A 57671-nucleotide genomic window follows, 5' to 3' on the forward strand; every position below is an offset into this window, starting at 1 on the left:
GCCACACCCATGTCTGCAAGCCCGAGGATTTTCCGATCATGCCGGTCGAATATGCCGGCTTCATGCTGAAGCCGACCGGATTCTTTGCGGCCAATGCCGCCGGCGACATTCCGCCGGAGCGCAACAGCCGCAGCGTGCTGGCGGGCGACCCGAAGGATGCCGCCGGCGGCCCGTGCTGTCACGCCGGCAAAGCGTAGGCTCGTCGCGCGACAACAATTTTCGCAGCAGGCCGACCAGCGCTGGTTCGCTGGTCGCATGCGCTCGCGGTCGAATTGTCAGGGGAGTATTGCTGCCCCTTTCGAAGGGCCCGCGACGCGACAGCCGGCCGCACGTCGAAAAGATCGCTTCCAATTCCTTTCGAGAGTGATACCATCTTAAGGTTGTATTCTTTAAGGAGATTTCCCATGACCCATGCACTGAATCTCACGCTGCCGATCAAGCAGGATGCCGAGACCCTGGCAAAGCTGCGGAATCTCGAGGCGAGCTTCACTGAGAAAGTTCAGCCCGCCATCGCGGCGGCGCTGAAGCAATCCAGGATCGTTCATTTCGCCCGGGTCGTCGTCATCGAGGACAAGTACATCCAGGTCATCACCGAATATGAGGGAACGCACCAGGAATACACGGAGTTTTTCCGGCGAGCGCTCACGCCAATATTTGCCGCGATATTTTCCCTGGCAGATACGACTGGCCTGGACATCAACGATCCCAATGCGTTCTTCGAATTCTCGAAGAACCACAACGCGCGCTCGCTGGGCACTGCGACCGACGGCTCAACCGACATCAGCGGCAACCCGTCCGGCTGGCTGTTCTCGGCTTACGACGGCATGACTGTCGCAGACATTCTGGCAAAGCTCGGGAAATAGCTTTCAGAGCGTATTTGCGCTTTCGGGATAGGCCGGCTTTGAGCTGCCTATCGGCTGACCGTTCTTGCAGGACAGGCGCCATGGTGGATCTCGGCAATTTGCAGGCGATCGTCGCTCGAAGCTCCGCCAAGCCGCTACTCGCGGTTCTGTTGTTTAGGTTTGGCGACGCCGGCGGTGCCAGGTCCTTCCTGCGGCAATGGATACCGCGAGCAGCGGTGGGGGCAGGCCCGGACCCCGATGGTCCCGCGTTCCACTTCATGTTCAGTTGGAACGGCATCGCGACGTTGATGTCGGGTCGCCCCGACCTTGATGTCGCACAGGGGCGGCAGCAGTTCGAGGTATCGTTCGTGGACCCCGCGCAGGCGCCGGATGGCGGCATTGCGACACAGCTTGGTTTCTTCGACGCCAGCGCTCCACCGGGATGGTGGGACGGCAAGTTCAAGTCGAGCGATATCGATCTCGCCATCCATATCGGGTTCGATACGCCCGAGCAGAAAGCCGATTGCCTCGCGCAGGTGCGGCAGTCGGCGACGGGCTTCGCTGTCCGGGAATTGGCGCTCGACAGTTGGGACGACGGCGCACTGTCCGGCTGTCGACCAGCCGACGGCCGCCTGCATTTTGGCTATCGCGATGGAATCACCGCACCCAATGTTGACTGGCAGGATGCGCCGGGTGCCAGGGCTTCCGACGCCGTCGATTGTCGCGAGATCGTCGTCGGCTATCCGAACAGCGATTTTCCCACTGCACCGTTCAAGCCCGGTCCATGGCAGGACTTCGCGCGCGATGGATCGTTCGTCGGCCTGTCGTGGCTTTATCAGGACGTCGCGGCCTTCAACAAATTCCTGAAGGCGAATGCACCGCAGGCGGCGCCGCATGTCGGCCCGGAACTGGCCGAAGAATGGATCGCGGCCAAGATGATGGGGCGCTGGCGACACGGGTCGCCGCTGTCACGCTTTCCGGATGCACCACCATCGACCCCGCAATTGAACGATGCGTTCGGCTATGGCGACGATCCAAACGGCGTCAAATGCCCGCTCGGGGCTCACATTCGCATTGTCAATTGCCGCGATCAGCCGCTGAAATTTGCCAATCAGATTCGTTTCCCCGAGGGGCCGCCACGCGTCATACGCCGCGGATTTTCCTACGGTCCTCATCTGGAGGGCACGGAGGACGACGGGAAGGACCGCGGCATCGTAGGGCTTTTCTACTTCGCCAGGATCAACGAGCAATTCTATACCATCCTGCGGTGGATGCATCAGACGGACTTTGCCGACGCCTACATGCGCCTTCCGAACGGAGCCAACGCGCAGGATGCCTTGACTGGAAACCGGGCAGACCCAAAGGCTGAGACCCGGTTCCAGGTTCCGCTCGCGGGGGACGCCTCCGTGACGTTCCAGATGAAGCAATTTATCCGCTACAAGGGCGTCGCAGTGCTGTTTGCGCCGAGCGTTAAATCGCTCAACACGATGATTGCCGCGCAAGGTTGAACTGCCGGGCAACCGTCGCATTGTCGCCGCAGCCATTCGTTCGCGACAGCGAGCCCGCCGTTTCCAGGCGGTCGCAGACAAGCGGCGAATGTTCTCACTCTAGAAGCATTCCATATCGAAGCACTCGCAGAAGCCGGCGATGCACCTCGACGCGCATATGGGCGCATTGGTCGCACGATTTATTCCCCGGTCTCGATAGATTCTAACTCTGCGTCTCTCGCACTGAGAATGCCCCCGCGTTAGGGCGAGAGTCCAAAAATCATTCCGGCAAAGCCGGCAGTGCGTGGGACCTCGATAGACGTGTCAGACTTCCAACTTCGTTCGTGCTCCAATGCGCGTGTTCGACAGCTTCAGGTGCTTTTCTTCGGCGCCGTCAGCACATTCGCTCTCTGCATTCCCTTCGCGCCCGTGCAGGCGCAGACTCAAATTCCCACGGTCTCGGTGGAAGCGCCGGCGCCGCGCGCCCGACCCGCGACGGCGGCCTCGTCGCGGCGGTCCGCGACGACACGGACCGCACGCGCCAACCGGCGTTCTCCTGCGCAGCAAGCCATGCCGACGCAATCGGCATCAGCGAATCGCGACACGGGAGAACGCGCCAATGGCCCGGTGCGCGGCTTCGTCGCGACGCGGAGCGGCACCGCCACCAAGACCGACACGCCGCTGATCGAAACGCCGCAGTCGGTGTCCGTCGTCACCACCGACCAGGTCAGGAACCAGGGCGCGGTTTCGATCGGCGAGGCCTTGCGCTACACCGCAGGCGTCAGCGGCGACGTCAATGGCGGCTCGGACACTCGCTTCGGCGCCCTCCAGATCCGCGGCTTCGACACGACCATGTCGGGCCTCTACGTCGACGGCCTCCGGATTCCATCCAGCAATTACGTGCATTTCAACGGCCTCGATCCCTACGGTGCCGAACGCCTGGAAGTTCTCAAGGGACCATCCTCGGCGATGTATGGCGGCAGCGGCACCGGCGGCATCCTCAACTACGTCACCAAGCTGCCGACCGCGCAGCAATTCGGCGAAGTCTCGATCTCCGGCGGCAGCTTCAACCGCTATCAGGGCCAGTTCGACATGGGCGGCCCCGCCAACAAGGAAGGCACCGTGCTGTGGCGCCTGACCGGCGTCGTCCGCGACGGCGAGACCCAGGTCGACTTCACCAAGGACAACCGCGTCTTCATCGCGCCCGCCGTCACGTTCCAGCCGAACGAGGACACCACCATCACGATCCTCGCCAACTACCAGAAGGACCGGGCAGGGTGGGGCCTCCAGTTCCTGCCGGCCTCGGGCACGGTATGGCCGAACAACGGCCGCACGATCCCGGTCTCGTTCTTCGCGGGCGTGCCGCGCTTCAACGCGTTCAACACCGAGATCGCAACCGCCGGCTACCAGCTCTCGCACAATTTCACCGACAACATAACGTTCCGGCAGAACCTGCGCTACGCCTATCAGCACAACGAGGAGAAGGTGTTTTACGGCGGAGGCTATACCAACGAGGCCGCGGGGCAGCTCGCCCGTTTCGGCAGCTACAGCAACTCCTACATCAACTCCTTCGCCGTGGATAATCAGCTCCAGAGCAAGTTCACCACCGGCACCCTCAGCCACACCACGCTGGTCGGGATCGACTATCGCAACTCGTCGTTCCGCGACACCGCGTTTGGCGTCACGACGTCGGCCCCCGAGATCAACGTCTTCAACCCGGTCTACAGCTACGACTGGACCATCGGCGCCATGAGCGACAACACCGGCGTCAGGCAGTCGCAGGTCGGCCTTTACGCGCAGGATCAGATCAAGCTCGGCCGGCTGTCGTTCCAGCTCGGCGGCCGCCAGGATTTCGTGACGACGCAGGTCGACAGCAATCTCCCAACCTCCAATACGTCGGTCTCGAAAGATGCCTCGGCCTTCACCGGCCGCGCGGCCGTGATGTACAATTTCGACAACGGCATCGCGCCCTATTTCAGCTATTCCGAGTCGTTCCTGCCGGTGCTCGCGACCGGTCCTTCGGGGCAGATGCTCAATCCCGAAACCGGCGTCCAGTACGAGGTCGGCGTCAAGTATCAACCGATCGGCTGGAACGCGCTGTTCACCTTCGCAGCCTTCGACCTGACGCGCGACAACGTCGTCACGTTCGCGCCGCCGAGCTACCTCGCCGAGCAGATCGGCCAGGTGAAATCGCGCGGCATCGAGCTCGAAGGCACGATGTCGCTCGCCGACGGCTGGAACCTGCGCGCCGCTTACGCCTATGTCGATGCGATTCTGTCGCAGGATCCCGTCAATCTCGGCAAGGCGCCGCCGACCGTGCCGCTCAACCGCGCCTCGCTGTGGAGCGACTACACGCTCCAGACCGGGCCGCTCGCAGGTCTCCAGTTCGGCGGCGGCATCCGCTATGTCGGCGCGACCTGGGGCGACGACGCCAACACGTTCAAGGTGGGATCGTCCACCGTGCTGGACGCGCTGCTCGCCTACACCCGTGACAATTGGCGCCTGTCGCTGAACGTCACCAACCTCGCCGACACGCGCTATGTCGCCGCCTGCTACAGCCTGTCCGGCTGCTTCTACGCGGAGGGGCGGAAAGCCATCGGCAAGCTGACCTACCGCTGGTGAGTTCGATGTGAGGACGGTCCGGCGATGGCAGCCGGACCCGCTTGATGAGAGTCGAGACGATGAGAGCGATATTTGGCAGGCTGCATCGCTGGGCGGGACTGCTCACGGCCGGATTCCTGTTCTTCTCCGGCATCACCGGCGCGATCATCTCCTGGGATCATGAGATCGACGAGGTGCTGAACCACCACCTGTTCGATGTCACCAGCGAAGGCCCCGCGATTCCCTCGATCGAGCTCGCGAAGATGATCGAGCAGCGCGATCCCCGCGCACGCGTCGTCTACCTCTTCATGACGCCGGAGGAGGGGCACTCGCTGTGGTTCTTCGTGATGCCGCGGATCGATCCGGCGACGGGAAAACGCTTCGCGATCGACTACAACCAGATTTTCCTCGATCCCAACACCGGCGCGGAGCTCGGCCGGCGCTATTGGGGCGCGGTGTGGCCGGTGACGCGCGAAAACCTCGTCTCGTTCCTCTACAAGCTCCACTACACCATGCACATTCCGGAATTCTGGGGCAGCGATCGCTGGGGCATGCGCGTGCTCGGCGTGATCGCCATCATCTGGACCATCGATTGCTTCGTCGGCTTCTATCTGACGCTGCCCTCGCGACGGCGCGCCAAGGCCGCGCGGGCACCCCAGCTCACGCGCCAGCTCGAACGCGGCTTCTGGGCGCGCTGGGCGCCAGCCTGGACCATCAAGGCATCGGGCAGCGCCTACCGGATCAATTTCGACATCCATCGCGCCTTCAGCCTGTGGACCTGGGGCGTGCTGTTCGTCATCGCCTTCACGGCGTTCTCGCTGAACCTCTATTTCGAGGTGTTCTCGCCGATGATGAAGATGGTGTCGAACTACACGCCGACGCCCTATGAGCAGCGGCCCTACCGCAATCTCGACGATCCCATCGAGCCCAGGGTGACGTTCGCCGACATTGCTGCGCGCGCGGCGGCTGACGGCAAGGGGCGAGGGTGGACCGTCCCGGTCGGCGCGCTCAGCTACGGCCCGGCCCATGGCGTCTACGCGGCCGCCTACTTCCATCCCGGCGACGATCACGGCGCCGGCGGCGTCGGGCCGGCGCAGCTCTATTACGACAGCGAGGACGGCCGCCCGATCGGCGAACGGCTGCCCTGGGTCGGCACTGCCGCCGACATCTTCGTGCAGGCGCAATTCCCGCTGCATTCGGGCCGCATCGTCGGGCTGTTCGGCCGCATCCTGATCTCGATCATGGGCCTCGTGGTGGCGGCACTGTCGGTCACCGGCGTCGTGATCTGGTGGCGCAAGCGACGCGCCCGCGTCCGGGTGCGCGAGACGGCGGCGATGCGCCTGAGCCGGCAGCAGCTCACGCCGGCGGAGTAGGGCCGGCGTGCCGCTCGATCGTCTGCGCGTTTACCGAGTGCGCTCGTTGACGATGGGCATCGCGGTCTGCAGCGCCTGCTCGTAACGTTTCAACTGACTGAGCGAAAACTTCTTCATCGCCAGCAGTTCGTCGGACGTCTTGCCTCTCAATCGGGCGACGTTGGATGTCTTGAACACGTCATCATTTGCCGCCGAGGCGCTCTGTCGAAGCGCAAAAGCCCTTTCGATGTTCTGCGCCAACAGCCGATTGCGCTCCACCCCTTTGTTCGCGTGCTCCACATAGTGAATCAGTCTATCGGTGGGCATGGCGCGAGCACTGTCTGCATCGCCTTCGATGAGGCGAAGCAGCTGCTCATCAACGATATCGGTGCATAGGTCGATACATTCATCGCAGATAAAGACAGCCGGCCCAGCCACCAGCTTGCTCACTTCATGCTGGTTCATGCCGCAGAACGAACAGTAGATGGGACGATCCTGCTGGGCAGGATTCTGCACGCCAGCACTCGGCTGCGCCGCATCGATCTTGGCCGACAGAATATTCCAGTTCTCGTACCCGAACGCTTTCGCGATCAGTTCCAAAGCTTCGCTGTGAGTGGTTTGCACGGCTTTGGCATTCAAGGCATCGCGCAAGGAACGAGCCATAGCCTTCGCATCGCGGAAATCGCGCATGAGAGAACCCGTATCGGCGAACGGAGAAGATCGGTGCCTGCCTTGCCGACCCGCTCGCCAATAGCGAGGGTGAGGGCGACTTTGATACGTTCACCATCCCCAAAGGGCGCAGGCAGCGGGTGTATCGACCCGATCGAATTTTGGCGCCGGACGGCCGCTCTTGTCAACCTGAAACGGGTACATCGACACCTCCGGCCGCCGCGCACGTTCGCAGTTCAGGAGCCGATGAACCTTCCCGTCCGGCACCGGCACAAAGACTGGAGATCGCTCCCAGTCTTCCGGAAATTGCAATGAGATTGCTCGTCTTGCTCTGCCTGCTCGTTTTCGCGACACCCACCGACGCCGCCACGCCCGAGCAGCACTATCTCGATTTGCGCGATCGCTACATCGCAAAATTCTCCAAAGCCAAGGAGAACGACGAGACTTTCAAGCAGCACGATGCGGCGCTCAACGAGCTGACCGGTGTGCTGCGCGGCCTGGTCGGACCGATCACGATCAAGGGGCTGCCGGCGGAAGGCAAGTCGAACGCCGACACGCTGTTCAAGGGCGACTCGGGCTTCGGCCATCTCGACGGGCTGGGCTTCGCCTCAGAGGGCGACAAGATGCAGGCCGTGGTGACGACGACCGCGCTGCTCAAGCACTGGCTTGCCGAGCACCGCGAGGACGGCCTGCCGCAGGAGATCGCCGCAGCCTTCAAGTCGGATCGCTTCTACTATCAAGCCATCCAGGACTCGGCCTTCGCCAAATATGCCGAGTTGCCGATCACGAAGCCCGCATCCGCGAGTGCCGCGGTCGCCGTGCTCGGTGTGCGCGGCAACGGCGACCTGAAGGGCGCGCCGCATGAAATCGACGTCGTCGCGATCCAGGGCGACAAGGTCTACTTCCTCGCCGCAACCGACGCCGTGAAGACGGCCGAGATCCCGGCCTGCGAAAAAGTCTGGAAGCAGATGATGGCCAGGAAGACCCCAGAGGACACCATGGCCAAGGAAGACCAGGCCATGGACGCCTACACAAAGTGTTTCGCTAAGGAAGCGCCGAGCCAGGGCTGGTTCGCGGCGGCGGTCAAGAAGGCACAGAGCCAGCTGGAGCTGCTGCTGGCGCGGTAATTGCGCAGCTTCACCACACTCCGCACCTCATCCTGAGGAGCCCGCAAAGCGGGCGTCTCGAAGGATGGCCACACGCGAGAGGCGGGCCTTCATGGTTCGAGACGCGCGTGCCGCGCTCCTCACCATGAGGGTCCTGCAACGCCATCAGGCTAGAGCGCGCTGCCGCCCAAATTCCACCCGCGGCCGCCCTCGCCAAAGATCTCATACCCGGTCGGCGTCACCACAACCGTATCCTCGAGCTTGATAAAGCCGCGCTTCGGATGCTTCATCGTCGTCTCGATCGAGACCACCATGCCGGGTTCGAGCGGCAGGCGGGCGTCGGCGTCGTCGTAGGGGACCGGACCTTTGGCGGTCAGGCGAGGGGCCTCGTGGCTGACGAGACCCATGCCGTGGGCCAGGAAATCTGTGCAGTCGCGCTGAGTGATCTGGGCAAGCTGCCGCTCGGCCGCGACGTAGATGTCGCCGCCGAGGGCGCCAGGTCGGACCGCGGCAAAGGCGGCGCGCTGAACCGCCTCGATCTCGGCCAGGCAATCCTTCAGTTCGCTGTCGGGTTCGCCCAGCACGGCCATTCGGGTGAGGTCGCCGATATAGCCGTGATAATTGCCGCCGGAGTCGAGCGACAGCACGTCGCCTTGCTCCCAGCGCTGCGATGACGGCGCCCTGTTGTGGCTGCTGCCGCAGGCGAGCAGGCAGTATTCGAAGGTCAGGCCGCGATTGGCCTCGGCGATGCGCAAGCCGTCCGACAATTGCTGCTTGGTGGTGCCCGGGCCGTGCGCGGCGATCACCTCCAGCATTGATGCAATGACGAGCTCGGACGCCGTCTTGAGCTTGGCCAGCTCGTCCGGCGACTTGACCGCCCGCAGCCGCTCCAGCACCAGCAGCGCGTCCTTGAGCTCGGCGCCGGGCAGGGCGTCGGCGAGCGCCCTTCCTGCATCCATCGGCAGGAACGCCATCTCGACCCCGACCCGCTTCAAGGGCACGCCGGCATCCCGGATCAGGCCCACGGCCCGCGTCACGGCATCCACCGAGCCGTTGGACTCGGTCCGGACCTGCGGCACCCACGGCGGTGCCACGGCGCGTTGATGGGTCTCCAGACGGTGACCGATATAGACCGCCTTGTCCGGTGCGCCCTTGGGATAGACCAGCACTGGCAGATAGCGGCTGACGCCCATCGCGTCCATGTAGTCGAAGAAGATCGCGCGCTCGGCGCCCAGCAGGTACTGCACATTGTGCTTGGAGGTCACGACCAGCACGTCGAGGCCGGCGGCCTCCATGAGACGGTCGAGCTTGGCGGCGTCGAACGGAATGGCGCGCGAGCTGTTCGCGCGGGTGACGTTCTCCTGCATGACGGGCTCCTTGAGCGGCGGTTGAGACCGCCTTGTATCGTTGACCTCTTCAGAACTGCGGCGCCTAGTCTAGCACAACCTCCACTCGCGCGCCCCGACCGAACGACCCGATGGAAAATGGAACCACGACTGAGAGGGTCTCCAGCTAGCGTCCACGCCTGAGGTCCGCGGTCGCACGCCTGAGGATATCGTGAAGCCAGTCATGCGATGGCTCGCCCTCGATACGTTCGTGCCACAACAGCCGGACCTCGACCGGAGTTGTCGCGTAAGGAAGCTCGCACGCGGTGATGGCATGCTCACGTTCGAATGCCCGCGCCAATGGACGCGGAACGATGGCCGCGAGTTCGGAGTCCGCGAGCAGGGCGGGCAGCGCCAGGAAATGTGGAAGCGAAACAGCTATGCGCGGCGGCCGGTCGCTTTCGGACAATGCCCGTTCGAGCGCTGCGCGGTCATACATTTCCGATCGCCTGGCGAGGCCGCGCTCGGAGATGAAGCCCCCGATTGCTCCCTCCTGCTCGCCGCCGAAGGAGACAACGACCAGCGGCATGCGCGCCAGGGCCGCGTTGTCGATCCGCCCGAGCTTGCGCTTTCCGCCCACGATCAGCACGTCGTCATATTCGAACAACAGCGAGGTCCGGAAGCGGCTTGGCGGATCCGAGAAGACACCGATCGCAACGTCGATACGACCAAGGTCGATCTGCTCGGCAAGATCGATCCGTGTCACCGGCTTGATGATCAGGTCGATCGCCGGCGCCTCAAGCCCAAGTATCTTCAGGAGCGGTGACGCCAGCACCATCGTGGTGAAGTCGTTGGCGGCCAGGGTGAACTGTCTGGTCGAGGCCGCCGGAACGAAGCGCGGCTGCTCGACCGCCGCCTCGAGCGATCGCAGCGCTTCGCGAACCTGTGGTGCCATCGTCAACGCGCGCGCTGTCGGCTGCATGCCGGTCGCCGTGCGCACGAACAAATCGTCTTCCAGCATCTCGCGGAGCCGGGCGAGCGAATGGCTGACGGCGGATTGACTGAGGGCAACCCTCTGGCTTGCCCGCAGCACGCTGCGCTCCTCCATGACGGCGTCGAAGACCTTGAGCAGGTTCAGGTCGAGGGTCTTGAAGGAAACAGCCACGTGCAGGACACCGTCGCAGGCGGATCGCGCGCCCGTTGCATAACTGCGATCTATTCCAGTTAAGGCCATGCGCGCAGCCGACGCAACCGAGCAGGGCGCCCGGACCGCGACGCCTGGCCGTTCGCGCCACCAATCTGAAGGCGGTTCAGGATCACTCTGCAAGAGTTTCACTTCCGCATTCGCGCGATCCCGTCATGATCCCGGCGCCGAATTTGGAGGAGACGGGCAATGAAATCCTGCGGGATGTCGATCGGAGCTTTCGGACTGGCACTGGCGCTGTTCACGGCGCCGGTCCTTGCGCAGGCTGGTCCGGTCAAGCTCGGCGTTCTCACCGACATGTCCTCGCTCTACGCCGACAATGGCGGCCAGGGCTCGGTGGTTGCGGCGCAAATGGCGGTCGACGATTTCGGTGGTCAGGTGCTGGGGCGCAGCATCCAGATCGTCGCGGGAGACCACCAGAACAAGGCCGATGTGGGAGCGACCATCGCCCGGCGCTGGATTGAAAACGAAAACGTCGAGGTCGTCCTCGACGTGCCGAATTCCGCGGTCGCGCTGGCGGTGCAGGGCATCACACGGGACAAGAAGAAACTGTTCCTCGCCACCGGCGCCGCCACGTCGCGCCTGACTGGCGACGAATGCTCGCCGACCGGAATTCACTGGACCTACGACACCTATGCACTGTCGCAGGGAACAACGCGGGCGATGTCGCGTCTCGGCGCAAACTCCTGGTACTTCATTTCGGTCGACTATTCCCTCGGCGCGCAACTCGAGGCCGACAGCCGCAAGGTCATCGATGCCATGGGCGGCAAGGTGATCGGCGCGGTGAAACATCCGCTCAATACGCCGGATTTTTCGTCCTTCCTGCTCCAGGCACAGTCCTCGAAGGCGGACGTGATCGCGCTCGCCGACACCGGCGGCGACTTCATCAACGTCGTCAAGCAGGCCGGCGAATTCGGCATCACGCAGCGGCAGAAGCTGGTCGGGCTGCTCGTCTTCATTGCCGACATTCACAGTCTCGGGCTCCAGAGCGCCCAGGGCCTGATGCTGAGCTCGGCGTTCTACTGGGACCTGAACGAGGACACGCGGGCGTGGTCGAAGCGCTTCATCGCCAAGACCCAGAAGGTCCCCACCATGATCCACGCCGGCACCTATGGCGCGGTGATGCACTACCTTAGGGCGGTTCAGGCGGCCGGCACGCTGGATGGGCCGACCATAGCCGCCAGGATGCGCGACATGCCCGTGAACGATTTCATGACGAAAAATGGCCGGATCCGCGAGGACGGCCGGCTGGTCCGCGACATGTATCTGTTTCGCGTCAAGTCGCCCGAGCAGTCCAAATACAAGTTCGACTATTACGAGCTGCTGGCGACGATTCCGGGCGAGGAAGCCTTCCGGCCGATGGAGCAAGGCGGATGTCCGCTCCTGAAGCAGCCATGATCGGCGAGGGCGCAGCCGTGCACAGCGGCATCGACGAGATCATCGCAGGCCGTTTTGCATGCCGCGACTTCTCAGGCGCGCCGGTCGGGCGAGGGACCATCGAGCAGATTCTGCGCGTGGCACGGTTTGCGCCAAGCGGCGCCAATATCCAGCCCTGGCACGTCTACGTGCTGGCCGGCGATGCCAAAGACAGGGTCTCGGTGGCGCTGCGCGAGGCGCACGAAACCGCCCGCGACGCACATATGTCGGAATACAGATACTACGCCAGTGACCTGCCCGAACCCTACCTGCAACGACGACAGGAGTTCGGCCGGTTGTTCTACGGTTCGCTCGGCATCGCCCAGACCGATATCAAAGCCAGGAGCGGCCAGACCGCCAAGAACTATGCGTTCTTCGGCGCGCCCGTCGGGCTGATCATCACGATCGACCGGCGCCTGGAGGTCGGCAGCTGGCTCGACCTCGGCATGTTCATCCAGAACGTGCTGCTGGCTGCGGCAGGCCATGGGCTCCAGTCATGTCCGCAGGAGACGTTCTCGAAATACCACCGGATCCTGCGTCCGCTGCTGTCGATCCCGGCGGAGCAAATGGTCGTGTGCGGCATTTCGATCGGCCGTGCCAGGGACCAAATCGCGGGCAGGCTGATGCCGCTCGCGGACATCGCGGACTTCGCCTCGTTCGCGGGCTTTGAAGAACAAAGTGCAACCCAAATGGAAAGGACAACGCCATGGCAAGCCGAGACGACCTGATTGCGCGCAGCATTCCGTTTCTCCGCGAGGTCAAGGACATGACGCCCGGCGCGGAGATGGAGCGGTGGCTCAACCAAACATACGGCGAGGGCAGCCAGCTCTACCAGGACCTGGCGCGGCTGATTAAGCGCGGCGTCGAGGAAGGCTGGGCGGCCAACCAGGAGGTCGACGGTCCGAACTACCGGCGCAGCCGCATCCTGGAGCCGATGCCCGAGACGTTCCAGTTCAGCATCACGGCCGTCTACATGAACAGCACCGATCCGCGCCGCTTCAAGGACGAGGACGACCACGACGTGCTGCGCGGGCAATATCACGGCCATCCATATGGGGAACTGAACCTGGTCGTGCCGCTGGACAAGGGCGCCGAGCTCAAGGGGCTGCAGGGCTGGCAAGGGCCCGGCTGGACCGCGCCCGATCCCGGCAGCCGACACTATCCCGAGGTCCGCGGCGGCGCCGTCATCGCGCTGTTCTATCTGCCCGCCGGACGCATCTCCTACGACTTCGCGGCGCCGTCCTAATCGCCGGCCGGACGGTCTCGGGTGACGCCGTGCGCGAGCGTCACCCGTTCAGAAGAATGCACAGCTGAGCCCGCGCGCGGCGATGCGCCGCGACGCCAGAGCCAGCAAGGGCGGCTCACCATGAACGGTGGGGAGGGATTTCGGCGACCATGCGCCAAGCGGGCCCCAGCCCGGACCGCCATATCCGTAATTCGCATAAGGTATATTATGGAATATATTTATATACAATTAGATCAGATATTTAGATCGAATTCCTGACCCTGCGCCTTCGCTTGCCGTCCATTTTCGGTCTACGCCGCGACCGGCCTCTCGGCTCTTGACGGCTACTGTGCATGGGGTTGTTTTTCAGATTTTGAATCCCGGCCCATCTGCCGAAAGCCGATATTGCCGCGACGGTGTCCGGCTGCAATAAGCGAGACCTCGCGAGATCGCAGATGACCTTCAGGCCTTCCGTCCGTATAGATTTGCGTCTCAGAACAACAACAAACTTCCGAGGAAGCAGACCCATGAGCTTTTCCCGACGCACGCTTCTCAAGGCCTCCGCCGCGACCGCGGTCCTGGGCGGCCTCGGTGCGCCCCATGTGGCCCGCGCCCAGAGCGCCGAGTTCACCTACAAATACGCCAACAACCTGCCTGACACCCATCCGCTGAACGTGCGCGCCAGGGAGATGGCGGCGGCGATCAAGGCCGAGACCAACGGCAAGTTCGACCTCCAGATCTTTCCGAACAACCAGCTCGGCTCCGACACCGACATGCTGAGCCAGATCCGGTCCGGCGGCGTCGAGTTCTTCACGCTGTCAGGCCTGATCCTGTCGACCCTGGTGCCGGCCGCATCCATCAACGGCATCGGCTTCGCGTTCCCGGACTACAACACGGTCTGGAAGGCCATGGACGGCGACCTCGGCGCCCATGTCCGCGGCGAGATCAAGAAGGCCGGCCTCGAGGTCATGGACAAGATCTGGGACAACGGCTTCCGCCAGACCACGTCGTCGAGCAAGCCGATCACCGGTCCTGACGACCTCAAGGGCTTCAAGATCCGCGTGCCGGTGTCGCCGCTGTGGACCTCGATGTTCAAGGCGTTCGACGCCGCGCCCGCCTCGATCAATTTCGCCGAGGTCTATTCCGCGCTCCAGACCAAGATCGTCGAGGGCCAGGAGAACCCGCTGGCGATCATCTCGACCGCCAAGCTGTACGAGGTGCAGAAGTACTGCTCGCTGACCAACCACATGTGGGACGGCTTCTGGTTCCTGGCCAACCGTCGCGCCTGGAGCGCGCTGCCGGAGGATGTGCGCACCATCGTCGCCAAGAACATCAACGCCGCCGCCGTCAAGGAGCGCGAGGATACCGCCAAGCTCAATGCGAGCCTCCAGCAGGAGCTCGCGGGCAAGGGCCTGACCTTCAACCAGCCCGCGGTGGCGCCGTTCCGTGACAAGCTGCGCTCCGCCGGCTTCTATGCCGAGTGGAAGGGCAAGTATGGCGACCAGGCCTGGGATCTCCTGGAAAAGGCCGTCGGCAAGCTGTCGTAACGCGCGTTGGGGCCGCCGAGGTTCTTATCGAGATGGCTCATGTCGAGGTTGAGGCGACCGGAGTGGTGGGCGAGGTGGCTGTTCAGCCCCCTCGCCGATCCCCTGTGCTGGCCTCGCTGGAGCGCATCCTCGGCCTTGCCGTCGAGATCCCCGCGGCAATCCTGGTCGTCGCCGAGATCGTGATCCTGTTTGCCGGCGTGGTCGCACGCTACGGCGTGCACCGGCCGCTGATCTGGTCGGATGAGCTCGCCTCGATCCTGTTCCTGTGGCTGGCAATGCTCGGCGCCGCGGTCGCATTCCGCCGCTCCGAGCACATGCGCATGACGGCGCTCGTCGCGAGCGCGCGGCCGGCCGTGCGCGCCTATCTGGACGTGGTCGCGACCTGCGCGGCGCTGGCGTTCCTGGCGCTGATCGTCTGGCCATCTGCCGAGTACGCCTACGAGGAAAGTTTCATCACCACGCCGGCGCTCCAGATCTCGAACATGTGGCGCGCCGCGGCGTTGCCGGCCGGCATCTGCCTGATGGCGGTGTTCGCGCTGCTGCGGCTGCTGCGCGCCGCCGATTACCGCATGGTGCTGACGGCGGTGATATCGGTTGCCGTCATCGTCGGTCTGTTCTGGCTGGCGCAGCCTTATCTGCGGCCGCTCGGCAACCTCAACCTCGTCATCTTCTTCGTCGGCGTCGCCGGCTTCTGCGTCTTTGCCGGCGTTCCCATTGCGTTCGGGTTTGGCCTCGCGATCTACGGCTATCTGGCGCTGACCACGCGGACGCCGGTGATGGTGCTGGTCGGGCGGATGGACGAGGGCATGAGCCACCTCATCCTGCTCTCGGTGCCGCTGTTCGTGTTCCTGGGGCTTCTGATCGAGATGACCGGCATGGCGCGGGCCATGGTCGCGTTCCTGGCGAGCCTGCTCGGCCATGTCCGCGGCGGCCTGCATTACGTGCTGGTCGGCGCGATGTACCTCGTCTCCGGCATCTCCGGCGCCAAGGCCGCCGACATGGCGGCGGTGGCGCCCGTGCTGTTCCCGGAAATGAAGCAGCGCGGCGCCAAGCCCGGCGACCTCGTGGCCTTGCTCGCGGCCACCGGCGCGCAGACCGAAACCATTCCGCCGAGCCTCGTGCTGATCACGATCGGCTCGGTCACGGGCGTGTCGATCGCCGCCCTCTTCACCGGCGGCCTGCTGCCCGGCGTCGTGCTCGCCATCACGCTCTGCATGCTGGTGTGGTGGCGCTACCGCCACGAGGACATGAGCCATGTCCGCCGCGCCACGGGTGGCGAGATCGGCAAGACCTTCATCATTGCCCTGCCCGCGCTCGCGCTGCCCTTCGTGATCCGCTACGCCGTGGTCGAGGGCATCGCGACCGCGACCGAAGTCTCCACCATCGGCATCGTCTACGGCGCCCTGGTCGGCCTCCTCGTCTACCGCCGCTTCGACTGGCGGCGGCTGTTTCCGATGCTGGTCGAGACCGCGGCGCTGTCGGGCGCGATCCTCCTGATCATCGGCACGGCGACCGGCATGGCCTGGGGGCTCACCCAATCCGGCTTCTCGCGCTCGCTGGCTTCAGCCATGACCGGATTGCCCGGGGGGCCTGCGACCTTCATCGCCGTGTCCATCCTGGCCTTCACCATCCTCGGCAGCGTGCTCGAGGGCATTCCGGCAATCGTGCTGTTCGGGCCGCTGCTGTTTCCGATCGCCCGTGCTGTCGGCGTGCACGAGGTGCACTATGCCATGGTGATCATTCTCGCCATGGGTATCGGACTATTCGCCCCGCCCTTCGGGGTCGGCTATTATGCCGCCTGCGCCATCGGACGCGTCGACCCGGCCGAAGGCATCAGGCCGATCTGGGGCTATCTGCTGGCGCTGCTGGTGGGATTGATTATCGTCGCGATCTTCCCCTGGATCTCGATCGGATTCCTGTAGAGCGCGGCGTCAAGGAGGGTTCGATGAGCGAGCGGCAGAACCAGTACAATATCGGCCTCGACAAGACCCCCGCCAACTACGTTCCGCTGAGCCCGCTGAGCTTCCTCGCACGCAGCGCCGCCGTCTATCCCAACCATGTCAGCACGGTCTATGAGGGCCGCAGCTTCACGTGGCGCGAGACGCATGAGCGCTGCAAACGATTTGCGTCCTGGCTCGGCGGCAAGGGCATCGGCGTCGGCGATACCGTCGCGGCGATGCTGCCGAACATTCCGGCGATGAACGAGGCGCACTTCGCCGTCCCCATGACCGGCGCCGTCCTCAATGCGCTCAACATCCGTCTCGATGCGCCTTCCATCGCGTTTCAGCTCGATCACGGCGGCGCCAAGATCATCCTGGTCGATCCGGAGTTTTCGACTGTCATCACCGACGCGCTCGCGCAGATGAAGGGCCCGAAGCCGTTCGTCGTCGACGTCGACGACGCCGCTTTCAAGGGCGGCAAGCGCATCGGCGAGATCGAGTATGAGGCGGCGGTCGCGCAAGGCGACCCGGACTTCGCGGCGATCCCGCCGGGCGACGAATGGGACGCCATCGCGCTGAGCTATACCTCGGGCACCACGGGCAATCCCAAGGGCGTCGTCACCCATCATCGCGGCGCCTACCTCAACGCCGTCAGCAACATCCTCGCCGGCCAGCTCGGCCAGCATCCGGTCTATCTCTGGACGCTGCCGATGTTCCACTGCAACGGCTGGTGCTTCCCCTGGACCATCGCGGCGGCCGCCGGCATCAATGTCTGCCTGCGCAAGGTCGAGCCGACAAAAATCTTCGAGCTGATCAAGCAGCACGGCGTCACCCACATGTGCGGCGCGCCGATCGTCTACAACACGCTGATCAACGCACCCGACGCGCCGAAGGGCGGTGCCGCGCGCCGCGTCGTCGGCCTGATCGCCGGCGCTGCGCCGCCGGTCGCGGTGCTCGAAGGCGCAGAAAACATCGGCATCAGGCTCACGCACGTCTACGGCCTGACCGAGGTCTACGGCCCCGCCTCCGTCTGCGCCGAGCAACCCGGCTGGGACGATCTGCCCGCCGCCGAGCGCGCCAGCATGAAGCGGCGGCAGGGCGTGCCCTACCCGCTCGAGGAAGGCGTCACCGTCATCAATCCGCAGACGATGCAGGAGGTGCCCCGCGACGGCGAGACCATTGGCGAGGTCATGTTCCGCGGCAACATCGTGATGAAGGGCTACCTCAAGAACGAGAAGGCGACGAAGGAAGCCTTCGAGGGCGGCTGGTTTCACACCGGCGACCTCGGCGTGCTCGACGAGCACGGTTACGTCATCATCAAGGATCGCTCCAAGGACATCATCATTTCCGGCGGCGAGAACATTTCCTCCGTCGAGGTCGAGGACATCCTCTACAAGCATCCGGCCGTGCTGTTCGCAGCCGTCGTCGCAAAGCCCGATCCGAAATGGGGCGAGGTGCCCTGTGCCTTCGTCGAGCTGAAGGACGGCGCCAGCGCGACCGAAGCCGAGATCATCGCCTTCTGCCGCACGCATATGAGCGGCTTCAAGACGCCGAAGGCGGTCGTGTTCGGACCGATCCCGAAGACCTCCACGGGCAAGATCCAGAAATTCCTGCTGCGTAACGAGGTCGGCTCGTCGAAGGCGATCTCGGCCTGAACCGAGCCGGCGCGATCAGTGCGTGTCGAGCCGCATGCCGTCATAGGCCGGCACCACGCCCGCCGGCAGCGATTGCCGGATCACCTCGTAATCGACGTCGGCCGTCATGTTGGTGATGACGGCGCGCTTGGGCTTGAAGCGCTCGATCCAGGACAGCGCATCGTTGATGCTGAAATGGCTGGAATGCTGGGTGTAGCGTAAGCCGTCGACGATCCAGAGATCGAGATTCTCCAGCGCGCCCCAGCTCTCGCGCGGGATGTCGTTGAGGTCGGGCGTGTAGGCGGCATTGCCGATGCGATAGCCGAGCGCGGGGATCTGGCCGTGCTGGACCAGGAAGGCGGTCATGGTCACGTCGCCGCCCTTGCCGCTGATGGTCCGGCTTTCGCCGGCCTCGATCGAATGCCGGTGCAGGATCGGCGGGTAGTCGCTGCCCTCGGGCGAGATGAAGCAATAGGAGAACCGCGCCATGATGTCTTTCGCGGTCGACTGGTTGAAATAAACCGGAATGCGCTTGCGCATGTGGAGCACGACGGAGCGCAGATCGTCCATGCCGTGGGTCTGGTCGGCATGCTCATGAGTCAGGAACACCGCGTCGATGTGGTCGACATTGGTATCGATGAGCTGCTCGCGCAGGTCGGGCGAGGTGTCGATCACGATGCGCGTGGTGCCGTGGTGTGATGTCTGCTCGACGAGCAGCGAGCAGCGGCGGCGGCGGTTCTTTGGATTGTTGGGATCGCAGGCGCCCCAGCCGAGTGCCGGGCGCGGCACGCCGGCGGAGGAGCCGCAGCCCAGGATCGTCAGCGTCAGCGTCATGCGGCTCCCAGTCCTAAGATTTCACCTTGGAGAACAGGCGGAAGAAGTTTTCGGTGGTCTGGCGTGAGACCTCATCGAGCGACACGCCGCGCGTTTCGGCGAGCACCTTGGCGACCTCGACCACATAGGCCGGCTCGTTGCGTTTGCCCCGGAACTTGCCGGGCGCAAGATAGGGCGAGTCTGTTTCAACCAGAATACGGTCCGACGGCAGTTCAGCCGCAAGCGCGCGCAGGGTCTCCGATTTCTTGAAGGTCAGGATGCCCGTGAAGCCGATATAGAGCCCCAGCGACACCGCCTTCAGCGCCAGTTCGCGCCCGCCCGTGTAGCAATGCAGCACGGCGCGAAACGATCCCTTGGCAGCTTCCTCCTCCAGGATGCGGCCGCAATCCTCGTCCGCCTCGCGGGTGTGGATCACCAGCGGCAGGCCGGTCGCACGAGCCGCGGCGATGTGGGCGCGAAAGCCCCTCGCCTGCGCCTCCGGCGCGCCGTTGTCGTAGAAATAGTCGAGCCCGGCCTCGCCGAGGGCCACGACCTTGGGATGCCCGGTCAACCCGATCAGCTCGTCCGGCGAGATGCCGTCTTCCTCGTCCGCGTTGTGCGGATGGGTGCCGACCGAGCAGTAGACGTCGTCGTAGCGCTCAGCGATGGCCAGAAGCTGATTGAGCTTTCGCACCCGCGTGGAGATCGTGACCATACGGCCGATGCCGGCCGCACGTGCACGCGAGACGATCCCGTCGAGATCTTCCGCAAAGTCCGGAAAATCCAGATGGCAGTGGCTGTCGACCAGCATCGCCCGAACGCCCTAGGCCGCCGGCTCGATGTAGCGCGGGAATGCCGGTGTCGGCGCCGGTAGCGTCGAGCCTGGCGCGATCCGTTTGGCGCCCCCGAGCATCGCGAAGTTCCGCTCGCCCGCGGGAATGCCGAGGCTGTCGAGCAGCAAGCCCGAGGCAGTCGGCATCGCCGGCTGGGCCAGGATCGCGATCTGGCGCACGACTTCGGCGGTGACATAGAGCACCGTCTTCTGCCTGACAGGATCGGTCTTGGCGAGCGCCCACGGCGCCTCGCCCGCGAAATAGCGGTTGGCCTCCGCGACCACGGCCCACACGGCGTTGAGCCAGTGATGGATCTGCTGCGTCGCCATCGCTTCGCGCGATGCGGCGATCATGCTGTCAGCCATCGCCAGAATCGCCTTGTCGTTGTCGCTGAACACGCCCGGCTCCGGCAGCACGCCGCCGAGCTGCTTGGCGATCATCGACAGCGAACGCTGCGCTAGGTTGCCGAGGTCGTTGGCGAGATCGGCATTGATGCGCGCGACGATGGCTTCGTGGTTGTAGTTGCCGTCCTGGCCATACGAGACCTCGCGCAGGAAGAAATAGCGCATCTGGTCGACGCCATACTGGTCGGCAAGATTGAAGGGGTCGACGACATTGCCGACCGACTTCGACATCTTCTCGCCCCTGTTGAACAGGAAGCCATGGGCATAGACCCTCTTCGGCAGCGAAATGCCGGCCGACATCAGGAATGCGGGCCAGTAGACCGCGTGGAAGCGGATGATGTCCTTGCCGATGATGTGCACGTCGGCCGGCCAGTAGCGCCAGTTCTTGTCGCTCTCGTCGGGGAATCCGACGCCGGTGATGTAATTGGTCAGCGCGTCGACCCAGACATACATCACGTGCTCTTCGTCGCTGGGCACTTTCACGCCCCAATCGAAGGTCGTGCGCGAGATCGAGAGATCGCGCAGGCCGCCGCGTACGAAGCTCACCACCTCGTTCTTGCGCGAGTCCGGGCCAATGAATTCAGGATGATCTTCGTAGAGCTTCAGAAGCTTGTCCTGATAGGCCGACAGGCGGAAGAAATAGCTCTTCTCCTCGACCCATTCGACTGGCGTGCCTTGCGGGCCGAGGCGCACGCCGTCGTCGTTCAGGCGCGTCTCGTCCTCGGCGTAATACGCCTCGTCGCGCACCGAGTACCAGCCGGCATAGCTGTCGGCGTAGATGTCGCCGTTCGCTTCCATGCGCCGCCAGATCTCCTGGCTGGAGCGATGGTGCTGCTCTTCGGTGGTGCGGATGAAGCGGTCGAACGACACGTTCAGACGCTCGTCCATGTCCTTGAAGCGGCCAGCATTGCGGGTCGCGAGCGCGGACGGGGTCAGACCCTCGTTCTGCGCGGTCTGGACCATCTTCTGACCGTGCTCGTCGGTGCCGGTCAGGAAGAACACGTCCTTGCCGTCGAGCCGCGCGAAGCGCGCCAGCACGTCGGCCGAGATCGCCTCATAGGCGTGGCCGATATGCGGGCTGCCGTTGGGATAGGCGATGGCGGTCGAGATGTAGAAGACGTTGTCGCGCGCGGGCGCAGCAACGGGAGTTGCGGCTTGCGGAGCGGCGACGGGCCTCAGTGCGGGCGGCGCCTCAGGCTTCGACACCTTCGGCTTCGACACCTTGGGCTTCACAACCTTCGGCGGCGTGGCGACGGGAGCCGGTGCGACGGTCACGGCAGGCGCAGTCACTTTCGTTTTCTTGGCGGCCTTCTTCGCGGGAGCCTTGCTCTTCGCCGGAGACTTGGCTGCCTTTTTGGCCGCTTTCTTCACCGCCTTCTTGGCGACGACCTGCTTCTTCGCAGCCTTCTTGCCGGCCTTCTTTGTCGTCTTCGCAGCGCTCTTCTTCACGCCCTTCTTGGCGGCAGCCTTCTTGGTCTTCTTGACCTTCTTGGCAGCTTTGCGCGCGAGCGCCTTCACGGCCTTCTTCACGGCCTTGTTGGCAGCCTTCTTCTTGCTGCTCTTGCCCCTGGCGGTTTTCTTAGCTCGCGTGGCCACGACGAATTCCTTTACCGGCTTCTCGAAATTTGGAAACGAACCTGCGTTAGGTCATTATTTGGAGCATGATCCTGTCGGAAAATCGCTGCACACTTTTCCGGATCATGCTCTAGCGCGTTGCGTCCGCCAGCCAGCCGAACACCGAGAAAACCAAGGGCTTTCGCTCCAGATTGTAGGTTTCGGTGTCGCGCGCGGCGCGGACGATCTTTTCCCATACCTCAGCTAGGCGCGCAAGGCGCGGCAGATTCTGGTTGGCATTGGCCTCGTCGGAGTGCAGGCGTTCCGCAATCCAGCGATCGATGCCGTCGATGAAGGCCGCCAGCGCGACTCGATCGCTGGTGCCGAGCGAATCGCCAAGCGTGTGCAATTCGCGCGGATCGACCTGTGGCAGGCGCGCGAGCAGCGCCGCCGTGCGCTGCTGCAGCTTCAGGGCATCGCCGCCGAGCAGCGTCAGCGCCCGCGCGACACTGCCCTCGGAGGCCTCCGCGGCCTCGCGCAGCGCCGGATCGTTCGGATCGAGGTCAGCCGTCGAAGCTGCGGCGCCGATCACATCATCCGTGTCGAGCGGGCGCAGGCGCAGCTTGCGGCAGCGCGACTGGATCGTGGCGAGCACACGCGCCGGCGCGTGGCTGACCAGGAGGAACAGCGATTGCTGCGGCGGTTCCTCGAGGATCTTCAGCAGTGCGTTGGCGGCATTCGGATTGAGCTCGTCGACGGTGTCGACGATGCAGACGCGCCAGCCTTCTGCCGCGGCAGTCGAGCCGAAGAAACCGATCGTCTCCCGCGTCTCGTCCACGGTGATCACCGTGCGCATCACGCCGCGGTCGTTGGCGGTGCGTTCCAGCGTCAACAGCCCGCCATGCGAGCTGGCCGCAACCTGCCGCGCCACGGCGTTATCAGGATCGATCGCGAGGGTCTCGGCGCGCTGCACGGACGGCGCCAGCGGCTGGCCGTTGGAAAGCACGAAGCGCGCCATGCGATAGGCCAGCGTCGCCTTCCCGATCCCCTGCGGCCCGCCGATCAACCAGGCATGCGGAATGCGCCCGCTGCGATAGGCCGCGAGCAGCGCCGTCTCGGCCTCGCGATGGCCGAACAGAAGGCTCGTCTCGCGCGGATGCGGAATGGCGGTTTCGCGTTCGGCCTGGCGCGGGCTCATAGGGAAACCACCGATGCAGGGGTTGGGAGAAGACGGTCGCGCAGCGCCGTCCAGACTCGTCCAGCAACCGTGTCGGGATCGGAATTGGCATCGATCAGGACGCAACGGCCGGGATCGTCCTCGGCGATCTTGCGATAGGCCTCGCGCAGGCCCTGGTGGAAGCTGAGCTGCTCGCCCTCGAACCTGTCAGGTGTGCCGCTACCACGGCGCGCGGCGGCGCGCTGCAATCCAATCTCGACCGGCAAATCGAGGATGAGGGTGAGGTCCGGCTTGAGATCGCCGATCGTGACCCGCTGCATCGCGTTGATCAGGCCCATCGGCACGCGGCCGAGGCTGCCCTGATAGGCCCGCGTCGAGTCGGCGAAGCGGTCGCACAGCACCCAGGCGCCCCGATTGAGCGCAGGCTGGATCACGGTGCGGACATGGTCGTCGCGGGCAGCCGCGAACAGCAGCGTCTCGGCTTCGGGCCCGAGCAGCTTGCCCATCCCCGACAGCACCAGGTGGCGCATGATCTCGGCACCCGGCGAGCCGCCGGGCTCGCGCGTGACGAGGGTCCGCATCCTGGCCGCAGTGAGGCGGTCGGCGAGCTTCTTGATCTGGGTCGACTTGCCGGTGCCCTCGCCGCCTTCAAAGGTGATGAAGCGTCCGCGTCCGGACGGTCGCTGTGCTGCGCTCTCACTCATGATCAGAGCTTCTCGGCGCCCGCGCGGAACATGCCGATCACGAGCTCGCTGGCACCGTCGATGGCGCGGCGCATGGTCGAGCCGGTGCCGATCGCTTCGGCGGCATAGACGGGCGTCTCCACCGCGATATTGCCGCTGCGCCAGACCTTGACCACGCCGACCTTCTGGCCGGCTTCGATCGGCGCGCGCACCGGTCCGCTATAGACGATGCGCGCAATCAGCTTGTCGCTGCCGTTCTTGTGCACCATCACCTTGACGGGCGTCTTGGCGACGAGCTTGACCGAGCGGCTCTCGCCGCCAAACACTTTTGCGTAGCCCACCTGTTGGTCGGCCGCGATCAGTGTGCGGGTCTCGAAATTGCGAAAGCCCCATTCCAGCATCTTCTTGGCTTCGGTGGCCCGATCCTCAGGATCTTCCAGGCCATTGACAACCACGATCAACCGCGTGCCGTTCTGCACGGCCGAGCCGACCATGCCGTAGCCGCCCTCCTTGGTGTAGCCGGTTTTCAGACCGTCAGCGCCTTCCATCGAATTGAGCAGAGGATTGCGGTTGGGCTGGCGGATCTTGTTCCAGGTGTACTCCTTCTCGCCGAACAGTTTGTAGAATTCGGGGAAGTCGAGAATGATGTGGCGCGCGAGGACGCCGAGCTCGCGCACCGTCATCTTGTTGCCGGGATCGGGCAGGCCGTTGGAATTGCCGAAGGTCGACTTCGTCATGCCGAGCTCGCGGGCACGCTTGGTCATGAAGTCGGCGGCAAAGATCTTCTCATTGCCGGCAATGCCCTCGGCCAGCGCGATGCAGGCGTCATTGCCGCTCTGGATGATCGCGCCATGCAGGAGGTCGTCGACCGAAACCTTGCTGTTGATGGCGGCGAACATGGTCGAGCCGCCCGAGGGCGCCCCGCCCTTGCGCCAGGCGTTCTCGCTGATCCGGTACTCGTCGGTCGGCTTGATGTCGCCCTTCTTGATGGCGTTGAAGACGACTTCGGCCGTCATCAGCTTCATCATGCTGGAGGGCGCACGCAGCTCGTCGGCGTTCTTCTCGAACAGCACGCTGCCGCTGGAAGCCTCGATCAGGATCGCGGTGGGGGCGTCGCCATCGAAGCCGGAATCCTCGGTTTTCTTGGCACCCTGGATGCTCTGATTGGCGGCGTAGAGTGCCCCGCCCCAGCCGATGCCCGCCACCAGAACCGCCGCGATCAGCCCGCGCGCCAGCGCACCGGCAGAAAACCGGGTGCGACGGAGCGGAAAAAGACGAAATGCCATGGCGAAGCCCTGAGAGCGGCGTTCTAACAGCAGGAACCGGTGCGAACAACACGGGGCTGGCCGCCGAACCCGAGATTGCACGATTCTCGGCGCGCCCCTATCGTGGCACCTGATATTTCCCGACCAAACCCCTGAAACAAGGCGGAAAAGCGATGTTGTCCACCCGCGTGATCAAGGCCAACGGGATCGACCTGTTCATCCGCGAGGCCGGCCAGGGTCCGCTGGTGGTGCTGTGCCACGGCTGGCCCGAGCTATCCTACTCCTGGCGCCACCAGATCCCGGCGCTGGCGGACGCCGGTTTCCACGTCGTCGCCCCCGACATGCGCGGCTACGGCCAGAGCGCGGCGCCGGCGGACGTCGCCGCCTACTCGATCTTCGACACGGTCGGCGACATCGTTGGCCTCGTGCACGCGCTCGGCGAGAGCAAGGCGATGGTGGTCGGCCACGACTGGGGCGCGCCGGTCGCCTGGCACGCGGCGTTGTTCCGGCCCGACATCTTCACGGCGGTGGCGGGCCTGAGCGTGCCGCCGCCATTCCGCGGCCGCGGCAAGCCGCTCGATCTGCTGCGCCAGGGCGGCGTCACCAATTTCTACTGGCAGTATTTCCAGACGCCCGGCGTCGCCGAGGCCGAGTTCGAGCGTGACATCGCCCGCACCATGCGCATCGTACTCGGCGGGCGCGGCCTTGCCGATCCCAGCGCCGCGATGTTCGTCCAGGAGGGCAAGGGCTTTCTCGGTCACGCGCTCGCCGAGGAGCCGCTGCCCAACTGGCTCAGCGAGGCTGACCTCGCCTATTTCACCGAAAGCTTCCGCAAGTCCGGCTTCCGCGGCGGGCTGAACTGGTACCGTAACCTCGACCGCAACTGGGAGCTGACGGCGCCCTGGCAGGACGCGCAGATCCATCAGCCGTCGCTCTTCATTGCCGGCTCCAAAGACGCCGTCATCACCGGCCTGATCGGCGCCAAGCGCGTCAACGAGCTCGAGCGCGTGCTGCCCAATCTGACGCGGAAGCTGATCATCGAGGGCGCCGGCCATTGGGTCCAGCAGGAACGGTCCGACGAGGTCAATGCTGCGCTGCTGAAGTTCCTGCGCGAGGTGACTGTGCGTTAGGCGAGACCCTTTTTCATCGCTATATGGGCGGCGCCCGCCTGCCCGGTCTCGGCAAATCCTCGCCGCAGGTAAAGCCTATGCGCGGCCGAATTGTCCGCGAGCACCGAGAGGGTCAGCGCGCCGAGACCTTGCTGCCGTGCGCTCGCTTCGAGCGCGTCGAGGATCTTCGTGCCGGCGCCGCGACCGCAATCGGCCGGCAGCAGCGCGATGTCGATGATGTGCCAGTGCTCGCTTTCGCAATGAAGCAGCAGCCGGCCGATCGCGGCCGCGTCCTGTGTGACGATCAGCGAGATCGCCCCCGGAAACTGCGCGGCATAGCCGGCCGCCTGGCTGCGGAACTGTTGCGCGATGATCTGGCCGACGATCGGCCCGGACAACCCGGTCGCGGTGAATTGCCCTGTCCGCACCTCCTCGAAGAGACGTCGGATGAACGGCTCGTCATTCGGGCCTGCGGGCCGAAGCCGAAGAGCCGGATCGTCCGGGACGATGTCGAGCGGCGCGCCGTCAATCATGCCGTCGCGCACTCAAGATTGTTCAGGAGCTGCCGAAAGCCGGAAAGATTCCCGCATAGGCGATACACCAGACGATCGCCTGGGTCGGCTGCATGTTGTCGTGCGGCAGGTTCTGCCCGGTGAGCGTGACGGCGCTTGGCACCAAGGTGAGACTGCCGGGTGGCGCCGTAAAGCCGGTGAAGTTCGGGTCGATCGCAACCGTGGTCCCCGCCGCGCCGGGACCTGCCGTAGCGCCTGTCGCGCTTTTGTCGCCGAGCTGCAGGGCGTGCGTGTGCCTCGCCATGTTGTCGCCGACCAGCGTCACCGTCGAACTGCCGACGGTCTCGCCGACGACATAATTTTGCAATCCCGGGCCTTGCCCCTGACCGATCGCGACCGAACCGTTCAGGTTCGGCAAGGCGAAATTGGTCGTGCCATTGCCGCCGTAATAGGTACCGATGAGTGCAAATAACGCACTGTGACCCTGAATTGGCAGGAGCTGGCCGCCGCACGGCAGCCAGGCGCTGTTGAAGCCGCCGACTGCAAAAGGAAACGTAAAAGCCTGGATTTCTCCGACGAACGGATCTGACATGTTGTCTTTCCTTGAGACTGAATACGGATGCGTGCGCAGCCTAACCGGACGAAGGGAAGACGCCCGCGTAGCAAATGCAGTAATTGGCAACCACGCTCGGCATCATGTTGTTGTGCCCGATGCTGTTGCCCGAAGTGGCGACGCAGGGGGCCATCGTGGAGTACGTCCCGGCGTTCGCAATCGGTGCGTAGAGTTCACCTGCTGACGCCGTGGCAAGATGAAGGGTCGGCCCGGGCGTTACATCCGTTGCCGTCACGGTCGAGGACATCAGCGCATGACTGTGGGTCGGCATTTCGGCTTCGATCAGGGTGTGGTTCTCCTCACCCCCGGGCTGGCCCAGCGTATAGTTCGGAAGGCCTGTCCCCTGTCCCTGTCCGATCGGCACACGGCCGCGTAGATCGGGAAGGTTGAACGTGTTGACGCCATCGCCGCCATAGGTGGTGCCGATCACGGCGTAAAGCGTCTCAAACTGGGCAATCGAGACCGACTGTCCATTGCAGGCGAACCAGCCGTCCGGCACCCGCGGAAAGCCAAACAACCTGATCTCGCCGATAAACGGATCTGCCATCGCATATGATCCTTGGTGTGCGCCCGTTCCGATCCGATCGGCGAATGCGCGAATATGGGAAAATTGAAGTGGACGGATTACGTTTGCGAAAATGCGGCCGTGCAGCCGCTCAGCTTCGCGACGGAAAAATCCCCTGCGTCGCGATCAGATAGCTGATCGTGAGATAGGGCTGCATGTTGTTGTGCTGCTGGTTGCCGCCTTCGTTCACCAGATTGGTGGCGGTCGCCAATGGCGTGTCGCCGCTCCCGGCTGCGGCAAAAATCTTCGTCGGATTGGTCGCCGGCAGTGAGTTTGTCGCGAAGACGTTGCCTGTGGGAGGGACGCTCCCGCGTCCGCCTCCTCCGACCGCTGCGGACACTTGAATGAGATGATTGTGGGCCGGGAGCTGCTGCACATTGAGGCTGGCCATATACGATCCGCCGGTCATGCCCACGGGATATTGGCCGGCGCCACTCGAGCCGAGGATCGCGCGACCGCGCAGATCCGGGAGTGCAAACGTCGTCACTCCGTTGCCGCCATAATAGGTGCCGAGCAACGAGAACAGCGCGGAATTTTGCTGGATGGCCAGCAGCGCACCGTTACACAGCGCCCAACCTCTGGGAATCACTGCGCCCGCAAAAGGCATGATCTGTCCGAGAACCGGCTGTAACGGCATGACCCCTCCCCCAAAAATCAAACGACCCGTCGCGTGATGATGCAGACCACGACGGCGGCACTTAAATTAAAGAATGAATTTATTGCGGCCCACTCGCCGAGATTGTTGAACAGTCAGCGTTGACAGTCAAGCGCCAGCGCAACCATAAATTGATACGCCAAGCGTTTCCGTCGATTGCCATCAAAGCACGCTTTTGTTGCCGCTATGCAACGGTTCGCCGCAAAGTAGTGCCCGCGACTTGGTTTCGGCAGTTTGGCTGGCTCGCTCGCTTGCGTTGCGCACCGCGTCCCGTCAAATGCACGCAACGATATAGGCGAATAATTTCACAATCAGGGATTTTAGGCGGATGCTCTATCGAGAGCTGCCGCTAAGGGGGGCCGGTGAGTCACGCAATTGCGGTGGCCATTCCAGAGATAATCGGGAAACTGGCGGTCCCGACACGCGATGGTGAAGCTAAGCCTTCGCGGATATTGCGCTCTCTCTGGCGGGCGGCTCAACGCATCTGCATCGCGGCCGTCGTGATGCTCGGCGCGATGGCAGCGGCGAACGCGGCTTGCGATCAAACGACGGATTCGACGTCGGGCGTGACCATCAACTTCACGTCGGTCGGTCAGATCTATCGCCTGTGTCTGACCGTCGGCGCAGCCGCGGCCGACGACTCGGTTGTATACGGCGTCTATTCCGTCGCGGGCACAGACGCCTTTTACAATGCACCGATCGCAAATTCGAGCGGCCATTCGGGCAGCCCACTGCTCACAGCGGCCGATTATAATCCGACCACGTCAAAGGCAACTTACACATTTCACCCAACGAACCCGAACCAAAACGGTCAATCCGCGAAGGCCGGCCAGGCCGAGATCGATATCACGCTGAACAGCAAGACAGGTAACGGACAGGACTCGATCATCCTGTATTACGCGCCGGGCTGCAGCGATTTCAACGTGGGCTGCTCCGGCAGTTCGATAGCAAACACCGCTTACACGTTCACGATCAATCTGCCCGTCCCCGCGCCGACCATCACTTCGATTACGCCGACTTCAGGCCCAGGTGGAGGTGGCACCAACGTGATCATCACTGGCACCAATTTCACAGGTGCGACGGCCGTGACGTTCGGGGCAACGGCCGCGGCCGGCTTCACGGTCAATTCGGCGACCCAGATCACTGCGACATCTCCGGCCGGGACTGGCACCGTGGATGTCCGAGTGACGACAGCCGGCGGCACGTCGGCCACCTCCGCCGCCGACCAGTTCACCTATGTCGCCACGCCAGCCGTCACGTCGCTTTCGCCGACGTCGGGGCCGGCGGCCGGCGGCACGGTGGTGACGATCACGGGCACCAATTTCACCGGCGTCACGGCCGTGTCATTCGGCGGGACGGCCGCGGCCGGCTTCACGTTCAATTCAGCGACCTCGATCACCGCAACCTCTCCGGCGGGGGCCGCCGGTGCTGTTGACGTCAGGGTCACGACGCCGGGCGGGACGTCCGCGATCTCGGCGGCTGATCAGTTCACCTATGCCGGCCCTCCCTCGATCACGTCGATTTCGCCGACAGGCGGCCCCCTGGGCGGCGGCACCATTGTCACGATCACCGGCGCCAATCTGTCAGGTGCAACGGCGGTGACATTCGGCGCCACGGCGGCGGCCGGCTTCACCGTCAATTCGGCAACCCAGATCACCGCGACATCGCCTGCCGGGGCCGGCACCGTGGACATCAGGGTAACGACGGTAGGCGGAACGTCGGCAATGTCCGCGGCGGATCAGTTCAGCTACGCCGCGACGCCGGCGGTGACGTCGGTTGCGCCGAATGCGGGCCTGCTCGCCGGCGGCACGTCGGTCACCATCACGGGCACCGCGTTGTCCGGAGCCACCGCGGTGAAGTTCGGCGCAACCAATGCGACCAGCTTCACTGTCAATTCGGCAACCTCGATCACCACGGTCTCGCCGGCCGGCGCCGGCACCGTCGATATCACCGTGACGACACCAGGCGGAACGTCCGCCACATCGGCATCGGACCAATTCAGCTACACGCCGGCACCAACGGTCGGCTCGATCTCACCGAGTTCCGGATCCGCGATCGGCAGCACCTCCGTGGCGGTCACGGGGACCGGATTCACCGGCGCCACCGCAGTGAAGTTCGGCGCCAACAACGCGACCAGCTTCACGGTGAACTCCGCAACGTCGATCACGGCAACCTCGCCGCCCGGCGCCGGCACGGTCGATGTCACCGTGACGACGGCCGGAGGGACGTCGTCCACCTCGGCGGCAGACAGGTTCACCTATCTGTCCGCAACGACCGCCACGACGCTCACCTCGTCGAAGAATCCGAGCAGTTACGGCGAGTCTGTAACGTTCTCGGCCAAGGTGAACAGCTCGGGCGGAACGCCGACGGGAACGGTCACTTTCAACGACGGCGGCACGCCGATCGGCACGTCTACCCTGTCGGCCGGTGTCGCCACCTTTGCCACGACCACGCTCGCCGTCGGCAATCACAGCATCACGGCAACCTACAACGGCAGTGTGGCCTTCAACGCCTCGACCTCGCCGGCTCTGAACCAGTCGGTCGACATTCCCGCCGACAGCGCCAAGCTGCGCGCCCTCCAGCTCAACGTCACCAAGATCGTGGCGCAGAGTTCGGGACAGGCGATCTCCGGTTCGATTGACACCGCGATTTCCGAAGGGTTCAACGACGGCGGGCAATACATCACGCCAGGCGCGGGCGGACTGCGCGTCAATTTCGCCGCCGCGCCCGACGGCGATGAGGACGACAAGCCCAAATCCGGTCAGCAGCCCGGTTCTCAAAGTTTGAACGCCTATTCGGGCGACGGCGGCCCCGGCCGGACCGGCGGCCGCGGGCGCGGCTCCTCGCGGATCGATGACGCCTTCGCCGCGATCGATCGGGCGGCTCCGACCAAGGCACCGGCTGCGCGCTTCAGGGAGCAGAAGGACTGGCTGTTCTGGATCGACGCGCGCGGCAGCGGCATCGATCAATGGGGCTCGTCCGGCAACATCGGTCAGGGTGCAACCCAGGCCACGCTCTTCGGCCAGCAGATCAACCTGCTGTCCGGACTGACCTACCGGGCGCGGCCCAATTTGCTGGTCGGTGTGACCGGCGGCTACGAGAACTTCAGCTACACCCAGACCGACATCAACGGAAAGCTGAAGGGCGACGGCTGGACCGTCGGCGCCTATCTCGGCTGGAAGATCATCCCGACGCTGCGTTACGACGTGGCCGTGACCTATTCCGGCATCGGCTATGACGGCACCGCCGGCACGGCCCAAGGCAATTTCAACGGCAATCGCTGGATATTCGCGACCGGCTTCACCGGCAGCTACAGCTGGGCCAATTTCAATATCGAACCATCGGCCAAGGTCTACGCGATCTGGGAGCGGGAAAACGCCTATGTCGACTCGCTCGGCACCCAGCAGGCGGCCCGCACCTTCTCGAGCGGCCGCGCGTCTGCCGGCAACAGGGTCTCCTACCCTATACCGTGGCTCGATAGCGTGCTGCTGGCGCCCTATGCCGGCGTCTTTGCCGACTATTACTTCACGCAGGACGATGCGGCCGCGATCGTTGCTGCGGGCGGCATCCCGCTCGCTTCGACACCATTGCTCCAGGGCTGGTCAGCCCGCATCACGGGCGGCATCGGCGCAAGGCTGGCGGGCGGCACCACGGTCGGCTTCGGCGCCGAACTCGGCGGCATCGGCAGCAACACGCAGATCTGGACGTTCACGGGACGCGCGCGCATCCCATTCTGATCCCTGGGCGCGACGACGGGCCAGCGGCGCTACGCCGCTCGCCGGATTTGCCGGCTTGGTACCTGCTTAGTAGAGGCCGCGGCCGCTCAGGATGCTGCGGGCCTCGGCGGCGCCGTCGGCCGATGACGGCGCGTTCTCGGTCGCGTAGCGGCCATCCTCGTCATAGGACACGGCGCGCGCGTTCTGGAGCGCCCGGCCCCGGCTGCGGCTGCGGCTCGAGGCCGACATCTCCGAGGTCGCGTTGAGCGACGCCATGTCGGCGGAGGTGTTGCCGAGATTGTAGGGCCGCCCCTCCGGCGTCGGAACCTCGCCGCGAATGGCGCCGCGGTTCGAGGACGGAAGCTCCGGCACGAAGGGCCTTGCCGAGGCAACCCGCACCATCGAGGGCGACGGCGCCGGGATCCCGGTGCGCAGGGTCGCCATCAGCTGGCGATCGTCGGAGCCTTCCAGCGGCGCCCGGCCAACGTATTCGACACGGACCTTGGCGATGCCATTGCCTTTGAATTCAAGGAGTTCAGCGGCTTTGTTCGAGACGTCGATCAGCCGGTTGCCGTGATAGGGCCCGCGGTCGTTGACGCGCACGATCAGCGATTTGCCGTTCGAGACATTGGTCACCCGCGCATAGGACGGCATCGGCAGGGTCGGATGCGCCGCTGTCAGCGAAGTCATGTCGAACACTTCGCCATTGGCGGTCAGGCGGCCGTGGAAATCGTCGCCGTACCAGGACGCCATACCCTCGGCGCGGTAGTTGACGTCCTCCTCCGGCACGTAGGTCCGACCGCCCACAACATAGGGCTTGCCGACGCGGTAGGTGCCGCCGCCTTTCGGAACCGGATCCCCAAACGCCACGACCCGCGGGCTCGAGGAGACGCCGTATTTCGGATCGACCCGGCTGGCGAACTTGTTCGAGGAGGCGCAATTGGCGAGCGCGAGGCAGGTCGCGACCGCGGCAACACCGCGTGCGGCCCGCAAAACCGAATCTGACCGTCGGATCCCCATGCGCCCCAAATACCACTTCGCCGGAGGCGTACCCAACCCGCTTTGGCTACGGGGGAGCGCTGTCCGGTCCCAAAATCCGAGGCGGCCCACCACCGCGTCGGAAGCAGTAAGGATAACGCAACCCGAACACGGCGGAAATGGGGAGCCCACAGCGTTCACGCCGGGATGGTAAACGGGGCGTTCGCTTCTCCCCGTTGATCTACGGAGCGCAGGCCCCCTGCTCTGTGCCACTCCTGGACATTCTGTTGCGCCAAATCCTCACTCCACCCCCATTGTCTTGTGGCTCACTGGAATTCTTTTGACTGTGCAAGGCCGCACGCGTTTTCTCGGTTGCAGGGGCGAACTGGAATTTGACGATGATCGAGACGGTTTCGGCACTGATGGGTCTGGTAAGCGCGGGGATCTTCCTGGCCCATGCGTTTGAAGGTTACCGCACGAGGGCCTGAGGGCATTCGCGCGGACGGCAAGGATCACCTCTTTCAAGACGGCACGTTCGGACAATCTTAATCGATCCGACCGAGCATCGAACACGAGAGCGGCAGGTGTCCCATGCGCAATCATGACTTCGTATCCGATGGCTTCCTGGCACTGACCGCCGGCGGCTTGTTTCTTCTCTGCTCGAGCCTGGTGGCACTGGCCTTCGCCTGAGCACCACCACCAGTCTCCTTCTTTGTAACCACAACTACACCGCGATGCAGCATACAGCGCTGTCCGGTATTGCCCTGCTCCCGTTTAGTTGATTGAATTTCTGCGTTCGGCGCCTCGACTCATTTCAAGAGGCCATCACCAACGAGGGTGACGCAAATGCTTGCTGAGAAATTTTTTCTGGTTCTGGAATCGCTGATCCGCGGCGACCGCACCTATCCCGACGGAAGCCCCCGGGTGATCAGCACCTCCTCGCACGTGCCGATGAAGCTGCCGAACCGGAAATAGCCGTCCCCCAAACTTCCGAATCACGCGCTGCTCAGCGCAGGCCCAATAGCGAGCGGCGATAAAGGCTGTCGCGGGCCTCGCTCAGGCAGACGAAGCTGCCGTCGAAACCCTGGCCATACCGCTTCTGGCCCTTGCCGTAGTAGATGCCTTTCCTGAAATCGAGCCAGACCACCTGGTCGTGCGGGCAATGACGTTGCGCCTGCGCCTCGTAGCGAAACGGCGTCAGCGGCGTCGCCGAGACCTCCGCGCCACCGGCGCCAACCACGATTGCGACGGCGACCGCGATGCCGCCGAGCCCTTTGCCGAAGCCGCTCCAAGACACCCCCGCCTCCCGATTCAAGCCCTGACTCTTTGGCCGTTCGGCACGGTAGCACGAGACTGCGCGATCTGTCGGCCGCAGCCGGCGGCTCGGCCGTCTTCCACCGGCCATCTTGTCGGGTTACATGGAAGCGAGATCATCTCAGCTCGCGAGGATGCTGCCTGAATGTCGGTTGAGCCTGGACCCGAGTCCGAACTGCGCACCGAACCCCGCCCGCCGTTGCCGCGTTTGGGCCTGCTGCCGATGATCATCTTCGGCTCGCGCTGGCTGCAACTGCCGCTCTATCTCGGACTGATCGTGGCGCAATGCGTCTACATCGTGCTGTTCCTCAAGGAGCTCTGGCATCTGTCCTGGCACGCGATCGATCTCACCGAGCAGCAGATCATGATGAGCGTGCTGGCGCTGATTGACGTCGTGATGATCTCCAATCTGCTCGTGATGGTGATCGTCGGCGGCTACGAGACCTTCGTCTCGCGGCTCGACCTCCAGGGTCATCCCGACGAGCCGGAATGGCTCGGCCACGTCAATGCGAGCGTCCTGAAGATCAAGCTCGCCATGGCCATCATCGGCATCTCCTCGATCGCGCTGCTGCGCACCTTCATCGAGGCCGGCAATCTCGGCTCGAACCGCGCCGGCTTCACCGAGACCGGCGTGATGTGGCAGGTCCTGATCCACATCACCTTCATCGCCTCGGCGATCGGCATTGCCTACGTCGACAGGCTCAGCGACTCCGGAATGCGCAAGCACGCCGAGTGAGGGCAACGGCCGGCCTTCTTATTGTTTGCTTGCTTCGAGCTGCGCGAGCGCCTGGTGCAGGCACTCCTGAAGCTTCTGCGCGACCTGCTCGCGCGCCACGCCCTTGGCGGCAAGATCGCCGGACACCTTGCCCACGACATCGTCGATGCTCTGGCTCTCCAGATTGTCTGTCACCAGCGCCGTTGCGTAGCTTGCCGCGGCGTCGCCGCTGAGCCCGAGCTGGCCCGCGGCCCAGAGCCCGAGCAGCTTGTTGGACCGGGCCGTGGCCTTGAACATGAATTCCTCGTCGTGGGCGAATTTGGCCTCAAAGCCCTGCTCGCGCTTGTCGAACGTGGTCATGGTCAGCTCCAATGCGTTTTCGCTGAGGAGAATCGGACTGGCTGGGAGCGAACGTCTCCGTGGTTCTCGTCAGTTTAGGATCATTTGAATCTTCCTCCCGGAAGGCAGAGGCCGTCAAGCCTGCGCGGTGGTGCGCTGCAGCCCGGGCGTGGGCACGGCACGCACCAGCGCCGCACCAGCCAAATCGGCTAGGCAGAGATGTTTACCGTCCGTTAAGCAGACTCGGCGCCGGATGGGCCGGGGGACATCGAGAGCTGACGCATGAACAAAGAGCTGCGGGAGTTTCGACGGCTTGAGCGGGTCTGCCTCGAGCAGGCCGCCCTCTCCACCATGGACCTCGCGCGAAGCGGGTTGCTCAAGGTCGCCGACGATTGTCGCATCGCGGCCGAAGCGATCGAGGCGCAAGCGCCCCGCGGCGCGTTCGCCGGCGCCGTCCAGGCGCTCAAGCTGGCTTTGAGCGCAAAGGCGATGTCCAACCGCCATTAGCTGCCGGTCTCCAGTTGGGAGATCGCCTCAGAAGATTGCGGGCGACGACCGCGTTCGGTCAGCCCTTCGCCTCGGCCGCTTCGCGCGCGAGCCGCTCGGCCCTCAGCCGTTCCTTATTGGCGTAAAACGCCTTCTGGGCCTCTTCGTGATCGCGCATGGCCTTTTCGGCCTCGATCCGGCGTGCGGCATCACGAGCCTGGCGCTGCTCAGGGGTCAAGGGTTTGCGTCGGAAGGAAAGGTCTTCGGTCATGCGGAGACAACGCGCAAGCAACGAAACGGTTCCATGAGTTGAACCCGGCAGTCGACGCGGCCGATTGAAGTATCAACATATCAGATAGTTAGATGATGCATTCGGTCGGCCGGACCTATTGCGTCGACCCCAGCGGCTTGACGCCTGTGAGCGGGCACTGCGGTGCCGCGGGAATCGCGCTGCGGACGGGCGGGTCCGGATAGTATTGGGTGTTCTGCTGAACCTCACGCGCCAGCTCCGTGCCTCCGAGCAGCGTGATCAACATCAGGGCCTCGTCGAGGCCCGCGGATATTCCGCCTCCGGTCAGGCGATTGCGATCCAGCACGAAACGCGGATGCCCGTCGGCAACCTTCACCTTCGGGAACAGCGTCGGGAAGCATTCCAGGAAAGCCCAGTGCGTCGTCGCCCAATGGTCGTCGAGAAGGCCCGATGCAGCGAACAGCATCGCCCCCTCGCAGACCGAGCACATGTACTTCGCACCAGCAGCCTGCCCGGTCAGAAACTGGACGTAGGTCCGGTGCGGATCGTTGATGATCTCGGTGAGCGCGACTGGATCGCCGCCGGGAATCCAGACGGCATCATATTGGGTGCACTCCGCAAAGGATTTTGCGACCTGGAACGGAAATCCCCGGTTGCGAAACCGTTTCATTCCCGGCTTTGCCGCGACGATCTCGACGTCGAAGTCGGCCCAGTCGAACATTTCGAAGGGACCGGCGACGTCGAGCATGTCGACGCCGTCGTAGACGGGAATGCCGATCTTCATCGCGCGTAATCCTCCCTGCTTCCATTGACGATCAATGTTTGTGGCCTACGGGCGTCGCCGCGGGTGTTGCCGTCGGCTGCTTGGCATGGCGCATCCCCGCCATCCCGAGGCCGCCGCCCGGCGCGTTGAGGTCGGGAACGATCGCGATGTTGGCCATCATGCCCGCGTCCTCGTGGTCCAGGATGTGGCAATGCAGGACATACTCGCCGATGTAGCGGTCGTACCGCGTCCTGACGCGGATCTGATAGTTGTTCTCGACGATGATCGTGTCGCGGAATGTGTGCCACATGCCGCAATACTGGTTGGCCAGTTGCTGCTTGTCGGCATACACGATGTCAGCTTTGCAGGTGCCGTCGGGATTGTAGATCGAGATCTGCTGACCGTTGGTGTTGGTGGTGGTGACGTCGATCACCTGGAACGGATTGACGTGGATATGGAAGATGTGCGGCTCGCCTTGCGCGGACAGCATCCAGTCGTCCGTGGTGTTGACCTCGCGCGTGAAGTTCACCACGTCGGGATCGTACGAGGCGTTGTTGACCGTGAAGGCCGGGAAGTTGATCGCGAAGGCCGCCTGCTGCTGCTGGCTGCCGGCAGCCGGCGGCGCAAGGTTTTCGAATGGCGCCCACGGCTGCAGATCGCCGTCACGCAGCCCGGTGCGAACGGCGTCCGGCAGCGTCGGATTGGCATCGTACAGCGCCTTGCCGACATAGGCCTGCAGGTCCCCCGTCACGGGCTGCCCTCCGCGCACATGGACATAGGCCAGCAATTGCGGCGTCGTCGGCCCCTGCCCGCCGCCATTGCCGTTGGACACGCGCTCAGCCTTCGGCGCCGCCTGGTTGAGCAGGCAATAGTCCCCGTCCGAGGGGAATACGACGAGGACGTCGCTGCGATAGCCGGGCTGCATGTAGTTCGATTCAAGCACGCCGCCGACCTGCGAGGCGTGCACGGTGCGCAATTTGGTCCGGGTCAGACCGTCGGATGCGATCTCGAACTGCGGGATCAGTGTGCCCGTCGAGGCGTTGCAGGCGGCCAGGAGATCGGCCTTCTGCTGCTGGCGGTTGCCGCTCAGCGCCGAGGTCGTGATCAGGTTCGTTGTGCCGACCGGCGTAGCCCGCACGAGCTGAATGTTGATCGTGTCGTGAATGCCGGCATGCACGAAGCGCCAGCGCTGGATCTCGCCCGCCGGCACGGTGAGCGTCGGCTGCACGATGCCATTGACGCTGGTGAATCGGCCATTGGTGTCCCAGATCGACGATGAGTCCAGTTGCAAGCCAAAGTTCTCGACGACGCCGGGGCTTACCGGATTGCCTGACGTCGCCAGCGGGCACGTCCACGGCGCGTTGGCGATATTTGCCGGACTGCTGGCGTTGTAGAGCCCCTGCGTGGTGTAGATCTGCTGCCACGGGCCGCCGGGCTGGTTCGGCTGGTTGGCGAAGCAGGCATAGGCGATCTGCTGAAACAGGAAGAGCTGCTCCTTGAACGGGGCGCCGTTGACGTCATGCAGTACCGTGTCGATATCGGCAATCGGCTTCGGGTTCTGCGGCGACGGTGGCGTATAGGGGCGCTCGCCCTTGACGACCAGCACGCCCGAGGCGCCGCTCGCCACCTGCACTGCCGTCGAGCCATGACGGTGGGCGTGATACCAGAACGTCCCCGCCGGATGGTCGTTGGGGATGTTGATCTCATACGGAAACTTCGTCTGCGGGGCGATGTTGAGCAGCACGTTGTCGCTGTTGCCGGCAGGCGAAACGTGCAGGCCGTGCGTGTGCAGGTTGGTGGTGTTGAAGCACCCGACCAACGCCGGCAAGCCCAGCCCCTCCGGCGGATTGGGCAAACAGCTCGGGTCGTCCTTCGCGAGCTGGTTGATCAGGTCGACGCGCAGCGTATCGCCGGGCTTGATGAAGATCGCCGGGCCCGACTTGCAGCCGCCATAGGAGCGCAGCTCGACGGGGTCGAGGCCATCCGGTTGCGGATCGGTCGGATCCGGGTTGTTGATGAAGAAGCGGCCGCGCACGAAGTTGAGCACCACCGAGACGATCGAGCCGCTGCGCGAGATCGATCCTTGCGGCCGGCAGCCGCCAACGGCCGGCGCCACGCCGGCCTCCAGGGCCACGACATTGCCCTGTCCGGGCAGCGTCGGCGGCGGTTCGAAAGCACGGGGAACCGGCGCCGCGAATGCTGGAAGGCTCGGTCCCAGCGCGGCGATGACAAGACCAATTCGCGCGAAGCTCTTCATCATGTTGTCCGCCCTACTGTTCCAGAAGACTGCTCGAAGGATTGCGTGAAGGCGCGTCGGCACGCCGGCGCCGCCAGAACGGGCGCTCGGGCCAGCGCGAGACACTGCCGTAGTGTTCGCTTAGCGTCGTCGCGTAGGCCGCAGCTTCGCGCGCGATCCACGCGCCGTAGCGATCGAGAGCGGCCGCATCACCGCGCGCGAGGCAATCGCTGGCGGCATAGGCGGCGAACACGCCCGAGCGCATGGCCTTGACCACGCCATGACCCGAGATCGGATCAAAAGCGCTCGCGGCATCGCCTGCGCAGAGGAAATGGAAGCCGGCAGTCGTTTTGGCGTACCGACTGCCCGCAGGGATCAAGCGGGGTGGTTCGAGCCGAATGATCTTGCTCGCGAGCGCCGAGACGAATTGCGTCCTGGCGAGAGCTCTGCGCCAGCCGTCCGGCGTGTTCAGCCTGAGGCCACGCGCGAGATCGGCATCGGTCATGCAGGCAAAAGCGCGCCTGCCCTGGTCGAGTGCCATCGTGTACCACCAGCCGTCTTCAAAGGCCTCGACGAGCAGTTCCGGTGTGGCCTGTCCCGATGTCGTCGCCTCGGCATAGGCCGCAATCAGGCGGTCCTGCGCTTTCGCCCGCGAACCCTGGCGGTCGGCGAGTGCGCGGGCGCGGCCCGTCGCATCGATGATCAGCCGGGCCGAATGGCTGTCGCCGTCGTCGCAAACGACCGACCAGCCGTCCGCCTCGCGCGCGAGATGACAGACCTTCGCATCGACGCGCTCGGCCGCGCGGCACCCCGCCGCCGTGAGCCAGCCATCGAACGCCATTCGATCAACGCGCCATGACGGCCCGCGCGCTTCCAGCAGCAATTCGCTCGACGTCAGGCCGGCCTGGTCCCAGGAGGTGAGCGTGCGGTGCGACGGCGCAAAGCCCTGCGCCAGGAAAGTCGGCCACAGACCGAGCTGCCGCAGCACCGGCTGGACCAGCGGTGACAAGACCTCGCCTCGTCCTTGGTCCCGTCCCTGGCCCCGTCCTTCGCCTCGCCCGCGCCGCTCGGACGGCGCGATCACGGCCACCCGAAGCTCCGGCGCGCACATTGCAAGCGCGCGGGAAGCGGCCGCGCCGGCTGGACCTGCGCCTGCAACGATGATGTCGAACGCGGCCAAGGTCAGTCGGCCCGGACTGCGTAGAACGACGCCACCACGCCGGCAGGCGCCACCGTGCCGGGCGAGCCGCCGCTGTGCGGGATGGTCCGGATCACCGAGCCGACGATGGCCGGACGCTGGTCGACGCCATTGGGCCAGGCCGGCACCAGCGAGCCCCAATAATCGTAGATCCATTCCTCGCCGCCGACGACGCCGGTGCCCTGGAAACGTACCTGCATCGGCGATCCGTAGGCGCGCGATCCCTTCAGCGCGAGCGACCAGCCCGGGCCGCCGATCGTTCCGGTCAGCAGCTGCATCGGCCCGTCCACGATCTCGATCGTGCCGCGGCCGAATTCGAGATTGTTGAAGGCCGTGTTGACGTCGGGATCGTTGAGCAGGCTGCGATAGGTCCAATGTCCGACGAATGGATTGTCGCTCATGATGCCTCGCTTTTGGGATCGGGCCGCGACCCGGTTGTTCGCTCGACGCTGATGTATTTGGGCCCTTGATAACTGTCGGCGGGCTTGACGGCCGGCTCGTAGGGATTGCGCACGATGAAGCCGAGCAGCGACCACTCGGTGACCATCTTGAGGTCGCCGACCGGCGTTTGCGGGACGCCGCGGCTCCAAGTGGTCCAGACGTAATTGGGCTTTCCGTTCGAGACCGAGGCGATCTCGAACGACTGCAACGGCCGATGCGCCGGCCACCACAATGTGGTCCAGGTCTTCTCGTCGCGTCGCAAGCGATCGTCATTGTCGCCGTCGGGCCAGAGATTGTTCCAGTCGGCGTAGGTGATGTTGATCGGCTGGGTGGTGCACTCGTTGAAATCGGACTGCCAGGGCAGACCCATATATTTGGTGAGGTCACCCGGCTGAAGACCGGTCTCGAAATCGTTGTCCTGGCTGAGCGGCGAGTTGACGTTGAAGGTCGGGTCGGCAATCACGGTGCCGTGGTCCTGATTGGCCTGGGCGGCGCTCTGCAGGAAATCCGAGACGCTGCGATCGGCGTTGATGCGATACGGCGCCCAGTAGATCGAAGGGTTGCGCATCACCCAGCCGAGCTCGGCGCCCGGACAAAAGGCGCCGCCGAGCACGTTGCTGAGCACGCCGCGGTCGAGCTCGCGGCCGGTCTTCGGCGGTGTCTTCGGATAAGGCGCGAAGGGTGAATAGCCGTCGGGTAGCCAGCCCTCCTCCTTCTCGTTGATGAACCAGCCGCGCGCCCACTGGCCGAGGATGAAGAGCTGGTACTGGGTGAGATGAAGAAACTTCGACGGCGTCTCGTTGGTCAGCGGATTGTCGCCGCACAACAATGGCATCAGCGGCAGCGAATGGACGCGCGACGATGCCCGGTCCTGCACCTGGAACGAATTGGCCTCGCCCGCACGGCGCAACAAATCGAACAGGAAGCGGCGCATCGGTCCGTAGGGATCGTCGGCCTTGGAATAGTGGGTCGGACCTGCGACCGCCGCCACCGCCATGACCGCTTCGCCCTGACTGGCATCGCGCAACGGTGCATCCGACGGTGTCGCCGGCGCCGTCGGCCGCGTCGCGCGTTTCGGGGTCTTTGATAATTTGTCCGGATCGAACGTGCCGCGCTGCGCCTGATCGTGCGGGTAGTTCGATTGCTGAAGGATATCGTTCAGATATCTGAATTCATCCGGCCGGAACAGGATCGGCCAGATGTCGCGATAGAACCACGGCCGGTAGTTGCGATTCCAGGCAAGACGGCCTGCCTGCCAGTGGCGCAGCGCCGCCTCGTCGCGAAACGGGATCTGCTGCGGATCGTCATAGGTGCCGAGCGTACCGTAGGTGCCGGTGTCGGTGGCGAACTGGCGCACATAGAGATCGTACAGCACCTCGTCCATCGTGATCATGTCGAGGATCTCAGGGACGAAGCGCGGATAGCCGACCACGACCCAGGCCGGAAACTCGACGTCGATGTAGCGGGTCTGGCCAACCTGTTTCGAATACATGATCAGCCGCGCCATCACCGGCCCGTCGGAGATGTCGTCGTACCAGCCGTCGGTGTTGGCATAGTCCTCGATCTTCGGACCGAAGCTGCCGTTGACGTCCATGCCCGAATTGCCGTGACCGCCGAGCACGACCAGGCGGCCCTTGTTGTCGGTCATCATCTCGCCCAGCGTGTCGATGTCGAACGGCTGGAGGCCCCTGGGCGGGAACGTGGTGGCATAGCCGCCGGGGCCGCCCGAGCGATCGAAATGCGCGCGCCGGTTGGTGGTCGCGTTCACGCTGCGCGGGCCGGGATCGATGATGAGCAGGTCGCGGTCCTGGCCAGTGATGTCGGCGTTACGGCGCGCACTGCCGGGGGCGTAGCCATGCTCGCCCTTGAGCTCGGTGAACGGGTACCAGGAGGCCTTCTTGTTGGCGACATAGACGCGCCACTGGATGTCGACGAGCACACCATGATTGCCGCCGCCCTCCACGGCATCGCCGAGCGCCAGCGGCCTGCCTTCCGGGGACTCATCGTCATAGACGAAGATCTGGAAGCGCGCGGCTTGCCGCTTCACGCGGCCCTGCGCATCCTTGAAGGTCTTGACCGGGACAGGTGTGACCCCGTCGGGGCCGTGCAGGGGATTGCCGAAACTGTCGCAGGCGAGCGGCATCGCCGCGGGCGTCTCCGGAGCGAGGTAGAATTCGCTGTCGCTGTTGCCCAGGCGTGCGATGCCGATGCCCGGATGGATTCGATACGTCGCCATGACTTCCCCGCCGCTTTCTCAATCCAGGAAACTGATCGACACGCCTTCCAGCTTCAGAAGCTCCCTCTCCTCCTGGTAGTCGCCGCCGATCACGACCAGCGTGATCTGCAGCGGGCCCTTCTTCTTGAGCGCCTGCCTGGCGGCGGCCGTGACGTCGATGCGATGGACGCGTGGCGTGTTGTGGCTGCGCCCGCGCTGGTCGAAGCGCCGCGGCTGCGGCGGCGGGATATCGCAATGGCCGGGACCGCCGTAGCAGGCCCCATGTCCGAAGATCGAGATGTAGCCGGCGTAGTGCGGATTGCCCTTGATCGGCGTCGAGGCATCGGCCCCGGGCTCGTTCAGGAAGGCGCGTACGAAGCAGGAGCGCATCAGTTGCGGCACCTGATGCAGGCGGATCTCCGCGCGTTTGAAGCTGCGCGCGGCCTGCGGCACGTTGATCGGCTGCGACACGAAGCGGCTGACCGGCGCCTCGAGTCCGACCGGCATGAAATGCGAGCTGCGAACGTATTCGTAGCCGAACGGCGCGATGTCGAGCGTGTCGCGGATGGTGTAGTTCCACGGCGACAGCACGGAATCGAGATCGGCCGGCAGCGCATTCGGATTGAGCTTCTGCCACTCCCACCAGATCCGATCGATATTGACGTGGATCGGCCAGAACACCGGGTCGTAGGAGGCCGTCAGGTTGCTGAACATGTCGCCGGAGCGCGGCTGCGAATAAAGATCCGGGCGGGCGTGGAAACGGCGCCCGCCGACCTGTACGGCATCGTTGCGGCGCTTGGCGAGCGCGCGCAGACGTGTGGTCTCGGCGTCGGATTGCGACGCAGCCGCCGCAGTCGGGGCATCTTTGCAGACATAGGTCGCCTGCCCTGCATCCGGATTCTGGCCACCGGTCCAGATGTGCATGGTGTTGTGCGGATTCTGGTCGAGGAACCCGAACGCCGCGTCGTAGATGCTGCCGCCGCCGAAGTCGCGGAAATTGTTGAGGCTCAGGATCTGGGCGATGTCGTCGGCCGACGGGTAATGATAGTTGATCGCCTGGTTGATAGTCTGTCCCTTGGGATATTCGGCCGGATAGCGCAGCGGATACCAGAGCGAGTTCGACTGAAGCAGCGCGTCGATGAAGCGCTGGCGGTTGGCATTCTCAGTATCCGGCGTGACGGCCGCATAGCCGATCTTGCTGATGACGTAGCAGAAGAAGCCGTGCTGTGAGGTGAAGGTGACGCGGTCATGCGCGAGCGCCAGGATCGCCTTCTTCTGCGCCGCCGTCGGCGCCGGGTCGAGCGCCGCCAACAGCGTCTCGGCCGCCTGTTCGGTGAGATAGGCCTTCATCGAATTCGGAATGATGCGGCCCTTGTCCGGCTCCTCCGGCCGGTACTCCGGCATCGTGAAGTCCCAGTACGGGAGCATCAGCCCGGGCTCGAAGTCCTGAAGGTTCTGCTCGAACTCGTAGAGATAGGCACGGTGCCAGGGCAGGAAGCGCTCCCAGCCGTGCTGGCAATGGTTCTGGTGGATCAGCGCCTGGTTGTTGTAGTTGCGCCGGTCTTCCGGCCAGTGGTCGAGATCGTAAAGCCGGCGGAAGCCGCGGCGCAGCCGTTCGAGCTGCGGCTCGCTCATGCAGTCGATGTTCATGCGCCGCCGGGGCTCGCCGGCATCCGCGGCCGGCGAATAGCCGTCGGCAGCGACCGCAAACTCGGCGATCTCGCTCACCTTCACCGTCGCGGTCTTCGCCGGCTTGCCAGGCGCAAGCTCGACTGCGACGCTGGTCGCATCATCCGGGCAACCGGCATCGATCCAGTCGGCAATGCGGTCGACGTCAGCGGGCGCGACGCGCTTGCCGCCCCATGGCAGCGCCGGGAACCGGCCACCGTCGAACGGTGCTTCACCGCGCAATCCCTTGATCAATCCGGACGCGTCGCTGCGCGCATGCGGCGGGATGCAGCAGGCGTGGCCCTCCGGCACTGGAGCAACCATCTTGATGCCGAAGATCTCGGCCGCCTCCAACGCCTGTGCGCCCTTATCCCAAAACCGTCCAGCGCCACCATAATCAGCGGTGCTATCGCCGGCAGCTTCATCCAGGATCGCCTTCACGCGCGCATAAGCAACGGTCAATGCTTCGGTGTCCATTCCAGCCCCCGGACAGCAAGACGAAGAAGGCGGCCGGAGACTAATCACAACTTTTGGGTGATGTCACGTAGACACGCACCTTCAACGTCGAAGCAAGCGCGAATATTTTTCGGGGTTGCGTGATCTATTTCATACAACCTTTATCGAAACGACAGATCTGGCCATGCGTCGTGTGGATGAGGCGGATGCGAGCACGAGTGCGTTGCTCAAGCTCAGCGCCGGCCATCGGACGTGTCCGGTCATCAAACGCTGCGGGATTGAGCGTAGCGTGCATTCCAGTCGTCGTGGGATGAAGCCGAGCTTCGCCCTTCCCGGCCCGTTTCCCCATCGGACTTGGTTTTCCCCCGCAAGCGCCAACTTCGCGTTGCCTTGCGCGGTCGACTGCGTTAAGCGACAACCATTCTCTGTCCGGAAGGGTGGCCGAGTGGTTTAAGGCACCGGTCTTGAAAACCGGCGTGCCCGCAAGGGTACCGTGGGTTCGAATCCCACCCCTTCCGCCAAAACATCAACAAAATCAATTAGTTAGCTCGCGGTTTTCGCTTCAGCGCACAATCGAACGTACAATCGTCGCTTGGTGGCGCCGTAAGCGTCGCGGTGAGATCGAGTCGATTTGTCGCAGTTCGGACGAGGCGACGCCCGATCCCAACACTGATGCCGCCGCCGATCTCATCAGCTTTCCGACGTCGCGATGGACTGTCGTGTTTCGACGCGATGCATCGAAGGAGCGACAAGACGGTCCTTGAATCACAGCGATGGCGTCCCGCATCTATCCACACCCACGACCGGCAGTAGCTCGCGAGCATTCCGCGCCGCCAGGAATCGATAATTTGACTCTCGCCTGCGCCGCGGTTCGATGGCGTCATGACCAAGGCAGAGAACAGAGCGGCGGCGAGAGCTTGGCACCAAGAGCGCATGCGTCAGCGCGCGGAAGAAGTGCGGGCCGAGGCGGTAGCAGCCGACCTGGCCGAACTCGGCCGGCTTCGCCACTACCTCATCTTTGGCAGGAAGGATCGCCGTGCCGACCGCGAGAAGCTGATGAGCGCCATTGACGACTACGTCGGTGAGATGACTGGCGACCGAACCGCGCTGCACGCCAAAAACCACAAGTGCGGGTGAAGCAGTACGGCCTGGGGACGAAGAATCGGGTAGTCGATCTGCATGAAACTCGCCGCCGAACGTGCCTTTGCCGCTCCTGAAGCCGCCGCCCGCAAACCGGTCGAGCTCGCGAAGACCATTGAAGCTGTCCAGGACGGTCGCATTCACATCGAAAAGCTCAATGCTCCGTTTCTCTACACGCTCAAGGCCACCGGGTTGGAGTTCGGCGCCGGCATCAAGCATGCAGTTGAGAAGGGCTGGCTCGAGCTGCACGAGAGCGGGACCTATGTCCGGCTGATCGACACCAGCGCAAAAGCGGCCCCAGCAAAAGACTAAGTTGCCGGGGCCGTTTGGAGGCTACCTTGGCGGTAATGGGGTCGCCAGGTGGTCATGAGCATAGGAAAAACCGGCAATCAGTTCTGTCCACTTGTGCCCAAAGCAGTATAGTTCCAGATCGGGAACGGAACCGATCGCAATGAAGTTTAGAAGGGACGGCCCGCCAGCGTGACCAGCGGGCTGGTAGCGATCGTCAGGCGCAGTCGCGACCTCCGCGGGGTACGATCGAAGTACTGGCTCGTGGAGCTTCGCGCGCGTTCTCAATGTCCGAATGGAGGTTCCAATGCGTACTCCGGCCTTGGCGATTTTGGCAATCGGGATGGCATCAACAGAGCCGGCGGCAGCTCAGACGTATAATCCGGCCTTTCCGGTTTGCCTGCACGTTTACCGCGCGGGGGCCAACTATTACGATTGCAGCTACACATCGCTGCCTCAGTGCAATGCTTCGGCATCGGGCCGCGCCGCAGAGTGCGCCATTAATCCATACTTCGCGGGCGTGGAAAACCCCGCAGCTTATCGGCGGCACGGCCGCCGCGCCTACTAGGGCATTGCGAGAGACGCTCAGCCCGCCAGCGTGAACCGGCGGGTTGCTGCTTGGGCCGCCTGCGTTTCGGTACCGCAATCCCTAACGGCTTGTGTCGACGCTACCACTGCGCTTCTATCGGACGATCCGATCAAGACGGCAGCCCGTTATACAACCAAATATCTGATCTTTCATTTGGGTGCCTACCCGGCAACCCCTAATGCAAGCGCGCACATCGTCGCCCCACACACGGCCCTTGGTTTGAGAACTCGAGATACATCGATTGTTGCATGCCTTGTCGTTATCGGGGCATTTGGACAAACACGCCGCAAGGCCAAGTCGCTCGCCTTCTGAAAATGTCGCTTCTTGGGCGGTTGCGAGCGTCGTTGTTGTCGCCGCAGTATAAAGGGCTAGCGCGAGCGCGCTCTTTAGGATTTCTGTAGCCGACATTATCTCCTGCCTCTGTTTGAGACCTTGGAAAGCAGCGTACGCCGGATACACCACCAAGGCGCAAGGCGGCCAGGAAATATCGGATAGCGAAGTAGGCCGCCCGCGTGAGCCGGCGGGCCTGGCTTCACGGACGTATCGTCCGCTCAATTTCACGGGCCGCCCAGGTCGCAACCATCATCGCGAACCGGAAGCGCTCGCGCGTTTCCGCAGGTATTTGGATGCTGCGAATTGCGAGGCTGTTCACATGTCCGGACCCGACAGCATGCTATTGTCGGTGCGGTCATGCCGAACTGTTCGTTTGAATGGCTTCCAATAGAATTAAGTAGGACGAGCAAATATTCGGCTCTGATGCGCTGAAGCTGTTCGTACACACAAGGGTCCTGCCATGGAAATCGGGACTTGGCTGAAAAGTTTGGGCCTAGGACGACATGAGTCCCTGTTCATCGCGAACGCCATAGATTGCGATGTGTTGCCGCAATTGACAGAAGTTGACTTCGAAAAGGTTGGCATCCCACTCGGCGACCGGAAACGCCTCGTGAATGCGATCAGTGCGCTTCCCTCCAGCCTTCCCTCCACTGTCGTGAATGCTGCAATTGCGCAATACGCGGAACGGCGCCACCTCACGGTAATGATCTGTGACTTGGTCGATTCGACCGCCCTGACGGCACGCCTTGACCCGGAAGATATGGGCGCCGTCATCGATGCCTATCACGCTGCTTGTGCTCGTATCACGCGCTCCTATGACGGCTTTCTCGCCGACTTTCGCGGAGACGGCATTCTTGCGTATTTCGGCTATCCCATTGCGCACGAGGACGATCCCGAACGAACTGTAAGAGCTGCGCTCGATATCATTGCTGCTGTCGCACGGCTTGAAACCCGCGCTGGAGAACCGCTCGCGGTGCGTATCGGTATCGCTACCGGCATGGTGGTAGTCGGTGACCTGGGCGGCGAAGGCAAACTTCGGGAGCACTCCGTGGTTGGGGGCGCTCCCAATATCGCGGCTCGCGTGCAAGCCTTGGTCGAGCCGAACACCGTGGTCGTCGCAGACTCCACCCGTCGTCTCCTTGGCGATATCTTTAGTCTTCGCGACCTTGGCGCCCACCACCTCAAAGGCATTAGCGAGCCGGTGAGCGCGTGGGCCGTCCAGGGCGTCTCGGCTTCCGAGAGCCGCTTTGAGGCGGTGCGTCCGACAGAACTCGCCCCTGTCATCGGCCGCGATTCCGAGTTGGAGTTCTTGTTGGAACGTCAACGTTTGGCTCACACGGGCGAAGGCCAGATCGTTCTCATCTCAGGCGAGCCGGGTATCGGGAAATCGCGCTTAGCAGCGGCTCTGGCTGAACGTGCAGCTAAGCATCAACCACACGTGCATTTCCGTTATCAGTGCTCGCCTTACCACGCCAACAGCGCACTTCATCCCGTGGTCGAGCAGTTGGAAAGGAGTGCCGGATTTAAGGCGGACGATCCCGTCGAGACGCGGCTTGACAAGCTGGAGGCACTCCTCTCGTTGAGAGCACCGCAAGTTCAGACGGTAGTACCACTTTTTGCTGAGCTGCTATCGATCCCATTCGCGAGCCGTTATCCAAAACCGCAGCTAAGCCCCGCCCAGCAGCGTCGCCGCACACTTGCCGCGCTGCTCGATCAATTCGAGAGCCGTTCTCGCAAACAGCCCATCCTGTTGCTTATCGAAGATGTTCAGTGGGCCGACGACACCACCCTCGAATTGCTCGACCTCATCGTAGAGCGAGCCCGACAGTTGTCTATCCTTGCGCTGGTTACCTTTCGACCAGAGTTCGAGCCTCCCTGGACCGGTCTTGCAAATGTCGGAAGCCTAGTCCTCGGACGGCTCAACCCAGATGATGTCAAAGGTGTTGCCACGCAGGTGGCCAATGGCCGAGCGCTTCCGATCGACGTGATGAAGCAGATCGTAACAAAGACTGACGGAAATCCGCTCTTCGTGGAGGAACTCACCAAGGCTGTCCTCGAAGCTGGCATTCTGATCGAATGCCAGGATCGCTATCAGCTCGGGGGACCGTTACCGCCCTTTGCGATCCCGGAAACCCTTCACGACTCTCTGATGGCGCGGCTCGACCGCCTGCATTCGGTGAAGGAGATCGCCCAGATTGGCGCCACCATCGGTCGCGAATTTTCCTATTCCTTGATGCGGGCTGTGGTCGCTCGAGAGGAAACACGGTTGCAGCATTCCCTCTCCGAACTCGAGGAGGCCGGGCTTATTTTCCGCGAAGGTGACCTGCCGGATGCCATTTATAGCTTCAAACACGCATTGGTGAGGGATGCGGCTTATCAGAGCCTGCTGAAGACACGGCGGCGGCAACTCCATGCGCAAATAGCGCGCGTGCTAGAGGAAGGATTCCAGGATGCCGTCGTGAACGACCCTGAAATCCTTGCGCACCATTTCACCGAAGCCGGCATGCTTGAGAAGGCAACGGACTATTGGCTCAAGGCCGGAAAGCGCGCGCTCGGGCGCTCCTCCAATGCCGAGGCTGTAAAACATCTCACGCGAGGAATGGAGCTGACCCAGCAACTGCTCAGCTCGCCGCAACGCGATCGCAAAGAACTGGATTTCTATCTGGCCCTTGGTCCTGCAGTCGCCGCAACTGAGGGCGATGCCGCGGCTGAAACGTCGCGGGTCTTCTCACGGGCTCGCGCGCTGCTAGGCGAAAGTGTCAGCCTAGAAGAACGGATGACGATCCTGTGGGGCAGCTACCTAGCCCACAGTATGCGCGCGGAGTATAGCTCAGCGCTGGAGGATGCCCGGTACGGCCTCGCGTTGGCCGCAGAGCATGATCATCCCGGCGTGGCCGTCCTAGCCACGCGCTTTATTGGACAATCATTGCATCTCACGGGTGCCTTCGCCGACGCACGCGAACACCTCGATCGCGCCCTCGCACTGTGCTCAACCAATCCAGCCACGATATCGACCTATCGCCGCTTCGGAGTCGATGACGCGGTGAACAGCCTGGCGTGGCTCTCGACGACGCTATTGGTCCTTGGCTATCCTAAACAGTCTACAACAATCGTCGAGCGTACTGAAACTCTTGCTCGAACGAGGGAACAAAGCTTTACGACGGCCCTGGCCCTGGGGAACATAGTCGTTCTGGGCACAATCGGCGGCGACGCAAAGCGCGCTTTGGCTCACGCCGACGAAGCGATATCGCTCAGCATCGAGCATGAATTTGCGGCAATTGAACGAAGAGCACGTTTTTTCCGCGGAGCGCTATTAGCCCAAGGAGGGGATCTTCAAGTCGGGATCGAACTGATGCGCGGCGCTTTGACGGCAACTTACCAAAACTCTGAACGGTGCCGCCGCACTCTCTATTTGGGCCATCTCGCCTTCGCTCATGCCCAGCTCGGAGAGCTTGAAGTTGGACTGCGCCTGCTGGACGAAGGCGTTCAGCTGGCCGAAACAACAGGGGAGAGTTTCTTTGAGGCCGAGTTGTATCGTCTTCGGGGCAACATCAACCTAAAACTCGGCAGGCGTGACCAGGCAGAGGCCGCACTGCAGCGAGCCGTGGCGATTGCGCGGCGACAACAAGCTCGCTGGTGGGAGTTGCGTGCCTCGATCTGTCTCGCGCGGCATTGGCGTAACGAAGGCAGATATTTCGAGGCTTGGTCCCTCTTAGAGCCTATATACACTTGGTTCACCGAAGGTCGGGATACACCCGATCTGACAGACGCGAGAAATCTCGTGGACGAACTACGCTCAGTTTCAGGAATGAAATCGGTTTCAGGAATGAAAGATGAGCCAAAGCGTGGCAGCTGTTGACCAGCACCGCTCAACATCATGCCTGACGTAAATTGATCAGCGTCCGATCAACGCCTGCCCTTCGCCCGCTTTCCGGACTTGCCACCTGTTCGTTCAAGTTTGCTAAGGGCGCTCTCGACATCCTTGATTGCCTTCTTGAGCTGCTTCTCGCGCTTTCCAAGAATGCTCTTGAGTTGTCTTCGCTGCTCGGCGGTCAATGTCGTAAAATCGATCACCTTCGTAAACGCGATGAAGGCCATTGCTTACCTCCCGATGGTGGTGGTCGTTAGGCCGTGATCAATATGTGCAAGGCAGTGAAACAAATATTCTCCAATATCATCGACCTATAGTCAAACGGCATTTCTTCCAGAAATACTCGATCGGCCTTCCGACCCACGGGCCCTCGTGGTGAGCGCGAGAGAAAGCGGTAGCAACTGACATCGCGCTACCACGCCGTCGTTATTTCACTTCCGCTTTTTGTTCTTGAGCCGCGCCGGTCGCGAGGTGCGCTTCGTGCGACCGAGTCGGGAAGACCTTACAGTCGGAGATTTCTCGTGGGGCCTTGATCGCTGCAACAAGGCGCGGAGCGTGGCAAACTGGCGTTGATCCAGCTGATTGGCGAAGCTCTCGAAATCAGTGGCGTCACTGCCAAGCTGGCTCAACCAGAAAAATGCACTGTCCAAGGTGCGCAACTCAGGCGTCTGGTATGACAGCAGATCTCGGTAATAAGTTGCCGACTCCTCGCAAAACAGATCACGCGCGATGCCATTTACGAGCCGCCGCACTCCATATTTTATCCCCGTGATGGCCGCTCCTGATATTCCATGGCTCAGCATCGCTCCGAACGTAAAGTTGTGTAGCCCTCGCAGAAACGGAGCAGTGCCGCGGTGCCGCTCCGTGAATTCAAAGGCTTGGCCCAAATAGGGATAGCGCGCGAGGGCCTCGCTTTCCTCGCCCGATGGAGGCGTGAAGCGGTCGCGCCAAAGGGCTATTTGTTCAAAGAATAGGGCGAGCTCGGGACGCGCCGAGAGATCCGCCTCAACGCCGCTCGCAAAAATCATGAAGTCGAATTCGAATCTACGATTGCTGCTTTGAACCCTTGCAATACCGCAAGCTTCGTCGATGAAACTCCATCCGCAGTCGGGGTGCCAGGCGAAATTCTCAAACTCGCGGCATCGCCAATAAGCGTCCTGTGTAGGCGGGACCGGAAGCTCCTCAAGAATGTGACGCATGAACCGCCAGCGGTCCAGGTCCGTCAGATCGCCGAAGTGGCCCAACATACCGGCAAAATTCATCCAAGTGAGTGGGTTGACCCGCGGCATCTCCGAACGGCGGAAGCAAAGGTCTACTCGCGCGGCGCCCGCCTCAAGTGCGAGAGCTGCGTTGTCAAAGGCGGATGCCCCGGCACCAAGGATACCAATGCGTTTTCCTGCAAGCTTGCGAAAATCGATATCATCGGCCGAATGTGCGTAAAGATCTGCCGACAAATGGGCGACCAGAGACTTAGGAGCGCCCCACCTGCCACTTCCCTCAAAGCCTGTCGCAAGAATGATCTTTCTTGCATACACCCGCTCAATTCCTTCGGAACGACGGAGATGGGCAAGGAAGATGCCATCCGCCGGCTCAATCAACATTAGTTCGACCTCGTTCTCAACCGGGAGGTCCAGGACGTCTCGGTACCAATCCAGATACGAGCGCCACACCTCCCGAGGGACGGTATCTATGCGACCCCATGCTCGCCGCCCAAATTTTTCCTCGTACCACGCCCGCACCGTTAGACTCGGGACGCCGAAATCAATCCCAGTCACCTCCTTCGGAGTCCGCAACCGTTCCATCCGAGCGAAACTGCGCCAAGGTCCTTCGAAACCGCGCTGGCAACGATCGATGATCCTGAAGTTTGCTATGCGCTCAAGCCTCAAGCCGAACGCGATACCCAGTCCGCTCTGTCCAGCGCCGACAACCAGCACGTCCAGAACCGGCATTCCGTCCATAAATCGCGGGACGGTCCACTCCCGAGCCGGATAGTCCAAATAAGTCAGCTCGCGTCGAACGCGCTTCGTGAGTTGGGAGACGCTCATGGGACATTCCTGCCGCTGCGCTCTTGTTAGAAATGACTTTTGCCATTCGGCTTAGTTCTGTCCCATTACCACAGGTCTGATTGCAGAAAAATCGACCGCCCGACCGCCATTGGGTTTCGCACAGAGCGATTTTGGCCCGCAAGACAGCGGGCTATTATTCTAGCGCTCACTCAAATGCTGATCCGCTCGACGATCGAGCCATCAGTTGCCTCCGATCGCGAGATACGCAACATCGACAATCAACGCGCCTATCGGTGACGATCTGAGCGTCGATCGACTGAAAGACTCAGGCTAGCTCGCCCATCAGGCAGCCTCATAGCGGCACGCTTAGCCGCGTTCCTGACGAAGTCCCCTGCCCGCCCAATCGGCGTAGTGCCGAATTTGCGCGGGTCCATTCGTAGCTCGTCACCGTAGCATTGTACGCGAGGTCCGCGCGGATCGTCAGAATTTGCAATGAGTTCAACTTCTTGGCTGGCGTTGTTTGGAGGAGCGGTGACAGATCACTGACCGCGGCTTTTGACCGTAGGTTCGGAGGACGGTTTTTCCTGAGGAATGGCTGGAAGGCTCAAACCGCTCGACGTAGAGCGCCAAACGCCGATGGAGACGGACTCTACCGGATCATCACCGGACCAACATCGGAGTCGCATTGGCCGATTGGTATTGCGGTCGGCGCGCTTCTACCTATTGAATAGCGCGCGAAGCGCTGTCCAATATGGACCGAGCGACCTCGGATACGCCGGTGAGGATGATCTGCACGCCGATGCAGACCAGTAGGAAAGCTGACAGTTTCGTCACCACGCTGGTGCCCTCCTCCCCGAACAGGCGCGCCATTGCGCTCGATTTCCGGTAGGCGTGATAGATCGCGGCAGTCACGGCGAACGCCACCAGAAGCGAAACGATCGATGACTGGAACATCGCGTCGAGGCTGCTGGTCCGGCTAATCCCGATCGCGATGGCTGTCGCGATCGTTCCCGGCCCGGTCGTCAGCGGAATTGTGAGGGGAAAGAAGGCCATGCGCTTCATGGTCGCATGATCAGGGGACGAGACCTCGTGAGGTCCGGCCGGGCCCGAGGGCGCGTGGAGCATGGACCAGCCTGTCGCTGCGACTACGAGGCCGCCGGCAATCCGAAGCGCCGGGATCGTCACGCCGAAGAAGTTGAGGATCTGGCTGCCCAGAAACAGCGACACCAGCAGGACCACGAAGGCATATCCAGCAACCCGCAGCGCAAGGCTCGCGCGCTCGTCTTCAGAAAGACCTCTCGTCTTGTCGAGGAAGATGAAGGCCAGTCCGTAGGGATTGATGATCGCGAACAGCGCGCCGAAGCCGAACAGGAAATCGGCAACGAACCCCGATGTGGCGATATCACGCATGCTGCGCCCGCTCCACTCTTCGGCTTACGGGCATGTGAAGCCGGGCGCTTTGAAATCGGCCAGATTGTCGAGCGTCTTGCGCAGAACCTCGAACAGCACGGCCACCGACCAGCTGTTGGCGACACGGGCCAGCATGCCGACGAAAAACCGGGGCATCATCCGATGATACCGGATCTCACTTGTCCTTGCCGGGTGATCGCTCAAGACGCGATCTCTGCGCGCGCATGCGCTTGATCTCCTCCCTGAGCGCCTCGGCTTTTTCGTCCCGCTGCGCGCTCGCCGTTTCCAAGGGTTCGTCGCGAAGCAACTTCTGGAGTGCCTTTTCGACAGAAAGCTTGTTGGTCTCGGCCATACCAGACCTTTCTGACGCTACCGCGTCTGTCAGTACCGTGGTTGCAGTCTCAGCTCTTCGGACTGAACATGCCGCCGGCCGCCTTCATCGCCGCCTCACCCATGGTCTTGGTCTGGTCGGTCAGGGCCCGCATCTGCTCCTGGAAGAAATCGGCTTGAAGCTTGAGCGCGTCCTGGACATCCCTGGCATGGATCAGCTTGTCGCTGAGGTCCAGGGTCGCTGTGACATTGCGCTGCATGAAACTGCAAAACTCCTTCGCCTGGCTCGCGATCGGCAGAGGCGACGAACTGATCCCCTTCTCCAGCATCTCGAAATAGTCCGCGTTGGCCTTGCGCAGGCGGCCAAGTGCCTCGGTCAGCGCCGCACGGACGTTCTCTGCGGATAGATTGATCTCTGCCATGACGTCTCTCCCTTCAGGTGTTAGCAGTTACACGGTAAGTCCTCCGAACCAGGCGCCGAAATAGCCGGCGTAGAGCGCGGGTACTTCGAGATTCATCGAGTGCCCGACGCGAGGCACGATCACGAGACGGCAATCCGGCATCGCATCGGCCATGACGTGAAGATCGGCTGGCAGAATCCAGCCGTCCCATTCGCCCCATAGCACCAGATGCGGATGCTTCAGCTCCGGCATGCGGCGCTCGAGCTCTCTGCTCTCTCTTTCCTTCGTGAGGTTGACCGGCGTTCCGATCCAGATGCCCTCGGAGACGCCAAAGGTCTGCTCGATGATGCGGTCGAACAACGCCTGGATATCCTTCAATCCCTCCCGAAATCGAGGCACGGCGTTCGGCGCCATGCTCTCGGGCACGAACAGCGAGGACGCCGCGGTCGCCATGATCGTTCGTGTCAGGTCCTTGCTCGCCATCATCGCCCGAAACAGGCCGATCTGGTCGGCATTGAAAGTCATGCCGAGCGGCGTCACCGGATCGAGTGCGAACACGCGCCCGAAACGCTGCGGCTGCATCAAGAGCATGCGGGCAGCGATGATGCCGCCGGTCGAATGCGTCGCGAGATGGCAATAACCGACGTCGAGCATATCGAGTGCCGCCAGCATGTCGTCGGCATGCTGCTGCATGGAGTAGTTCGAATAATCGGCGGCAGGCTTCGGCCGGTCGCTGTCCCCGCAGCCGCGCCAGTCGATGGCGATGACGCGCAGGCCCGTTGGAAACAAGGGCGCAGCCAGCTCGATCCAGTCCTTGCTGGCGAGATTGCCATGGATGAAGACGACGGTCACTTCGCCTCGGCCCCACTCCCGCCAGCCAAGCTCGATTTCACCCGCCTGCACCCGTGGCATAGACCGATCCTATTTGTTGAGACCGGCGGTTGGCGCCGCGCCGGGAGGTGTTGGCGCCACTGGCAGGGCGGATACCACGGAACCCTTGATCATGCGATCTGTGCCAAGGGGGGATGAGGTGTCGACCGTTCCCTTCGTGACGAAGTCCACGACGTCCGCTGAATATTCCACCGGATTGTCCGTGTGGATGAAGTGCCCGGTCTCCGGATAGATCTTGAGCATCGGCCGGTTGCCGGCGTTGGTCATGCGCGTCATGAACGGCGTGATGACGTCGCGTCCGAGATCGGTCAACCCGTTGAAGGCGGGCGTCGGGATGAACGGCTCCTTGTCACCGAAAGCGAGGAAGATCGGCGCCTTGATTTGGGTGACCCGCTCGTAAAGGTTCTTCGGGTCATCCTGCTGGAGCTCGGCTCCGATCGTGTAGATGTCGAAGATGAAGACGTTGCACCACTGTTCGAGCTCCTTGGGGTTGCCCTTGGTAAGCCCGACGCGCTGCTCGGTATGGAAGCGCGCATATTCGCTGTCGCTGAAGAAGTAGCCGCTCTTCGCCGCCGACACCACGCCGGTGTCGGGGTTGCGCTTCTTGAAGTAGAAGAAGTCACGAATGCTCTGCTCGTCGCGGGCCTTCTCCGCCGCCAGGATGCCGGTCTGGTCCCAGATCTGCTTCCACTTGTCGAAGTCGCGACCGAGTCCCGGTTGGAACAGAGGTGCCTTCTTGTCTTTCGCGATCGTAATGTCGCGCGGGTATTCCTCGAGTCCGGACGGTGCTTCGAGCGCGAGGCCCTGCACCGCATCTGGCCAGGTCAGGGCGTACCCCGTGACGAACTGACCGCCCAGCGAGTGGCCGAGATAATAGGCTTTCTTGACGCCAAGCTGGTTTACGACGAGATCGTAGATGACCTCGCGCATATCCTGCATGGTGCGCGCCGGGCTCTTATCGAGATTACCGGGCCCGGACATGCCGTAGTTCGGCAAGTCCGGCACGATCACACGCAAGCCACTCCGCAGCGCATATTGCATGATGTTGCCATAGTGCCCGCCGAATGCGCCCTTGCCGTGGATGATGACGAGGACCTTGGGATCCT

52 protein-coding genes and 1 tRNA gene (2 of these 53 cut by a window edge) are annotated in these 57671 nt (G+C 63.2%); 22 read left to right on the top strand and 31 right to left on the bottom strand.

Annotated elements, in window-relative coordinates; genetic code table 11:
* The 5 genes from IVB46_RS26940 to fsrB all read left to right on the top strand — a co-directional run.
* On the top strand, positions 1-197 hold the 3' portion of the coding sequence (locus IVB46_RS26940) for a primary-amine oxidase (protein ID WP_247310315.1). The gene continues 1804 nt to the left of window position 1, outside the view; only the last 197 of its 2001 coding nucleotides appear in the window; the start codon falls outside the window, past its left edge; its stop codon occupies positions 195-197.
* 207 nt (positions 198-404) lie between these two features.
* The gene (locus IVB46_RS26945; protein ID WP_028147544.1) at positions 405-863 is read left to right on the top strand and encodes a hypothetical protein; all 459 of its coding nucleotides are present in this window, start codon (positions 405-407) and stop codon (positions 861-863) included.
* A gap of 80 nt (positions 864-943) precedes the next feature.
* On the top strand, positions 944-2350 hold the full coding sequence (locus IVB46_RS26950; protein WP_247310314.1) for a hypothetical protein: 1407 nt from the start codon (positions 944-946) through the stop codon (positions 2348-2350).
* 606 nt (positions 2351-2956) lie between these two features.
* Positions 2957-4951, top strand: coding sequence for a TonB-dependent siderophore receptor (locus IVB46_RS26955; protein ID WP_247311522.1), 1995 nt, complete (start codon positions 2957-2959; stop codon positions 4949-4951).
* Positions 4952-5010: 59 nt separating this feature from the next.
* Positions 5011-6303 (top strand): siderophore utilization protein FsrB, encoded by a 1293-nt coding sequence (fsrB, locus tag IVB46_RS26960; RefSeq protein ID WP_247310313.1) that lies wholly within the window; start codon positions 5011-5013, stop codon positions 6301-6303.
* A gap of 30 nt (positions 6304-6333) precedes the next feature.
* Here fsrB and IVB46_RS26965 read toward each other — a convergent pair whose 3' ends face one another.
* Positions 6334-6972 carry a ClpX C4-type zinc finger protein gene (locus IVB46_RS26965; protein ID WP_247310312.1) on the bottom strand — a complete coding sequence of 213 codons (639 nt, stop codon included), beginning with the start codon at positions 6970-6972 and terminating at the stop codon, positions 6334-6336.
* 290 nt (positions 6973-7262) lie between these two features.
* Here IVB46_RS26965 and IVB46_RS26970 point away from each other — a divergent pair, with 290 nt between their 5' ends.
* Entirely contained in the window at positions 7263-8078 is an 816-nt protein-coding gene (locus tag IVB46_RS26970; protein ID WP_247310309.1) for a hypothetical protein, read from the top strand.
* Between the two features lie 149 nt (positions 8079-8227).
* On the opposite strand, the gene IVB46_RS26975 is transcribed toward IVB46_RS26970, so the two are convergent.
* Positions 8228-9424 (bottom strand): Xaa-Pro peptidase family protein, encoded by a 1197-nt coding sequence (locus IVB46_RS26975; RefSeq protein WP_247310307.1) that lies wholly within the window; start codon positions 9422-9424, stop codon positions 8228-8230.
* 145 nt (positions 9425-9569) lie between these two features.
* On the bottom strand, positions 9570-10547 hold the full coding sequence (locus tag IVB46_RS26980) for a LysR family transcriptional regulator (protein WP_247310305.1): 978 nt from the start codon (positions 10545-10547) through the stop codon (positions 9570-9572).
* 228 nt (positions 10548-10775) lie between these two features.
* Here IVB46_RS26980 and IVB46_RS26985 point away from each other — a divergent pair, with 228 nt between their 5' ends.
* From IVB46_RS26985 to IVB46_RS27010, 6 genes are all read left to right on the top strand, one after another.
* Complete coding sequence (locus IVB46_RS26985) at positions 10776-11984, top strand: ABC transporter substrate-binding protein (protein ID WP_247310303.1); 1209 nt, start codon at positions 10776-10778, stop codon at positions 11982-11984.
* Positions 11981-12730: a nitroreductase gene (locus tag IVB46_RS26990; protein WP_247343828.1), complete on the top strand. Its 750-nt coding sequence runs from the start codon at positions 11981-11983 to the stop codon at positions 12728-12730. Before IVB46_RS26985 ends, IVB46_RS26990 begins: the two co-directional genes overlap by 4 nt.
* Entirely contained in the window at positions 12709-13248 is a 540-nt protein-coding gene (locus IVB46_RS26995) for a DUF4863 family protein (protein ID WP_247310299.1), read from the top strand. Before IVB46_RS26990 ends, IVB46_RS26995 begins: the two co-directional genes overlap by 22 nt.
* 506 nt (positions 13249-13754) lie before the next feature.
* The gene (locus tag IVB46_RS27000; protein WP_247310297.1) at positions 13755-14774 is read left to right on the top strand and encodes a TRAP transporter substrate-binding protein; all 1020 of its coding nucleotides are present in this window, start codon (positions 13755-13757) and stop codon (positions 14772-14774) included.
* A gap of 32 nt (positions 14775-14806) precedes the next feature.
* Positions 14807-16696 carry a TRAP transporter large permease subunit gene (locus IVB46_RS27005; RefSeq protein WP_247310295.1) on the top strand — a complete coding sequence of 630 codons (1890 nt, stop codon included), beginning with the start codon at positions 14807-14809 and terminating at the stop codon, positions 16694-16696.
* Between the two features lie 23 nt (positions 16697-16719).
* Positions 16720-18369: an acyl-CoA synthetase gene (locus tag IVB46_RS27010; protein ID WP_247310294.1), complete on the top strand. Its 1650-nt coding sequence runs from the start codon at positions 16720-16722 to the stop codon at positions 18367-18369.
* A gap of 15 nt (positions 18370-18384) precedes the next feature.
* Here IVB46_RS27010 and IVB46_RS27015 read toward each other — a convergent pair whose 3' ends face one another.
* The 6 genes from IVB46_RS27015 to IVB46_RS27040 form a co-directional block, all read right to left on the bottom strand.
* On the bottom strand, positions 18385-19182 hold the full coding sequence (locus tag IVB46_RS27015) for an MBL fold metallo-hydrolase (protein ID WP_247310292.1): 798 nt from the start codon (positions 19180-19182) through the stop codon (positions 18385-18387).
* Between the two features lie 13 nt (positions 19183-19195).
* Positions 19196-19972: a TatD family hydrolase gene (locus tag IVB46_RS27020; protein WP_071913917.1), complete on the bottom strand. Its 777-nt coding sequence runs from the start codon at positions 19970-19972 to the stop codon at positions 19196-19198.
* 12 nt (positions 19973-19984) lie between these two features.
* Positions 19985-21994, bottom strand: a complete 2010-nt coding sequence (gene metG, locus IVB46_RS27025; protein WP_247310289.1) for a methionine--tRNA ligase — start codon at positions 21992-21994, stop codon at positions 19985-19987.
* Positions 21995-22103: 109 nt separating this feature from the next.
* The gene (locus IVB46_RS27030; RefSeq protein ID WP_063983292.1) at positions 22104-23150 is read right to left on the bottom strand and encodes a DNA polymerase III subunit delta'; all 1047 of its coding nucleotides are present in this window, start codon (positions 23148-23150) and stop codon (positions 22104-22106) included.
* Complete coding sequence (gene tmk / locus IVB46_RS27035; RefSeq protein ID WP_247310288.1) at positions 23147-23833, bottom strand: dTMP kinase; 687 nt, start codon at positions 23831-23833, stop codon at positions 23147-23149. Before tmk ends, IVB46_RS27030 begins: the two co-directional genes overlap by 4 nt.
* A gap of 2 nt (positions 23834-23835) precedes the next feature.
* On the bottom strand, positions 23836-25098 hold the full coding sequence (locus tag IVB46_RS27040) for a D-alanyl-D-alanine carboxypeptidase family protein (protein ID WP_247310287.1): 1263 nt from the start codon (positions 25096-25098) through the stop codon (positions 23836-23838).
* Between the two features lie 152 nt (positions 25099-25250).
* On the opposite strand from IVB46_RS27040, the gene IVB46_RS27045 reads away from it, so the two are divergent.
* Positions 25251-26207, top strand: coding sequence for an alpha/beta hydrolase (locus IVB46_RS27045; RefSeq protein ID WP_247310284.1), 957 nt, complete (start codon positions 25251-25253; stop codon positions 26205-26207).
* On the opposite strand, the gene IVB46_RS27050 is transcribed toward IVB46_RS27045, so the two are convergent.
* From IVB46_RS27050 to IVB46_RS27065, 4 genes are all read right to left on the bottom strand, one after another.
* Positions 26204-26731 (bottom strand): GNAT family N-acetyltransferase, encoded by a 528-nt coding sequence (locus tag IVB46_RS27050; RefSeq protein ID WP_247343831.1) that lies wholly within the window; start codon positions 26729-26731, stop codon positions 26204-26206. The genes IVB46_RS27045 and IVB46_RS27050 overlap by 4 nt on opposite strands.
* A 10-nt stretch (positions 26732-26741) precedes the next feature.
* A complete protein-coding gene (locus IVB46_RS27055; protein ID WP_247310280.1) occupies positions 26742-27290 on the bottom strand; it encodes a tail fiber protein in 549 nt (182 codons plus the stop codon).
* A gap of 40 nt (positions 27291-27330) precedes the next feature.
* Complete coding sequence (locus tag IVB46_RS27060) at positions 27331-27858, bottom strand: tail fiber protein (protein WP_208086837.1); 528 nt, start codon at positions 27856-27858, stop codon at positions 27331-27333.
* A 109-nt stretch (positions 27859-27967) separates the two neighbouring features.
* Positions 27968-28513 carry a tail fiber protein gene (locus IVB46_RS27065; RefSeq protein WP_063983286.1) on the bottom strand — a complete coding sequence of 182 codons (546 nt, stop codon included), beginning with the start codon at positions 28511-28513 and terminating at the stop codon, positions 27968-27970.
* Positions 28514-29097: 584 nt separating this feature from the next.
* On the opposite strand from IVB46_RS27065, the gene IVB46_RS27070 reads away from it, so the two are divergent.
* Positions 29098-32268: an IPT/TIG domain-containing protein gene (locus tag IVB46_RS27070; RefSeq protein WP_247310279.1), complete on the top strand. Its 3171-nt coding sequence runs from the start codon at positions 29098-29100 to the stop codon at positions 32266-32268.
* 66 nt (positions 32269-32334) lie between these two features.
* Here the strand turns inward: IVB46_RS27070 and IVB46_RS27075 are convergent, their stop codons facing one another.
* The gene (locus IVB46_RS27075; protein WP_247310277.1) at positions 32335-33267 is read right to left on the bottom strand and encodes a septal ring lytic transglycosylase RlpA family protein; all 933 of its coding nucleotides are present in this window, start codon (positions 33265-33267) and stop codon (positions 32335-32337) included.
* A gap of 804 nt (positions 33268-34071) precedes the next feature.
* Here IVB46_RS27075 and IVB46_RS44925 point away from each other — a divergent pair.
* The gene (locus IVB46_RS44925) at positions 34072-34200 is read left to right on the top strand and encodes a hypothetical protein (protein WP_256468647.1); all 129 of its coding nucleotides are present in this window, start codon (positions 34072-34074) and stop codon (positions 34198-34200) included.
* 31 nt (positions 34201-34231) lie between these two features.
* Here the strand turns inward: IVB46_RS44925 and IVB46_RS27080 are convergent, their stop codons facing one another.
* A complete protein-coding gene (locus IVB46_RS27080; RefSeq protein ID WP_071913898.1) occupies positions 34232-34522 on the bottom strand; it encodes a hypothetical protein in 291 nt (96 codons plus the stop codon).
* A gap of 162 nt (positions 34523-34684) precedes the next feature.
* On the opposite strand from IVB46_RS27080, the gene IVB46_RS27085 reads away from it, so the two are divergent.
* Positions 34685-35275 (top strand): TIGR00645 family protein, encoded by a 591-nt coding sequence (locus IVB46_RS27085; protein ID WP_063983282.1) that lies wholly within the window; start codon positions 34685-34687, stop codon positions 35273-35275.
* A gap of 18 nt (positions 35276-35293) precedes the next feature.
* Here the strand turns inward: IVB46_RS27085 and IVB46_RS27090 are convergent, their stop codons facing one another.
* Positions 35294-35614, bottom strand: coding sequence for a DUF1476 domain-containing protein (locus IVB46_RS27090; RefSeq protein ID WP_063986370.1), 321 nt, complete (start codon positions 35612-35614; stop codon positions 35294-35296).
* 261 nt (positions 35615-35875) lie between these two features.
* On the opposite strand from IVB46_RS27090, the gene IVB46_RS27095 reads away from it, so the two are divergent.
* The gene (locus IVB46_RS27095) at positions 35876-36100 is read left to right on the top strand and encodes a hypothetical protein (protein ID WP_247310275.1); all 225 of its coding nucleotides are present in this window, start codon (positions 35876-35878) and stop codon (positions 36098-36100) included.
* A gap of 58 nt (positions 36101-36158) precedes the next feature.
* On the opposite strand, the gene IVB46_RS27100 is transcribed toward IVB46_RS27095, so the two are convergent.
* From IVB46_RS27100 to IVB46_RS27130, 7 genes are all read right to left on the bottom strand, one after another.
* Complete coding sequence (locus IVB46_RS27100) at positions 36159-36350, bottom strand: hypothetical protein (RefSeq protein WP_028153368.1); 192 nt, start codon at positions 36348-36350, stop codon at positions 36159-36161.
* A 115-nt stretch (positions 36351-36465) separates the two neighbouring features.
* The gene (locus IVB46_RS27105; protein WP_247310273.1) at positions 36466-37113 is read right to left on the bottom strand and encodes a DJ-1/PfpI family protein; all 648 of its coding nucleotides are present in this window, start codon (positions 37111-37113) and stop codon (positions 36466-36468) included.
* Positions 37114-37144: 31 nt separating this feature from the next.
* Entirely contained in the window at positions 37145-39352 is a 2208-nt protein-coding gene (locus IVB46_RS27110; RefSeq protein WP_247310271.1) for a multicopper oxidase domain-containing protein, read from the bottom strand.
* Between the two features lie 10 nt (positions 39353-39362).
* Positions 39363-40418, bottom strand: coding sequence for a tryptophan 7-halogenase (locus tag IVB46_RS27115; RefSeq protein WP_247310269.1), 1056 nt, complete (start codon positions 40416-40418; stop codon positions 39363-39365).
* 92 nt (positions 40419-40510) lie between these two features.
* Positions 40511-40927, bottom strand: coding sequence for a hypothetical protein (locus IVB46_RS27120; protein ID WP_014495276.1), 417 nt, complete (start codon positions 40925-40927; stop codon positions 40511-40513).
* Positions 40924-43203, bottom strand: coding sequence for a LodA/GoxA family CTQ-dependent oxidase (locus tag IVB46_RS27125; protein ID WP_247310267.1), 2280 nt, complete (start codon positions 43201-43203; stop codon positions 40924-40926). The genes IVB46_RS27120 and IVB46_RS27125 overlap by 4 nt, the downstream gene beginning before the upstream one ends.
* Before the next feature lie 18 nt (positions 43204-43221).
* The gene (locus IVB46_RS27130) at positions 43222-45327 is read right to left on the bottom strand and encodes a tyrosinase family protein (RefSeq protein ID WP_247310264.1); all 2106 of its coding nucleotides are present in this window, start codon (positions 45325-45327) and stop codon (positions 43222-43224) included.
* Between the two features lie 410 nt (positions 45328-45737).
* Here IVB46_RS27130 and IVB46_RS27135 point away from each other — a divergent pair.
* The 5 genes from IVB46_RS27135 to IVB46_RS27155 all read left to right on the top strand — a co-directional run bounded on the left by IVB46_RS27135 (position 45738) and on the right by IVB46_RS27155 (position 51515).
* A tRNA-Ser gene (locus IVB46_RS27135) sits at positions 45738-45827 on the top strand.
* A gap of 361 nt (positions 45828-46188) precedes the next feature.
* Positions 46189-46443, top strand: a complete 255-nt coding sequence (locus tag IVB46_RS27140; RefSeq protein ID WP_038937372.1) for a hypothetical protein — start codon at positions 46189-46191, stop codon at positions 46441-46443.
* A 42-nt stretch (positions 46444-46485) separates the two neighbouring features.
* Positions 46486-46758 (top strand): hypothetical protein, encoded by a 273-nt coding sequence (locus IVB46_RS27145; protein WP_247309897.1) that lies wholly within the window; start codon positions 46486-46488, stop codon positions 46756-46758.
* 283 nt (positions 46759-47041) lie between these two features.
* The gene (locus IVB46_RS27150) at positions 47042-47302 is read left to right on the top strand and encodes a DUF3551 domain-containing protein (protein ID WP_071917452.1); all 261 of its coding nucleotides are present in this window, start codon (positions 47042-47044) and stop codon (positions 47300-47302) included.
* Positions 47303-48116: 814 nt separating this feature from the next.
* Positions 48117-51515 (top strand): AAA family ATPase, encoded by a 3399-nt coding sequence (locus IVB46_RS27155; RefSeq protein ID WP_247309899.1) that lies wholly within the window; start codon positions 48117-48119, stop codon positions 51513-51515.
* 47 nt (positions 51516-51562) lie between these two features.
* On the opposite strand, the gene IVB46_RS27160 is transcribed toward IVB46_RS27155, so the two are convergent.
* From IVB46_RS27160 to IVB46_RS27190, 8 genes are all read right to left on the bottom strand, one after another.
* Positions 51563-51754, bottom strand: a complete 192-nt coding sequence (locus IVB46_RS27160) for a hypothetical protein (protein WP_063983274.1) — start codon at positions 51752-51754, stop codon at positions 51563-51565.
* Between the two features lie 204 nt (positions 51755-51958).
* Positions 51959-53572 (bottom strand): NAD(P)/FAD-dependent oxidoreductase, encoded by a 1614-nt coding sequence (locus tag IVB46_RS27165; RefSeq protein WP_247309901.1) that lies wholly within the window; start codon positions 53570-53572, stop codon positions 51959-51961.
* A gap of 681 nt (positions 53573-54253) precedes the next feature.
* Complete coding sequence (locus IVB46_RS27170) at positions 54254-54943, bottom strand: MarC family protein (RefSeq protein WP_247309903.1); 690 nt, start codon at positions 54941-54943, stop codon at positions 54254-54256.
* Positions 54944-54967: 24 nt separating this feature from the next.
* Positions 54968-55102, bottom strand: coding sequence for a hypothetical protein (locus tag IVB46_RS44930; protein WP_256376406.1), 135 nt, complete (start codon positions 55100-55102; stop codon positions 54968-54970).
* A gap of 16 nt (positions 55103-55118) precedes the next feature.
* Positions 55119-55295 (bottom strand): hypothetical protein, encoded by a 177-nt coding sequence (locus IVB46_RS27175; RefSeq protein ID WP_247309906.1) that lies wholly within the window; start codon positions 55293-55295, stop codon positions 55119-55121.
* Between the two features lie 49 nt (positions 55296-55344).
* Positions 55345-55695, bottom strand: a complete 351-nt coding sequence (locus IVB46_RS27180) for a phasin (protein ID WP_247309907.1) — start codon at positions 55693-55695, stop codon at positions 55345-55347.
* A 27-nt stretch (positions 55696-55722) separates the two neighbouring features.
* The gene (locus IVB46_RS27185) at positions 55723-56586 is read right to left on the bottom strand and encodes an alpha/beta hydrolase (protein ID WP_247309908.1); all 864 of its coding nucleotides are present in this window, start codon (positions 56584-56586) and stop codon (positions 55723-55725) included.
* A gap of 9 nt (positions 56587-56595) precedes the next feature.
* A protein-coding gene (locus tag IVB46_RS27190; RefSeq protein ID WP_247309909.1) for an alpha/beta hydrolase crosses the window boundary here: on the bottom strand, positions 56596-57671 show its 3' end. It continues 1432 nt past the right edge of the window; 1076 of the gene's 2508 nt are visible here — the last part of the coding sequence; its start codon lies beyond the right edge, outside the window; it ends in the stop codon at positions 56596-56598.

The organism is Bradyrhizobium sp. 61 (genome assembly GCF_023073075.1).
GTDB lineage: Bacteria > Pseudomonadota > Alphaproteobacteria > Rhizobiales > Xanthobacteraceae > Bradyrhizobium > Bradyrhizobium barranii.

Coding starts and splice junctions, on each gene's coding strand:
- IVB46_RS27150 (WP_071917452.1), top strand. CDS start 47,042: ATGCGTACTCCGGCCTTGGCGATTTTGGCAATCGGGATGGCATCAACA.
- IVB46_RS27120 (WP_014495276.1), bottom strand. CDS start 40,927: ATGAGCGACAATCCATTCGTCGGACATTGGACCTATCGCAGCCTGCTC.
- IVB46_RS27045 (WP_247310284.1), top strand. CDS start 25,251: ATGTTGTCCACCCGCGTGATCAAGGCCAACGGGATCGACCTGTTCATC.
- IVB46_RS27175 (WP_247309906.1), bottom strand. CDS start 55,295: ATGGCCGAGACCAACAAGCTTTCTGTCGAAAAGGCACTCCAGAAGTTG.
- IVB46_RS27030 (WP_063983292.1), bottom strand. CDS start 23,150: ATGAGCCCGCGCCAGGCCGAACGCGAAACCGCCATTCCGCATCCGCGC.
- IVB46_RS27185 (WP_247309908.1), bottom strand. CDS start 56,586: ATGCCACGGGTGCAGGCGGGTGAAATCGAGCTTGGCTGGCGGGAGTGG.
- IVB46_RS27090 (WP_063986370.1), bottom strand. CDS start 35,614: ATGACCACGTTCGACAAGCGCGAGCAGGGCTTTGAGGCCAAATTCGCC.
- IVB46_RS27010 (WP_247310294.1), top strand. CDS start 16,720: ATGAGCGAGCGGCAGAACCAGTACAATATCGGCCTCGACAAGACCCCC.
- IVB46_RS27075 (WP_247310277.1), bottom strand. CDS start 33,267: ATGGGGATCCGACGGTCAGATTCGGTTTTGCGGGCCGCACGCGGTGTT.
- IVB46_RS27180 (WP_247309907.1), bottom strand. CDS start 55,695: ATGGCAGAGATCAATCTATCCGCAGAGAACGTCCGTGCGGCGCTGACC.
- IVB46_RS27055 (WP_247310280.1), bottom strand. CDS start 27,290: ATGTCAGATCCGTTCGTCGGAGAAATCCAGGCTTTTACGTTTCCTTTT.
- IVB46_RS27000 (WP_247310297.1), top strand. CDS start 13,755: ATGAGCTTTTCCCGACGCACGCTTCTCAAGGCCTCCGCCGCGACCGCG.
- IVB46_RS27110 (WP_247310271.1), bottom strand. CDS start 39,352: ATGATGAAGAGCTTCGCGCGAATTGGTCTTGTCATCGCCGCGCTGGGA.
- IVB46_RS27170 (WP_247309903.1), bottom strand. CDS start 54,943: ATGCGTGATATCGCCACATCGGGGTTCGTTGCCGATTTCCTGTTCGGC.
- IVB46_RS27165 (WP_247309901.1), bottom strand. CDS start 53,572: ATGAGCGTCTCCCAACTCACGAAGCGCGTTCGACGCGAGCTGACTTAT.
- IVB46_RS27015 (WP_247310292.1), bottom strand. CDS start 19,182: ATGACGCTGACGCTGACGATCCTGGGCTGCGGCTCCTCCGCCGGCGTG.
- IVB46_RS26990 (WP_247343828.1), top strand. CDS start 11,981: ATGATCGGCGAGGGCGCAGCCGTGCACAGCGGCATCGACGAGATCATC.
- IVB46_RS44930 (WP_256376406.1), bottom strand. CDS start 55,102: ATGATGCCCCGGTTTTTCGTCGGCATGCTGGCCCGTGTCGCCAACAGC.
- IVB46_RS26965 (WP_247310312.1), bottom strand. CDS start 6,972: ATGCGCGATTTCCGCGATGCGAAGGCTATGGCTCGTTCCTTGCGCGAT.
- IVB46_RS44925 (WP_256468647.1), top strand. CDS start 34,072: ATGCTTGCTGAGAAATTTTTTCTGGTTCTGGAATCGCTGATCCGCGGC.
- IVB46_RS26950 (WP_247310314.1), top strand. CDS start 944: ATGGTGGATCTCGGCAATTTGCAGGCGATCGTCGCTCGAAGCTCCGCC.
- IVB46_RS27160 (WP_063983274.1), bottom strand. CDS start 51,754: ATGGCCTTCATCGCGTTTACGAAGGTGATCGATTTTACGACATTGACC.
- IVB46_RS26975 (WP_247310307.1), bottom strand. CDS start 9,424: ATGCAGGAGAACGTCACCCGCGCGAACAGCTCGCGCGCCATTCCGTTC.
- IVB46_RS27105 (WP_247310273.1), bottom strand. CDS start 37,113: ATGAAGATCGGCATTCCCGTCTACGACGGCGTCGACATGCTCGACGTC.
- IVB46_RS27125 (WP_247310267.1), bottom strand. CDS start 43,203: ATGGCGACGTATCGAATCCATCCGGGCATCGGCATCGCACGCCTGGGC.
- IVB46_RS27005 (WP_247310295.1), top strand. CDS start 14,807: ATGGCTCATGTCGAGGTTGAGGCGACCGGAGTGGTGGGCGAGGTGGCT.
- IVB46_RS27140 (WP_038937372.1), top strand. CDS start 46,189: ATGACCAAGGCAGAGAACAGAGCGGCGGCGAGAGCTTGGCACCAAGAG.
- IVB46_RS26945 (WP_028147544.1), top strand. CDS start 405: ATGACCCATGCACTGAATCTCACGCTGCCGATCAAGCAGGATGCCGAG.
- fsrB (WP_247310313.1), top strand. CDS start 5,011: ATGAGAGCGATATTTGGCAGGCTGCATCGCTGGGCGGGACTGCTCACG.
- IVB46_RS27040 (WP_247310287.1), bottom strand. CDS start 25,098: ATGGCATTTCGTCTTTTTCCGCTCCGTCGCACCCGGTTTTCTGCCGGT.
- IVB46_RS26970 (WP_247310309.1), top strand. CDS start 7,263: ATGAGATTGCTCGTCTTGCTCTGCCTGCTCGTTTTCGCGACACCCACC.
- IVB46_RS26995 (WP_247310299.1), top strand. CDS start 12,709: ATGGCAAGCCGAGACGACCTGATTGCGCGCAGCATTCCGTTTCTCCGC.
- IVB46_RS27020 (WP_071913917.1), bottom strand. CDS start 19,972: ATGCTGGTCGACAGCCACTGCCATCTGGATTTTCCGGACTTTGCGGAA.
- IVB46_RS27085 (WP_063983282.1), top strand. CDS start 34,685: ATGTCGGTTGAGCCTGGACCCGAGTCCGAACTGCGCACCGAACCCCGC.
- IVB46_RS27095 (WP_247310275.1), top strand. CDS start 35,876: ATGAACAAAGAGCTGCGGGAGTTTCGACGGCTTGAGCGGGTCTGCCTC.
- IVB46_RS27065 (WP_063983286.1), bottom strand. CDS start 28,513: ATGCCGTTACAGCCGGTTCTCGGACAGATCATGCCTTTTGCGGGCGCA.
- tmk (WP_247310288.1), bottom strand. CDS start 23,833: ATGAGTGAGAGCGCAGCACAGCGACCGTCCGGACGCGGACGCTTCATC.
- IVB46_RS27155 (WP_247309899.1), top strand. CDS start 48,117: ATGGAAATCGGGACTTGGCTGAAAAGTTTGGGCCTAGGACGACATGAG.
- IVB46_RS27060 (WP_208086837.1), bottom strand. CDS start 27,858: ATGGCAGATCCGTTTATCGGCGAGATCAGGTTGTTTGGCTTTCCGCGG.
- IVB46_RS27100 (WP_028153368.1), bottom strand. CDS start 36,350: ATGACCGAAGACCTTTCCTTCCGACGCAAACCCTTGACCCCTGAGCAG.
- IVB46_RS27145 (WP_247309897.1), top strand. CDS start 46,486: ATGAAACTCGCCGCCGAACGTGCCTTTGCCGCTCCTGAAGCCGCCGCC.
- IVB46_RS26985 (WP_247310303.1), top strand. CDS start 10,776: ATGAAATCCTGCGGGATGTCGATCGGAGCTTTCGGACTGGCACTGGCG.
- IVB46_RS27130 (WP_247310264.1), bottom strand. CDS start 45,327: ATGGACACCGAAGCATTGACCGTTGCTTATGCGCGCGTGAAGGCGATC.